The sequence below is a fragment of the Lysobacter sp. HA35 genome (assembly GCF_054061195.1).
In genome coordinates, this window is sequence record NZ_JBSSDY010000001.1 from 112,630 (window position 1) to 166,726 (window position 54,097).

Sequence of the window (54,097 nt, forward strand, 5' to 3'; positions counted from 1 at the left end):
AAGGCATCGATTCGGCGATCGAACGCGCGCAGGCCTATGTCGAAGCCGGCGCGGACATGATCTTCCCCGAAGCGATGAATTCGCTCGACGACTACCGCAAGTTCAAGGCGGCGGTGAAGGTGCCGATTCTCGCGAACCTCACCGAGTTCGGCTCGACGCCGTTCTTCACGACCGAAGAGCTGCGCGACGCCGGCGTCGACATCGCGCTGTACTGCTGTGGCGCATATCGCGCAATGAACAAGGCCGCGCTGAACTTCTACGAGACCGTGCGTCGCGAAGGCACGCAGAAGAACATCGTCGACACACTGCAGACGCGCGCCGAGCTGTACGACTTCCTCGGCTATCACGCCTACGAAGACAAGCTCGACCAGCTGTTCGCGACGTCGAAGAACGACTGATCCGTCGCGATCCCACGAATTCCCGCTTCCGCATCGCGGAAGCCGCCATGAGAGAGATGACATGAGCGAGCAAGTGCTCCCGAAGGCCAAGAAGTCCGTCGCCCTGTCCGGCACCGCCGCGGGCAATACCGCGCTGTGCACGGTCGGCCGCAGCGGCAACGATCTGCATTACCGCGGTTACGACATCCACGACCTCGCCACGAAGTCGACGTTCGAGGAAGTCGCGCACCTTCTGGTGCACGGAACGCTGCCGACGACGTCGCAGCTGCGCGCCTACAAGGCCAAGCTCAAGCGCCTGCGGGGCCTGCCGGCGATCGTGCAGGAAGCGCTGGAGCTCGTACCTGCGAACGCGCATCCGATGGACGTGCTGCGCACCGGTTGTTCGGTGCTTGGCACGGTGCTGCCGGAACGTGAAGGTCATCCCGCGTCGGAAGCGCGCGACATCGCCGACAAGCTGATCGCGAGCTTCGGCTCGATGCTGCTGTACTGGTGGCACTTCACGCGCAACGGCGAGCGCATCGAAGTGCAGACCGATGATGATTCGGTCGCCGCGCACTTCCTGCACCTGCTGCACGGCGAGCGTCCGTCGTCGCTGCATGCGGATTCGCTCGACAAGTCGCTGATCCTCTACGCCGAGCACGAGTTCAACGCGTCGACGTTTACCGCGCGCGTCATCGCGGGTACGGGTTCGGACCTGCATTCCTGCATCACCGGCGCGATCGGCGCGCTGCGCGGCCCGAAGCACGGCGGCGCGAACGAAGTGGCGATGGACATCATCAGCCGCTACGCGACGCCGGACGAAGCGGAAGCCGATATCCGCGCACGCATGGAACGCAAGGAAATCGTCATCGGCTTCGGCCACCCGGTCTACACGATCGGCGATCCGCGCAATCCGATCATCAAGGAAATCTCGCGCAAGCTCTGCGCCGACGGCGGCAACATGACGCTGTTCGATGTGTCCGAGCGCATCGAGAACCTGATGATGGACACCAAGAAGATGTTCCCGAACCTCGACTGGTACAGCGCATCGGCCTATCACATGATGGGAATCCCGACGCCGATGTTCACGCCGCTCTTCGTCGTCGCGCGTACCACCGGCTGGAGCGCGCACGTCATAGAGCAGCGCGAGGACGGCAAGATCATTCGCCCGAGCGCGAACTACATCGGCCCGGAAGACCGCGAGTACGTGTCGATCGACAAGCGCTGATCGGTGCTCGCCGGCGCGCCCTACGAGGTGCACGCCATCGCCATCGCGACGTCCATCGTCGCGGTGGTCGTGGCGGTGGCGATCAACTTCGAAGGGATGAAGCGGCTCGGGGAGCTGTACACCCGGCATCGCAAGCGCAGCGGCGGGCCGGTCGCGCGTCACCACATGCTGTGGATGGTGTTCGGGCTGCTCGGGCTGCACGCACTCGCGATGCTGGTGTTCGGCGTCGGCTACTGGGCGCTGCTGCGCGTGCCCGAGGCGGGCGGCATTGACGGCGCGCACCGCGCCAGCGTGTTCGACGCGTTCTATCTGTCGGCGATGACGTATTCGACGGTGGGCTTCGGTGATCTCACGCCGAAGGGCCCGATCCGCTGGCTCGCCGGCGCCGAAGCGCTGGTCGGCCTGATGATGATCGCCTGGTCCGCGTCGTTTGCATTTCTCGAGATGTCGCGTCACTGGCGCGACGATCTCTGACGACGAACCCGCGCGACGTTTCCGCCGCGCGGGCTTCAAACATCAGGCGAGGCCTTCGGCCTTGAACGCGGCCTGCACGCCGGCATCGGTTTCCATGCGTCGCATGAACGTCGCGAGGTTGTCGAAACCGGTCAGATCGACGCCGGTCTTCGTCGCCCAGATGAGTGTGATGTAGAGATACGGGTCGGCGTAGCTGCGGAAGCCGGCGATCCACTCGCGGCCTTCGAGCTGACGCTCCGCGCGCTCGTACATGCCACGCAGGCGCTGGCGAGCCATGGCGCGCACCGCGTCGAACTGCGACTCGTCGGCGATGAAACGGCCGGGCCCGAACAGCGGATGGAACGCGGGATGCACGTCCGCATTGCAGAAGGCGAGCCAGCGGTTGGCTTCCGCACGTTCGCGCGGGCTGCCGTCGCCGCCAAGGCCGGAGTCGGGACACATGTCGGCGATGTAGCCGACGATTGCCGCGTTCTGCGTCAGCTTGAAGTCGCCATCGACGAGCGCCGGCACCGCGCCGACCGGATTGATCGCGAGGTACGGCGCGGACTTCATTTCGTCGGCCGTCAGCACCTGCACGCTGAACGGCGCACCGGACCAGTGCAGCGAGATGTGGCAGGCGGTCGAGCAGGCGCCGGGCTTCGTGTAGAGCTTCATGGACGACTCCATTGGACGGGACCGGCGACTATCCGGCCATGCGCCGCCTTACGGCAACGCGATGGCTGCAATGGATGGTTGCGCGGATGGCGTCGCGGCCGCTCAGAGCGTGGCGGCGACGCGGCTTCCCTGCGCGATCGCGCGCTTGGCATCGAGCTCCGCCGCGACGTCCGCGCCGCCGATGACATGCACGTCGCGACCGGCTGCACGCAGCGGTGCTTCCAGCGGATTGCTCGATAGCTGGCCGGCGCAGATCACGATGTTGTCGACCTCGAGCGTGCGCGGCTCGCCGTCCACGGTGATGTGGAAGCCGGCATCGTCGAAGCGCACGTACTGCACGCCGCCGAGCGCCTGCACGCCGCGCGACTTGAGGCTGGCTCGATGGATCCAGCCGGTCGTCTTGCCGAGTCGCGCGCCGGGCTTGCCTGCGGTGCGTTGGAGTAGCCAGATGGCGCGTGCGACGGGCGGACGCTCGGGTGCGCGCAGGCCGCCGGGAACGTCGGTGTACTCGACATCGACGCCCCACTCGCGACGCCAAGCATCGATGTCGAGAGATGGCGATACGCCTTCGTGCGCGAGGAATTCCGCGACGTCGAAACCGATGCCGCCGGCACCGACGATCGCGACGCGCGGGCCGACGGCAACGCGACCTGCGAGCACATCGTCATAGCGAAGTACGCGCGGATCGTCGCTTCCCGGGAATTCGACGGGCCGGGGCACCACACCGGTCGCGAGGACGACGCTGTCGAACGCATCGAGTTCTTCGTTGGTCGCACGTGTCGACACACGCAGGCTGATCTGGTCGATCTGGATTCGACGGCGGAAGTAGCGGATCGTCTCGTCGAACTCTTCCTTGCCCGGAATGCGTCGCGCCAGGTTGAACTGGCCGCCGATGTCGTCCGCGGCTTCGAACAGCGTCACGTGGTGACCGCGCTGCGCAGCAACCGTCGCGCATGCAAGGCCGGCGACGCCAGCACCGACGACCGCGACGCGTTTCGGCGTCGACGCACGCGTATAGATCAGTTCGGTTTCATGACATGCACGCGGATTCACCAGACAGGTCGCGCGCTTGTTCTCGAACACATGATCCAGGCAGGCCTGGTTGCAGGCGATGCAGGTATTGATCTCGTCGACGCGCGCATCGCGTGCCTTTGCGAGCCACTGCGGGTCCGCAAGCAGTGGTCGCGCCATCGACACCATGTCCGCGGCGCCGCTGGCGAGCACGCGCTCGGCGACTTCCGGCATGTTGATGCGGTTGGTCGCGACGAGCGGAACACGAACGTGCGGCTTCAGTCGTGCGGTGACATCGACGAATGCGGCACGCGGCACGGACGTCGCGATGGTCGGCACGCGCGCTTCGTGCCAGCCAATACCCGTATTGATGATGGTCGCGCCCGCGGCTTCGACCGCCTGCGCCTGCTGCACGACTTCGCTCCAGTTGAGCGAGTCGTCGACCAGGTCGATCATCGACAGCCGATAGATCAGGATGAAGTCGGGACCGCAGGCTTCGCGGATGCGTCGAACGATCTCGACGGCGAAGCGCATGCGTTTGGCGGCGTCGCCACCCCAGGCGTCGCCACGCTTGTTGGTGCGCGGCGCGGTGAACTGGTTCAGCAGATAGCCTTCCGAGCCCATGACTTCGACGCCGTCATAGCCGGCCTCGCGCGCGAGTACCGCAGTGCGAACGAACGCGCGGATCTGCCGCTCGACGCCGCTCGACGACAACGCTGTCGGCTTGAACGGGTTGATCGGCGCCTTGATCGCGCTCGGCGCGACCTGCAGCGGGTGATAGCCGTAGCGACCGGCATGGAGGATCTGCAGACAGATGCGTGCGTCGTGCGCGTGCACCGCCGATGTCACCTGTCGATGCCGACGCACATGCCACGGCATCGACAACGTCCCGGACAACGGCTTGAGCCATCCGCGCACGTTCGGCGAGAAGCCGCCGGTCACCATCAGCCCGACGCCGCCTTCCGCGCGCTCGGCGAAATAGGCCGCGAGTTTCGGGAAGTCGCGCGCGTGGTCCTCGAGGCCCGTATGCATCGATCCCAGCAGCACGCGGTTGCGCAGCGTGCAGAAGCCGAGGTCGAGTGGCGCGAACAGGTGCGGAAAGCGCGGGTGCGGCGCGTCGGTCATCGTGGATACGCGTGCGTACGGTGCGGGCACGATGCCGGGAAAGCGCGGGCGGGGCAAGGCGTAGCCGCTTCGGCCCCTGATATCCGCCCCTGCAAACCCCATTTGCCCGCGCAAAACGGTTCACGAAACACAGGCGATTTCGTGCCAAGGCAGTGCGCGATTAACCGAAACCCACTGAAAAAAGGCTCTTCGGGAACTTCGAAAATTGTTACGGGCCAGTTAACAGCACCTTCACAGGGCCGCTTCTAGTCTGCGCGCCGATGGCTTTGTTCAGTTAGCCGTCTCGCACGGTCGGAATAAAAAAACGCTGACGCGGACTCCCCCTCTCCCGATCCACAAGGAGCTAGTACAAGATGAACAAGAAACTCCTCTGCGCCGCCCTGCTTGGTGGCTTGTCGCTGGCGCAGGCCGCGCAGGCCCAGCAGTACGACGACCGCTGGTACATCACCGGTTCCGTCGGCTACAACCTGCAGGACAATGACCGCGGCACGCGCAATGCGCCGTTCGCGGCCATCGGCTTCGGCAAGATGTTCAACCCCAACTGGTCGTGGGATCTCGAAGCCAACTACCAGAACCCGAAGGCCGACTACAACCAGAACCTCTGGTGGAGCCAGTACGGCGTTTCGTTCGACGTTCGCCGCCACTTCGTGACCGAAGGCCGCGCATGGAACCCCTACGTCGTGATGGGTCTGGGCTGGCAGCGTTCGGAAGAGGAGTTCGATCCGTCCGACGCCCGTATTCCGGCTCGCTTCGAGCGTAACGGCGCTCCGAGCCAGCGCGAGGACGACCATGTCGCCGGCAAGGTCGGTATCGGTATGCAGGGCGACGTCGGTCGCGTGAAGATCCGTACCGAACTCGCTGTGCGTCTCGACGCGGACAACGACAGCGTCGGCGCACTGCTCAACGACGACAACCATGATGACGGCGAAGACTGGTTCCAGGACGTCCTGGCCTCGGTCGGCGTTGTGATCCCGCTGGGCCCGCCGCCGATGGCGCCGGTCGCCCCGGCTCCGGTTCCGACCTGCGCGGACAAGGATGACGACGGCGACGGCGTGAACAACTGCGACGACAAGTGCCCGGGTTCGACGGCCGGTCAGGCCGTGGGTCCGGACGGCTGCGCCGTGCCGCTGACGATCGACCTGAAGGGCGTGAACTTCGACTTCGACAAGTCGACGCTGCGTCCGGACGCGATCGCGATCCTCGACGAGGCGGTCTCGATCCTCGGCCGTTACCCGCAGCTGCGCGTTGAAGTCGCCGGTCACACCGACCTGTGCGGCAGCGATGCGTACAACCAGTCGCTGTCGGAGCGTCGCGCCCGCGCCGTGTACGACTACCTGACCAGCCACGGTATCGACGCGTCGCGTCTGGCCGGCCCGACCGGTTATGGCGAGAGCCGTCCGCTCGAGAACACCCCGCAGACCCTGCCGGCGTGTAAGAGCGAGCGTAACCGTCGTACCGAGCTGAACGTCCAGAACCAGTAAGACGTCCGGTTCACCGCTGCACCCGAAGCCCGGCCTTGCGCCGGGCTTCTTTTTGCGGCCCGCCGGTCGGCCCTTTCGTTCAGGGATGTTAAAAAATCCTAGCGGCCGTGTAATCATTCAGCTCGGCCTGTTCAGGACACTACCGGCCTGGCTGCCGTTTCCGACCTCTTTTGGAGCTCCACATGAAGAACCGCATGCTGAGTACCGCATTGCTCGCGGGCCTGGCGTTTGGCCAGGCGGCGCACGCCCAGGCGTTCGACGACCGCTGGTACCTGTCCGCCGACGCTGGCTTCAACATCCAGGACAACGACCGCGGCACGCGCAACGCGCCGTTCGGCGCGATTGGCATCGGCAAGGCCATCAATCCGAACTGGTCGTTCGAAACCCAGCTCAACTACCAGAACCCCCGTTTCGACGCCAACCAGAACCTCTGGTGGAGCCAGTACGGCATCTCGTTCGACGCCCGCCGCCATTTCCGCGCTGAAGGCCGTTCGTGGGATCCGTACCTGCTTCTCGGCGCCGGCTACCAGCGCTCGGAAGAAGAGTACGACGCGTTCCCGAGCCCGAACTCGCCCGGCCAGCGTAAGGACGGCAACTTCGCCGCCAAGATCGGTGGCGGTATCGAAGGCGATGCCGGCCCGGTCCGCATCCGCACCGAACTCGCGTACCGCGTGGACTTCGACGACCAGAGCGTCGCGGCGCCGGACAAGAGCGGCTTCGGCGACCTGCTCGCTTCGGTTGGCGTGCTGATCCCGCTGGGCCCGCCGCCGATGGCGCCGGTCGCCCCGGCTCCGGTTCCGACCTGCGCGGACAAGGATGACGACGGCGACGGCGTGAACAACTGCGACGACAAGTGCCCGGGTTCGACGGCCGGTCAGGCCGTGGGTCCGGACGGCTGCGCCGTGCCGCTGACGATCGACCTGAAGGGCGTGAACTTCGACTTCGACAAGTCGACGCTGCGTCCGGACGCGATCGCGATCCTCGACGAGGCGGTCTCGATCCTCGGCCGTTACCCGCAGCTGCGCGTTGAAGTCGCCGGTCACACCGACCTGTGCGGCAGCGATGCGTACAACCAGTCGCTGTCGGAGCGTCGCGCCCGCGCCGTGTACGACTACCTGACCAGCCACGGTATCGACGCGTCGCGTCTGGCCGGCCCGACCGGTTATGGCGAGAGCCGTCCGCTCGAGAACACCCCGCAGACCCTGCCGGCGTGTAAGAGCGAGCGTAACCGTCGTACCGAGCTGAACGTCCAGAACCAGTAAGACGTCCGGTTCACCGCTGCACCCGAAGCCCGGCCTTGTGCCGGGCTTCTTTTTTGCGCGCGATATTCGACGCTGCGCGGCGGAAGCATCGACATGTCGCTGCACCCGTCGGCCGATGAAGCAGGCGAACGCAAACTGTCGAGTCCGACAAACGCGCTTTCACGAATCGCGACGTATGCTGTCCGCCCGATTCGGCCGCCGGAGATCACCATGCGTCGCCTCGTTCTTATCTCCCTCGTGCTGGCCAGCGGAAGTGCGTTCGCGCAGGACGCCTGCACCGGCATCGCGCGCTCTTCGACAGCTCCGGTGTCCGCGCCCGCGCTCGCACCCGAGCTCGTCGCGCCCGCGCCGCAACTCGGAGCGCCCAGCGGCGTGCTCGCGCAGGCGTTCGACCAGACGCAGACGGTCGACGCCGTGCTGCTGCGCATCCGCATCGACAAGTGCCGCGCCACCGCGATGTCGACCAAACCCGGCCAGTTCACGCCCGGCATGGATCCGGCCACCTACAAACCGCAGACGCAGTTCGACAACACGCCGTGGCGGTTCGACATGAACCAGAACGGCAAGCGCATGACGGCTGACGAGTTCGACGCGTGGATGAAGGCCAAGGGCGTGCGCGTGGCCAAGGGTGCGCAGGCCGCGCCTCCTCCGCCGCCTCCGCCGGCGGACGCACCGCAGAAGTAAGCGTCGATGCCGCGAGCGGTGCCGCGCCACGGGTTGGCGCGCGTGCTTTCCAAGCGCGGCCTGTGTTCGCGCACGCAGGCCGCGACATGGATTCGCGACGGTCGCGTCACCGTCAACGGACGCACCGTTCGCGATCCCGAATTTCCCGTGCGCATGGACGTCGATCGTGTCGACGTCCGCGATCTCGATGACGCCAGCGCATCGCCGATCTACCTCGCGCTCAACAAACCGCGCGGCCTGGTAACTACCGCGCGCGACGAGCAGGGACGCGACACGGTCTATCGATGTTTCGACGGCGCGGGATTACCGTGGATCGCGCCGGTCGGCCGCCTCGACAAGGCCAGCGAAGGCCTGCTTCTGTTCTCGAACGACCCGCGTTGGGCCTCGTCGCTCACCGATCCGGAAAGCGGACCCGACAAGACCTACCACGTGCAGGTCGACTGCATTCCTGACGACACGACGCTGCGCGCGATCGAAGCCGGCGTCGACGTCGATGGCGAACGTCTCGCTGCCGCGAAGGTCACGCTGCTGCGCAGTGGCGCGCGAAACGCGTGGCTGGAAATCGTGCTCGACGAAGGCCGCAATCGACAGATCCGTCGACTGCTCGAAACCTTCGATATCGGCGTGCTCCGGCTCGTTCGTGTCGCGATCGGTCCGCTTCCGCTCGGCGAACTGCGCAAGGGGGACTGGCGGACGTTGACGGCAGAAGAAGCCGCCGCGCTTGGACCAACCCGCGCTGCTGCAGATGTGAAGGCCGCGTCGACATCGTCTTCAGATCGGCAGGCGTAGCGTCCGTCGACCGCCACGGCCGGTGCACCGGGCGGTCCCGCCACGCACCGCTGGAGCCGTCATGGACATCCTGTTCGCCATCCTCCTGTACTGGGGCGTGATCCCCAGCCCGTCGGTCACCACCACGACGCCCGCGGCCACGCCGACTGCGGTCGCCGACGACGGCAGCGACATCGTCAAGCCACGCCCCTGCGGAAATCGCTGCTCGTACTGACGCAGTGCCGTTGTCCGTCGACGCGCAGTCCGCGCGCGACGAAAGCGCTCACGTGAGGATCGCGAAAGCGATCGTCGTCGGCGATGCCATGCCGGTCAGCCCATCACGTCGTCGTCGAACGGCAGGCGCCATCGCGCCATGCGCGTATCGAGCAACGACGTGACGACCTCGCGTGCGCGTGCATCCGACGGCCCGCGCGCATCGGGGCCTTTGCCCTTGTCCTGATTGCAGCGCGTGCAGGCGATGGCCAGGTTGCATGCATCGTCGGGCGCGTCGCCCACGCGTGCGGTGAGCTCGTTCGCCGCGCGTTTGCCGAACCATGCGCGCGGCACGACGTGTTCGAGCGAACTGGCGCCAAGCGCGGCGCCGTCGTCGCGCACCTGCAGGCGCGTGCGGCAATGCAGGCAACGCGTGGTCCAGACATCGCCATGGTGCTGTGCCTCGCTGTCCGTCGCGAGCGCGAGCAGGAACAGGCGGCGCAGGGCAGGGCGCATCAGGGAATCAGCAGCACCTTGCCGAGCGCGCGACGGCTTTCCAGGTGTGCGTGCGCGGCCGCGCCGTCGGACAACGCGAAGCGCGAATCGACCGCGACCTTGAGGTCGCCGCGTCGCACCGAGTCGAACAGCTCGGCGGCGCGCGTGCGGCGGTCGTCGGCAGTGCGCAGGACGTTCCAGAGATCGCCGCCAGTTAGCGTCTTCGAGCCGTCCATGAGCATGCGCGGATCGACAGGCTCCGGGTCGCCACCCGCCATGCCGTAGAACACGACAGTGCCGCCGGCCCGAACTGCGCGCAACGAGTCGTGCACGGTGCGGCCGATCGAATCGAATGCGACGTCGATGCCGTTTGGCGCGAGTTGCTGGACGCGTGCGACCCAGTCGCCGTCGTACGTCGATGCCGCTTCAGCACCGGCGTGTCGTGCCACGTCGCACTTCGCTTCGATCGACGCCAGCGCGATCACGCGCGCACCGCGTGCCGTGGCAAGTTGCACCAGCAGTTGCCCGACACCGCCGGCCGCGGCGTGCACGAGCGCGGTGCCGCCGGGTCGCAATGCATAGCTGTCGCGGATCAGGTATTGCGCGGTGAGGCCCTGCAGCAACAACGCAGCGGCGATTTCGTACGCGATGTCGTCCGGCAGGGGAATCAGGCGATCGACGTCGACCGCCGCGAGTTCGGCATTTGCGAACGGCGCATCGGCGAACGCCACGCGGTCACCTACCGCGAACCCCGAACCTTCCGGCGCCGACACGATCTCGCCCGCACCTTCGTAGCCCGCGACCCACGGCGGATCACCGGCGAGGTGGTAGTGGCCCTGTCGACGATAGACGTCGGCGAAGTTCAGGCCGATCGCATGCAGACGAACGAGCGCCTGGCCGTCGCCGGGTAACGGGTCCGGCACATCGCGATAGACCAGAACCTCGGGACCGCCGAAGCGGTCGAACGTGAGCGCCTTCATGTCGCATCTCCAATCGGAGCAGGCACGCTACACGCCTCGCGTGCCCGGACTACGAGCATGCGCCGGACACTGCGGCGCATGCGTTTGGCGTCAGGCTTTCAGCACGCCCAGTTCGCGCCCGATGCGGGTGAACGCATCGATGGCGCGGTCGAGATGCTCGCGCGTGTGCGCCGCCGAAATCTGCGTGCGGATGCGCGCCTGGCCCTTCGGCACGACCGGGAAGAAGAAACCGATCGCGTAGATGCCTTCTTCCAGCAGCCGTTCGGCGAAGCGCTGCGCGAGCGGTGCGTCGTACAGCATCACCGGGCTAATCGGATGCACGCCCGGCTTGATGTCGAAACCGATCGCGGTCATGCGCTCGCGGAAGTAACGCGTGTTCGCGGCGAGCGTCTCGCGCAGTTCGCCGGCCTGCTCGAGCATCTCGAATGCCTTGATGCCTGCGGCGACCACGTGCGGCGGCAGCGAGTTCGAGAACAGGTACGGACGCGAGCGCTGGCGCAGCAGTTCGATCACTTCGCGCTTGGCCGTGGTGAAGCCGCCGAGCGCGCCGCCCATGGCTTTGCCGAGCGTGCCGGTGATGATGTCGATGCGGTCAAGCACGCCCTTGACCTCGGCGGAGCCGCGGCCGGTTGCGCCAAGAAAGCCCGTCGCATGGCATTCGTCAATGTGCACGAGCGCGCCGTACTGCTGCGCGAGGCGCGTGATCTCGTCGAGCGGCGCGATGAAGCCGTCCATCGAGAACACGCCGTCGGTGGTGATCATGATCGTCCGCGCGCCGTCGGCCTTTGCCTGCTGCAGCTGCTTTTCGAGATCCGCCATGTCGCAGTTGGCGTAGCGGTAGCGCTTGGCCTTGCACAGGCGCACGCCGTCGATGATCGACGCGTGGTTGAGCGCGTCGGAAATGATCGCGTCGTTCTCGTCGAGCAGCGGCTCGAACAGGCCGCCGTTCGCGTCGAAGCAGGCGGCGTAGAGGATCGTGTCTTCCTTGCCGAAGAACGTCGCGATGCTCTGCTCGAGCTGCTTGTGCAGGTCCTGCGTGCCGCAGATGAAGCGCACGCTGGCCATGCCGAAACCGTGCGTATCCAACGCCTTCTTCGCTTCCGCGATGATGTCCGGATGGTCGGCGAGGCCGAGGTAATTGTTGGCGCAGAAGTTCAGCACCGTGCGGCCGTCGGCGAGGGTGATCTCGGCGGACTGCGGCGACGTGATGATGCGCTCGGACTTGAACAGCCCGGCGTCGCGGATTTCGTCGAGGGTGGTCTCGTAGCGTTCGGTGAGTGACATGCGGTCCTGCCCTCGGGGCAAAAATAAGTTCAGTCGGAGCTGCCGGTGTCGCCCGAATCGCACGAGCTATCCGACGACGAATCATCGGACGTATCGCTGCACGTATCGGGTTCGAACGGGCGATCGTTGTTCTCGTTCGTGTCGTACGGGTTGTCGTACGCGTTCATCGGCGCGTAGTCGCCGGAGCCGGCGTTGCCCGAACGCACAACGCCGCTGTTCTGATTGTTCGCGAGATAGATCCAGCCCGCGATCACGATGACGGCGATGATCAGCACGAAGATCATCGCCGCGCCCTCAGTTCCAGCTCAGGACGATCTTGCCGCTCTTGCCGGCTTCCATCAGGTCGAAACCTTCCTGGAATTTATCGACGGGCAGCTGGTGCGTGAGCACTTTTCCGAGCGGGAAACCCGACAGCACGAGCTGCGTCATCTTGTACCAGGTCTCGTACATGCGACGGCCGTAAATGCCCTGCAGCGTGAGGCCCTTGAAGATCACCTTGTCCCAGTCGGCGCCGGCGCCCTTGGGCATGATGCCGAGCATCGCGATCTTGCCGCCGTTGTACATGCAGTCGAGCATGTCGTTGAACGCGCGCGGGTTGCCGCTCATCTCGAGGCCGACGTCGAAGCCCTCCATGTGGAGGTCCTTCATCACGTCCTTGAGCGAGCTGTTCGACACGTTCACCACCCGCGTCGCGCCCATGTCGGCGGCGAGCTTCAGGCGATAGTCGTTGACGTCGGTCACCACCACGTTGCGCGCGCCGATGTGCTTGCAGATGCCGGCGGCGATGATGCCGATCGGGCCCGCGCCGGTGATCAGCACGTCCTCGCCGACGACGTCGAACTCGAGCGCGCAGTGCGCGGCGTTGCCATAGGGGTCGAAGAACGCGGCGAGCTCGCTCGGGATCTGGTCCGGAATCGGCCACAGGTTCGAGGCCGGCATCACGATGTATTCGGCGAACGCGCCATTTCGGTTGACGCCGATGCCGACCGTGTTCGGGCACAGGTGCTGCTTGCCCGCACGACAGTTGCGGCAGTGTCCGCAGACGATGTGACCCTCGGCCGAAACGCGCTGGCCGACGGTATAGCCGGTTACGCCGGTGCCGAGCGCGGTGATGCGGCCGACGAATTCATGGCCGATGACCAGGCCCGGCTTGATCGTGCGCTGGCTCCACTCGTCCCACATGTAGATGTGCAGGTCGGTGCCGCAGATCGCCGTCTTCTCGAGCTTGATCAGCACCTCGTTCGGGCCGGGCGTCGGCACCGGCACCTCCTCCATCCAGATCCCCTTGGCGGCTTCGCGCTTCACGAGGGCGCGCATGGTCTGCGCGGGCAGGGGAACGGTGACGGTTTCGGACATGCTGGGAGGGCCTGCAATGCGCGGCGCGCGATGGAACGCGAATTATACGGACGGCGACCTGAAGGCCTTGCCGGATTGCGGCCTCCGGAGTCCTGCCGCTATGGTCGGCGGCCGATCGAAGGGAACACCTCCATGCGCCGCCGTCTGCTCGCCACCGCCCTGTCCCTGTCCATCGCCCCGGTCGTCGCGTCCGAAGGCATGTGGATGCCGTCACAGCTGCCGGACCTGGCGCCGCAGCTGAAGGCCGCCGGCTTCGAGGGCGACCCCGCGGCGCTGGCCGACCTCACCCGCCCGCCGCTCAGCGCGGTGGTGAAGGTGGGCGGCGCGACCGGCGCGTTCGTCTCCAAGGACGGGCTGGTGCTGACCAACCACCACGTCGCATTCCCGGTGATCCAGTACAACAGCCGCGCCGACCGCGACCTGATCGGCAATGGCTATGTCGCCAAGACCCGCGGCGACGAGCTGCCCGCAGCGCCCGACTACCGCGTGCTGGTGACCACCGGCTTCGACCGCATCACCGACCGCATCCTCGCCGGCGCCAAGGGCAAGAGCGGCCGTGCGTATTACGACGCGGTGGACGCCGCGACCAAGGCGGCGGTCGCCGAGTGCGAGCGCGATGCCGGCACGCGCTGCAGCGTCGCCAACATGTATTACGGCACCGACTTCTATCTGATCCGTCAGCTGGAACTGCGCGACATCCGCCTCGTGTACGCGCCGCCGGAATCGATCGGCAATTACGGCGACGAGGTCGACAACTTTGTGTGGCCGCGTCATTCCGGCGACTTCACTGTGCTGCGCGCCTATGTCGGCCGCGACGGCAAGCCCGCCGATTACAGCGCGGACAACGTGCCGTACAACCCGCCGGCGCACCTGCAGGTGTCGACGCGCAACGTCGGCGAAGGCGACTTCGCGATGCTCGCCGGTTATCCCGGTACGACTTATCGCCACCGCATGGCCAGCGAATTCGAACAGCAGATCGGCTGGCAGCTGCCGACGCGCGTCGCGCTGAGCCAGGGCGTGATCGAGACCATCGACAAGGCCGCCGCGACGCCGGAATCGCACGTGCTGTACGCGTCGCAGCTGCAGAGCCTGAAGAACAACCTCAAGCGCGCGCAGGGCGAGCTGGACGGCCTGCGTCGCAGTGACGCCGCCGCCGTGCGCCGCAACGATGAAGCGCAGATGCTGGCCTGGCTCGCGAAGCAGCCCTCGGCCGGCGCGACGCGCACCGACATCGCCGCGGTGCAGAAGCTGCTCGACCAGGCGGCGATCGTCCGTGATCGCGACCAGCTGCTCGGCATGATTCGCTCGCAGACGCAGCTGCTGCGCGCCGCAATCACCGTGCAGCGTCTCGCGCATGAGCGCAGCAAGCCTGACGCGCAACGCGAACTCGGCTACCAGCAGCGCGACGAAGCGCTGATCACCGGACAGCTCAAGCAGGTGCAGCGCCGTTTCGATCCGGCGATCGAAAACGCGGTGCTGACGTATCTGCTCACGCAGTACCAGGCGTTGCCCGCGGCGCAGCATGTCGCCGAAGTCGACGCCGTGTTCGGCCGTACGCCGGACGAGCTGCGCACGAAGCTCGATGCGCTCTACGCCGGTACGAAACTGGGGGACGAAGCCATGCGCCTGGCCATGATGTCGCGCGATGCTACGTCGCTCGCGAACGAAAGCGATCCGCTGCTGGGCGCCGCCGCGACGTTGCAGCCCGCGCTGCTGCGCATCGAAGACGAGAGCAAGGCACGCGAAGGCGAGTTGCTGCGCCTGCGCCCGTCGTACATGCGCGCGCTCATCGCGTATCGCAAGTCGCAGGGCCGAGCGGTGTATCCGGATGCGAACTCCACGCTGCGCGTGAGCTACGGCAACCTGCGCGGCATGGATCCGCGCGATGGCGTGCACTACGTCCCGGTGACGACGGTCGCCGGCATCGTCGAGAAGCACACCGGCGTGAAGCCGTTCGACGCGCCGAAACCGCTGCGCGACGCGATCGCCAAGGGCGACTTCGGCACGACCGCCGACCCGACGCTCAAGACGCAGACGGTCGACATCCTCACCGATCTGGACACCACGGGCGGCAATTCAGGTTCGCCCGTGCTCGACGCCAACGGCAACCTCATCGCGCTCAACTTCGACAGCAATTGGGAAGCGGTGAGCGCGAGCTGGATGTACGACCCGCGCTACAAGCGCGCGATCCACGTCGACATGCGCTACATGCGCTGGCTGATGGCGAAGGTGTATCCCGCACCGCAGCTGCTCGCGGAAATGGGACTTCCCGCCGAATGAACACGCGATGTGCAACGCGATGCTGTGACGTGCGTCAAGCGCGTCGCCTCGCGTGCATTGGCTAGACTCGACCGTCCAACGAAACCGAACACCGGAGCACCCATGCGCATGCGACCACTCGCCCTCGCCACGTTCGCCGCGCTCGCGGCTCTTTCCGCGAGCGCGGTCGCGGTCGAAGGCATGTGGGTGCCGCAGCAGTTGCCCGAAATCGCCGCGCCGCTGAAGAAGGCGGGGCTGAAGCTCGACGCGCGCCAGCTCGCGGATCTCACCGGCGATCCGATGGCAGCGGTGGTTTCGCTCGGTGGCTGCACCGCGAGTTTCGTGTCGCCGCAGGGCCTCGTGGTCACCAACCACCACTGCGCGTATGGCGCGATCCAGCTCAATTCGACGCCGCAGAACAACCTGATCGAAACCGGCTTCAACGCGACGACGCCGGCGCAGGAACTCTCGGCCGGCCCGAACGCGCGCATCTACGCTCTGGATTCGATCCAGGACGTGACGAAGACGGTGAAAGCCGCGATCGCCGCGGCACCGGATGCACTCGGCCGTACGACCGCGCTCGATGCGATCGAGAAGAAGCTGGTCGCCGACTGCGAGGCGCCGACGGGCTATCGCTGCCGGCTGTACAGCTTCGCGGGCGGCAACACGTATCGCCTGTTCAAGAACCTCGAGATCAAGGACGTGCGCCTGGTGTACGCGCCGCCGCGCAGCGTCGGCAACTACGGCGGCGAAGTGGACAACTGGATGTGGCCGCGCCACACCGGCGACTTCTCGTTCTATCGCGCGTATGTCGGCAAGGACGGTCGCCCGGCCGCGTATTCGCAGGACAACGTGCCGTACCGCCCGAAGCACTTCCTCAAGCTCGCCGACAAGGCGCTCGGTGACGGCGACTTCGTGATGGTGGCCGGCTATCCGGGCAGCACGAGCCGCTACGCGCTCGCCAGCGAATTCGATGCGACCGCGAACTGGACGTATCCCACCGTCAGCCGTCACTACAAGAACCTCGTCGCGCTGGTCGACAACGCCGGTCGCCGCAATCCGGACATCGCGGTGAAGTACGCGGCGACGGTGCGCAGCTGGCAGAACGTGTTGAAAAACTACGACGGCCAGCTCGAAGGTTTCCGTCGCATCGATGCGGGTGCGCGCAAGCATCGCGAGGAAGAAGCGGTGCTCGCATGGCTGCGCAGTCAGGGCTCCCGAGGCGAAGCGGGTCTGGCCGCGCACGATCGGCTCGAACAGCTGGGCGAGGAAGCACGCGCGCATCGCGAGCGTGACCTCGTCTTCGGTCAGCTGCGCAGCACGGGTGTGCTCGGCGCAGGCACGCAGATCTATCGCACCGCGATCGAGCGCGAAAAGCCGGACGCGCAGCGCGAAGCCGGCTACATGCAGCGCGACCTGCCGTCGCTGGAAGGCGCGCTGCGCCAGATGGAGCGTCGCTACCAGCCGCAGATGGATCGCGAACTCATCGGTTACTGGCTACGGGAGTACGCGAAGCTGCCGGCAACCGAACACATCGCGTCGGTCGACAAGTGGCTGGGCGGTACCGACGACAAGGCGATCGGTCGTGCGCTCGATCGCCTCACGAAGACGCGCCTTGGCGACACCATTGCACGTGTCGCGCTGCTGAGCGCAGATCGCGCGACGCTCGAGAAGTCGAAGGATCCCGCGATCCAGTTCGCCGTCGCGGTGATGCCTGACGTGCTGCGTCTGGAAGAAGAAGCCAAGACGCGTTCCGGCGATGCGCTGGTTGCCCGACCGGAGTTCCTGCAGGCGCTCGCCGACTACCGCAAGGCGCACGGCCAAGCCGTGTATCCCGACGCGAACTCGACGCTGCGCATCACCTACGGCCACGTCACGGGTTACACGAAGCCCGACGGCGCGAAGCAGCCGTCGTTCACCACGCTCGAGCAGGTTGCGCAGAAGGCGACCGGCAAGGATCCGTTCGACGCGCCGCAGGTGGAGCTCGATGCGATCCGCGCGAAAAACTACGGCGGGCTCGCGGACAAGCGCCTCGGCACCGTGCCGGTGAACTTCCTGTCGGACCTCGACATCACCGGCGGCAATTCGGGCTCGCCGGTGCTCGATGCGCAAGGCAAGCTCGTCGGCCTAGCGTTCGACGGCAATTGGGAATCGGTGAGCAGCAACTGGGTGTTCGACCCGGCGATGACGCGGATGATCTCGGTCGATCAGCGCTACATGCGCTGGATCATGCAGGAGGTCTATCCCGCGCCGCAGATCCTGCAGGAGCTCGGCGTTCCCGAACGCAAGTGATGCGCTGACGCATGCGAAAAAGGCCAGCGTCGATCGCTGGCCTTTTTCGTTGCGCGACGCTCGAGCGTTACGCGCCGGGCAGCGTGTAGTCGAACGTGTAGAAGTGCTCGCCGCCGGTGATGTCGATCGTCATCGTTCCGCGAATGCCCTCGAGTTCGTCGTCGCCAGAATCCGGCACCACTTCGATGCGCAGCGACGGCGAGCCGCGATGCATCATGCCGAAGTGCATCACTGCGAAATGTCCGCTGCGCCCGTCGAGGATGCCTTCGATGCGTTCGACCGCGACGTAACCGGCCGAACCGTCGACCTCGGTACCGACCGCGAGCATGTGCACAACGCTGGTCGCGCGCAGCGGGCCTTCGAACGTCTTGTCGATGCGCAAATGCATGGCGTGCGTGTCGCCACCGATTTCCAGCGGATCCTGCGGTGTTCGCTTCACGTTGAAGCGGCCTTGGGCGACGGGCATGGCGGTCTCCGGATCGAATGAATGCCGATCATCACGCACGCGCCGCCGGTCGGCCAGCGGTTGTCGACCACATCGCGTCTGCTAGTCTCCAGCCCGTCGCGGATTCCCATGCCAGCCGGCCCCGTCTCCCGACCCGCAGTCCGCATGCGTCCGCGCATGCATGCAACACCGCAAGACCGCATCACCGTCGCAGCCCGTCCGGGCCTGCACGACGGCCGGCTGGCAGGGCATCCGCGCATCCCTCATTCAAGGAGCGCGACGACGATGCGAGTGCTGGCATGCGATGGAATCCATGACGACGGCCTGAAACTGTTCCGCGAGGCGGGATGGGACGTGGTCGTCGCGCCCGAACCGATCAAGGACGCCGACAAACTCGCCGCCGCGCTGGTCGATGTCGACGCGGTGCTCGTGCGCTCGGCAACGCGCGTGCCCGCCGATGCGCTGGTGCAGGCGACGAAGCTGAAGGTGATCGGCCGCGCGGGTGCTGGTGTCGACACCATCGACGTCGACGCGGCCACCGCGCGCGGCATCGCGGTGATGAACGCGCCCGATGGCAATACGCTGGCCGCGGCGGAGCATGCGATCGCGCTGCTGTTCGCACTCGCGCGCCACATTCCACGCGCCGATGCCGGCATGAAAGCGGGGCAGTGGCCGAAGGCGGGGCTCACGGGCTTCGAACTCGAAGGCAAGCGTCTCGGCGTGATCGGTCTCGGCCGCATCGGTGGCACCGTCGCGCGCAAGGCGCGTGGCATCGGCATGGAAGTCGCTGCGTACGACCCGTTCCTGCCGGCATCCGCGGCGGGCAAGGGCAGCGTGCCGCTGATGACGCTCGATGACCTGCTCGCCTGGGCCGACATCGTCACATTGCACATTCCGCGCACCAAGGAAACGACCAACCTGCTCTCGGAAGCGCGCATGCGGGCGATGAAGCCGGGCGCGATGATCATCAACGCCGCGCGCGGCGGGTTGGTCGACGAAGCGGCGTTGCTGCGACTGCTCGACGAAGGCCATCTCGCCGGCGCCGCGCTGGATACCTTTGTCACCGAACCGCTGCAGGAAGACTCGCCGCTGCGGGCAAACCCGAAGGTGGTGCTGACGCCGCATCTCGGCGCGTCCACCAGCGAAGCGCAGCAGGCAGTCAGCACGATTCTTGCGCGACAGATCATCGATTTCGTCGCGACAGGCGCGGTCGCCGGCTGCGTCAACCTGCCGCCGCTCACCGCCGAAGCCGCGCTCGAAGTCGGGCCGTGGATGCCGCTGATGACGGCGCTGGGTCGCGTTGCATCGCGCCTCGTGCCGGCGCCGACGCGGTTGCACATCCGCTACGCGGGCCGCACGGACGGGCTCGACACGCGGCCGCTGACGCGACTGCTCGTGTCGTCGTTGCTCGGTGCGGCATCGGGTCGTGTCACTCCGGTAAACGCATTGCAGGAAGCGAGCGCGCGCGGACTCGAAGTCTCCGAAACGATCGGTGGCGAAGGCGACGGTTACGACCGTCTCGTCCGTCTGACGGTCGAAGGCGACAGCGCAGGCCGCAGCGTGCGACGCGAGATCGATGCGACGCTGCATCGTGCACCGCGCGTCGTCGCACTCGATGGTGTCGAGATCGAATTCGATCCGCTCGCGCATGTGTTGCTCATGCGTAACGAGGATCGCCCCGGCATGGTCGGCACCGTTGGCTCGCAGCTCGGCGCCGCCGGCATCAACATCATCAGCTTCGCGCTTGGCGCGGCGGGCGATGGCTATGCGCGTGCCGCCATCACCATCGATCGCGAGATCGATGACGCGCAACTCGACGTCCTGCGCGCCACGCCCGGCGTGTTCTCGATCCAGCAGGTCTGACGCATGCGAATCATTCTTGCCCGACACGGCGAAACGCCGTGGAACGCCGAAGGCCGCTACCAGGGTCAGGTCGACATCCCGCTGTCGCCGGTCGGCGAATCGCAGGCCGCGGCACTCGCGCGACGGTTGCGCGATGTGCCGATCACGCGCGCGGTCGCGTCGCCGCTGCTGCGTGCGCGTCGCACCGCCGAGGTCGCGCTGGGCGACCGTGCTGCGATGCTCACGACGGACGCCGGCCTCATGGAGATCGCGCACGGCGAGTGGGAAGGCCTGCTCGCCAGCGAAATCCGCGAGCGCGACGGCGAGCGCCTGACCGCATGGCGCGATACGCCGCATGACGTGCTGATGCCCGGCGGCGAATCGTTGCAGCACGTGCTCGATCGCGCATGGCCGGCGTTCGCGCGTGCATGCGACGGTCTCACTGATGACGACACGCTGCTCGTTGTCGCGCACGACGCAGTCAATCGCGTGCTGCTCTGTCGGATCCTCGGGCTACCACTCGCGAACCTCTGGCGCTTCCGCCAGGCGCCGACCACGCTGAACCTGCTGGAAGGGCCGGACGTCGACCACCTCGACGTCGTGCGCCTCAACGACTGCAGCCACCACACCGCACTGTTCGGCGAAGCCGTGCATCGCGCGTTGTAGGGCGGGTTTCAACCCACCGTCGCGTACGTCCGACGATGGCGGGTCAAGACCCGCCCTACAATTCGCGCATGACGTCCGAACTCGACCACTGGCTCGCCCGCCTCGAGCAACAGCATCCGCGCAGCGTGGACCTCGGTCTAGACCGCATCCGCGTCGTGCACGCGCGGCTCGGGCTGACGCGACCGGCGCCGGTGGTGATCACCGTCGGTGGCACCAACGGCAAAGGCTCGACCGTCGCGTTTGCAGAGGCGATCGCGCGTGCGCAGGGGCTGCGGGTCGGCGCGTACACGTCGCCGCACCTGCTGCGCTACAACGAGCGCATCCGCATCGATGGACATGATGTGGATGACGCTTCGATCATCGACGCTTTCGAAGCGATCGAAGCCGCGCGCGGCGACACTACTCTGACGTACTTCGAGGTGGGCACGCTCGCGGCGCTGTGGCTGTTCGAGCGTGCATCGCTGAATCTCGCGATCCTCGAGGTCGGGCTCGGCGGGCGATTGGATGCAACCAACCTCGTCGATGCCGATGTGGCCGTGATCACCACCGTCGACATCGACCACACGGATTGGCTCGGTCCGGATGTCGAATCGATCGGCTTCGAAAAGGCTGGCATTGCTCGCGCATGGAAGCCGCTCGTGCTGGGCGACGACGATCCGCCGTCGAGTGTGCTTCGCCATGCATATTCGATCGGCGCCAAGGCGCTGCGGATCGGCTGCGATTTCTTCGTCGATGCGAATGAGGGCGGGGACACATGGACGTGGCGTGCAGTCGGCGAAACACACGAGCTGCCGCGGCCGTCGCTAGCGGCGCCGTCGCAGCTGCGCAACGCGGCGGTGGCGATTGCGGCGCTTCGGTCGAGTCCGCTGGAGATCGGCGAGGACGCGATCGTGGCGGGCGTCGCCCATGCGCGCGTCACGGCGCGGCTGCAGCGGATCGAACGTGACGGCGTCGAGTACGTCGTCGACGTCGCGCACAACCCGCAGGCGGCGCGCGAGCTTGCCGCATGGCTCAAGCGCACGCCGGTCGATGGAAAGGTGATCGCATTGTTCGCAGCGCTCGGCGACAAGGACGCAGCGGGTGTGGTCGATGCACTTGCCGGTTGTGTCGACGCCTGGCACATCGCCGGTCTTCCCGGTCACGGCCCACGCGCAGTAGACGTCGATTCATTTGCGGAGCGGCTGACCGGAACCGCCGCTTCGATCGCGACGCGCTGGACGGACGTTGCGTCGGCGCTCGCCGGAATCGAAGCGGGCAAAGGCGACCGCGTGCTGGTGTTCGGCTCATTCCACACGGCGGCTGACGCCTTAAGGACGCTCGGCGTGGGAGCGACCGCCGGCTGAACGGTCGTCGCGCGGCCGGGGCCGCCCCGACCCGGCGCGTATAATTCGCCGCGACAAGGCGGGCCACCCCCGCCGCATGCGGACGCGATGGAATCTGCCCTGAAACAGCGGCTGCTCGGCGCGGCGGTGCTCGTCGCCCTGGCAGTGGTTTTCCTGCCCCTCCTCGTGATGGATCCCGCGCCCGACAGCGGCGCATCGCGCGTTCCGCTCAAGGTGCCGCCGGCGCCCGAGGCGGCGAACGGCGATACCCGCACGCTTGACCTGCCGCTCGCACCTGAAGCCACCGGCAAGCCGGTGTTGTCGGCGCCGGTCGAGGCGGGTGCAGGAGCGCCCGAGGTTGCGACGCCGCCACCCGCGGCGCTGACGACACCCGCCACTGCGGCCGGCAACTACGCCGTGAACTTCGGCAGCTACGCGACGGAGTCCGACGCTGCGCGCGTGATCGGTGCACTCGGCGCTGCCCATCTCGCCGCGTACCAGGAACCGACCGCACTCGGCACGCGCACCGTGCATCGTGTGCGCATCGGCCCGTTCGTGACCTCGGCCGACGCTGAAGCCGCGCGCCTGGCCGCGGGCCGTGTGCGCAGCGACGTCAATGCGAAGGTCGTCGTGCTCGATGCCGACACCGCGACGCCGACCAAACCTGCGGCGACGACCACAGCGATCGCGTCCACCGCGCCCGCAGTGACCACCGCGCCGCTGCCGGCCGCACGTGCGACTCCAGGACGCACGACGCCGTCCACGGACGCGACGTCCACCACGCTCACCGCCGGCACGCAGCGCCCCGCACCCGCTGCGACCACACCGCCCAAGCCCACGACGCCGCCAGCACCGCCGGCCGCAACGCCAGCGCCCGCGGCCGCGACCGTCGCAACGACCGCACCCGCCGCATCGAGCGTCGGTTTCGCCGTCCAGCTCGGCGCATTCGCCGATGCCGATGAAGCCACGCGGCTTCGTGATCGCGCACGCAATGCCGGCTTCCCCGCATTCGTCGAAAAAGTGCACACCGACCACGGCGACCTCAGCCGCGTTCGTGTCGGGCCGGTTCCGGATCGCGCTGCGGCCGATGCATTGCGCGCGCAGGTCGCGTCCAAGGTCGGGGTCAGCGGCATCGTGCGACCGCATCCCTGACGATGAGCGCGCTCGACTGGCTGCTGCTCGCGATCCTCGGCGTCTCCGCGCTGACGGGCCTGATGCGCGGCTTCGTCGGCGTGGTCGCGTCGTTTGCGGCATGGCTGCTTGGCGGTAGCGTCGCTCTGCTGCTCGGCGGCAGCGTCGCGCATGCGATTGCGGGGCCGGCAGGCCCGACGCCGGTGCAGGTATTCGCCGGATACGCAGTCTGTTTCGTCGCGACGTCGATCGGCGTCGCGGTCATCGCCTTCCTGATGCGACGCGCGCTCAAGGCCGCGGGGCTCGATGGCGTCGACCGCATGCTCGGCCTCGCGCTCGGCAGCGTGCGAGGCATCGCGATGGCCTGTGCGGTCGTGCTGCTGCTCGGTTTCACCGCCATTCCGCGCCAGCGGCCGTGGCAGGCGTCAGCGCTGGTGCCGCTGTTCAAACCTGGCGCGCGCTGGATGGCGACGTGGCTGCCGGCGTGGGCACGCGAACGCGTCGATCTCGACGGCGCCACGCCCGCTCGAAACCTCCCGGAACCGCCCCCATTACCGGGGCTTCCCGTCTGATCTTCTGCAGGACACCGAAATCATGTGCGGCATCATCGGAATCGTCGGCCAAAGCGACGTCGCAGGGCAGCTCTACGACGGGCTGACCGTGCTCCAGCATCGCGGCCAAGATGCCGCCGGCATCGCGACCGCCAGCGGCATGCGCATCCGCGTGCACAAGGGCAACGGGCTGGTCAGCGACGTGTTCGACGAGGCTGCGATGCAGCTGCTGCACGGCAACTTCGGCATCGGCCACTGCCGCTATCCCACGGCGGGCAGCGCCGGTTGCGACGAAGCGCAGCCGTTCTACGTGAACTCGCCGTACGGCATCGCGCTAGCGCACAACGGCAACCTGATCAACACCGACGCGCTGCGTCGTGAGGTGTTCGAGCAGGACAAGCGCAACGTCAACACCGAATCGGATTCGGAAGTGCTGCTCAACGTGTTCGCGCATGAGCTCGACACGCAGGGCGTGCTGTCGCCCGAGTCTGTGTTCAAGGCCATCGAAGGCGTGCACCGTCGCTGCATCGGCGGCTATGCAGTGGTCGCAACCGTGCTCGGCTTCGGGCTGGTCGCGTTCCGCGATCCGCATGGCATCCGTCCGCTGGTGCTCGGCAAGCGCACCAGCAACGGTCGCGACGAATATGCGGTCGCATCCGAGTCCGTTGCGCTCGACCTGCTCGGTTACGAGCGACTGCGCGACGTGCGCCCGGGCGAGGGCATTGTCGTCACGGCCGACGGCACGCTGCATGCGCGTGCCTGCGCCGAGGAGCGCGCGGCGACGCCGTGCATCTTCGAATACGTGTACTTCGCGCGTCCCGATTCGATGATGGACGACGTGTCGGTGCACAAGGCGCGCATGCGCATGGGCCAGAAGCTCGGCGAGAAGATCCTGCGCCTACGTCCGGACCACGACATCGACGTCGTCATTCCGATTCCCGACACCTCGCGCGATGCCGCGCTCGAAATCGCCAACGTGCTGGGCGTGAAGTACCGCGAAGGCTTCATCAAGAATCGTTACGTCGGCCGCACCTTCATCATGCCGGGGCAGGGCGAACGCGCGAAGTCGGTGCGTCGCAAGCTCAATCCGATTCCGCTGGAATTCCGCGGCCGCAACGTGCTGCTTGTCGACGACTCGATCGTGCGCGGCACCACGTCCAAGCAGATCGTGCAGATGGCGCGCGATGCCGGTGCCGCGAAGGTTTACCTCGCGTCCGCCGCACCGCCGGTGCGCTTTCCCAACATCTACGGCATCGACATGCCGTCGGCCGACGAACTCGTCGCGCACGATCGCACCGACGACGAAGTGCAGCAGTTGCTGGGCTGCGACTGGCTGATCTACCAGGACCTGTCGGACCTCGAAGAAGCGGTGTCCGGCCCGAAGCACCGCATCGACGCATTCGATTCGTCGTGCTTCAACGGCGACTACGTGACGGGCGTCGAGCCCGGCTACTTCGAGCGCATCAAGCAGCTGCGTTCTGACGCCGCCAAGCAGGCACGGAAGGTGGCCTGACATGAAGTCGCTGCAACTCGCGATGATTCCGGACGACGAGAACGGCGACGTACTGCGCGCGATGGTGGAGGACGGCGACGACCTCACCATCCCGCGCGAGATCGACTTCCATCTGGTGTTCGGCGAGGAAAGCGCGGCGCGCGCATTCACCGACGCGGCCAATCAACTACCGGACCTGCTGCTCACCGCGCCGGCGATCGACGACGAAGGCATCTGGCAGGTCACCGCGAGCCGCCACATGGCCGCGAAGCACGCGGATATCACCAAGCTCGAGCGCGACCTCACCGTGCTCGCCGAGTCGTTCGGCGGCTATCCCGACGGCTGGGAGTGCTCGCGCGCCGCCGGCCCCGAGGAAACGGACGACGCGGGCGACGACGCGGACGCGTGATGCACGTGGACCTGCACGATGCCGCGCACGCCTGCCTGCGCGCGGCGACGCCCGAAGACAAGGTCGCGCGCACGTTCGAAACGTTCGAACGCTTCTCGAGCGGCGAGCTTGCACCGCGTGCGGACTCGCCTGCACCTCGATCGGTTGAAATGCCGGGCCGCCCCGAGTGTCCGCGCCTTGTATCCGCACGTGACCTCCCGAAGCGCGGTTTCGGCACTAACGAAGGCCTTGCTGCGTTCGTGCACGCCATCGCGCACATCGAATTCAACGCGATCGATCTCGCCTGGGATGCCGTGTACCGATATCGCGAAATGCCTGCGCAGTTCTATGCGGACTGGGCATCCGTCGCGAACGATGAAGCACGTCATTTCACGATGCTGCGCGGACGCCTGCGCGAGCTCGGCTACGACTACGGCGATTTCGACGCGCACAACGGCCTGTGGGAAATGGCCGAAAAGACTGCACACGATGCCCTGGCTCGCATGGCCCTCGTGCCACGCGTACTTGAGGCGCGCGGGCTCGACGTCACGCCGGGAATGATCGTGAAGCTGCGCCAGCGCGGCGACGACGCGACCGCCGACATCCTCGACGTCATCCTGCGCGAGGAGGTTGGCCACGTTGCCGCCGGAAGTCGATGGTTCCGCTGGCATTGCGTGCAGCGCGGGCTGGAACCGCAGCCGACGTTCAAGGCACTGCTCGCCGAATACGCGCGCGCCGTGCTGTACGGGCCATTCAATCGAGAGGCGCGACTGGAAGCCGGGTTCGACGCCGAAGAGCTCGCGTCCTTGGAATCACTCGCGAACTGAGTTGCGCAGCGGCCGGTTACACAAGGCCCTGCAAGTCGATCCGCGCACCATCGACGCGCAGTACCGACCCGTGGTCGTACCAGTCACCGAGCACCACGCGTCGACGCGCGCGGCCGGCGACATCGAGTTCGTGGATCGCCGGACGATGCGTATGCCCGTGGATCATCAGGTCGACGCCGTAGCGCACGAAATATTCGTCGACCGTTGACGGCGCGACGTCGGTGATCGTTTCCATCGTGCCGGCGTCCTTCAGCGCGGCCTGCGCATCGCGACTCTGTGCGCGCGCGTGCTGCGCGAACGCGATACGCGCGGCGAGCGGCTGCGACAGGAATTGCGACTGCCACTTCGCGTCGCGCGTCTGCGCGCGGAACGCCATGTAGCCGGTGTCGGCAGTGCAGAGCAGGTCGCCGTGCAGGATCAGCGCGGGGCGGCCTTCGAGCATCAGCACCGACGGGTCCTGCAGGATGGTCATGCCGGCACGCCGTGCGTAGCCGTCGCCAAGCAGAAAGTCACGATTGCCGCGGATGAAATACGCGGGCGTGCCGCTATCGACGAGCTCGAGCAGTCCTTTCGCGACCGCGCTGCCGACCTCCGACGGATCGTCATCGCCGACCCAGGCTTCGAACAGGTCGCCGAGGATGTACAGCGCGTTCGCGCCGCGTGCGTCGTCGCGAAGGAAGCGCAGGAACAGGTCGGTGACCTGCGGACGTTCGGCGTCCAGATGCAGGTCGGAGATGAGGAGGGTGGTCATCGCGGCATTGTAATTGCGGGTGCGAAGGCGTCCGGCCATCAGGGCGGCGGCCTGCCGGCCTCCATGAATGCGACGCGCCGCACGTCTCGATCTGCGCCCTGCGTACGCCGCGATCCGCGAGCGTATAGTCGGCCGACCGGTCACGGCCTTGGGGGGCGGTCGGCATGGGGACGCACGACAACACATTCGGCGCACGCGCCACGGTGCATGCATGAGTCGCGGCTATTTCGCTTTTGTTCGCCGCGATGCGCAGCATCGTTACCACGCCACGCTGCCGGATTTTCCGACCTGCACCGCGGAGGCCGAGCGGCTGTCCGCATTGACGCAGGCGATCCGCGAAGCCGTGCAGGCGCAAGCCCGCACCAGCGGCTGGCCGACGCCGACGCGCCTCGAAGCACTGCCGCGACAGACCGACGACCATGAGGGCTACTGGCTCATGGTGGAGATGTCCGCCGCGGGCTGAACGGCCACGTTGACGGCAGGCGTAAAATCGTCGGTTCCACGCCTGACGAGTCGTCGCATGACCAGCCGCACCCGCTTCGCACCCAGCCCCACCGGGTACCTCCACATCGGCGGCGCCCGCACGGCGCTGTACTGCTGGCTGGAGGCGCGGCGTCGCGGCGGCGAGTTCATCCTGCGCATCGAGGACACCGACCGCGAGCGCAGCACGCAGGCCGCGATCGACGCCATTCTCGAAGCGATGGACTGGCTCGGCCTGCACTACGACGAAGGCCCGATCTACCAGACGCAGCGTCTGGACCGCTATCGCGAAGTCGCCGAGCAGCTGGTTGCGGCCGGCAAGGCGTACTACGCGTACGAGACAAAAGACGAACTCGAAGCGATGCGCGAGAAGGCGATGGCGGCGGGCGAGAAGCCGCGCTACAGCGGCGCCGCGCGAGACGCGAACCTTCCGTATCGCGACGACCCGAATCGCGTGATTCGTTTCCGCAATCCGCAGGACGGCACCGTCGCGTGGGACGACAAGGTCAAGGGCCGCATCGAATTCGCGAACAGCGAACTCGACGACTTGGTGATCTTCCGTTCCGACGGTTATCCGACCTACAACTTCGCGGTCGTCGTCGACGACATCGACATGCGCATCACCGACGTGGTGCGCGGCGACGACCACGTCAACAACACGCCGCGACAGATCAATATCTACGAAGCGCTCGGCGCACCCGTGCCGCATTTCGCGCACCTGCCGATGATCCTCGACGAGCAGGGCGCGAAGCTCTCCAAGCGCACCGGCGCGGCCGACGTGATGCAGTACCGCGAGAACGGTTACCTGCCGCACGCGCTGCTGAACTATCTGGTGCGACTCGGCTGGTCGCATGGCGATCAGGAGATCTTTTCGATCGAGGAACTCACGCGTCTGTTCGATCTGAAGGACGTCAACGCGAAAGCGTCGCGCCTCGATTCGCAGAAGCTCGGCTGGCTCAACCAGCAATACCTCAAGAGCGACGCGCCGGAAGACGTGGCGAAGCATCTCGTTTGGCATCTCGAGCAACAGGGTTACGACTTGTCGAACGGCCCCGCGCCGGCGGACATCGTCATCGCCATGCGTGATCGCGTGCAGACGCTGAAGGACATGGCCGAGCGCGCGGCTGTGTGGTTCCAGCCGCTGACCAACTACGACGATGCAGCCGTGGCCAAGCACCTCACCGCTGGCGCGCGCGCACCTCTGGACGAAGCACGTTCGCGCCTCGCGCAGCTGGCCGCGTGGACGCCCGATGCGATCCACACGACATTGAACGAAGTCGCCACGACCTGCTGCGTCGGCATGGGCAAGGTCGCGCAACCGCTGCGCGTCGCCATCACCGGCACGCAGGTGAGCCCCGACATCGCGCACACCATCTATCTCGCCGGGCACGACGAAGCACTGCGCCGCATCGACGCCGCGCTCGCGAAGCTGCCGGCCCACGCCTGAGGTCCCCATGGCGCATGACGACAACTGCACCGATCCGCGTCATCACGTCCACACGGGCGATGACTTCGTCGCGCAGGTCGAGCGTGCGTGCGAGGAACGCGGCCTTCGCCTGACGCCGCTGCGCGCGAGCGCATTGCGCCTGATCGCGGATGCCGACCGCCCGGTCAAGGCGTACGAACTGCTCGAGCTGATGAAGGCGACGCATGAAGGCGCGGCACCGCCGACGGTTTATCGCGCGCTCGACTTCCTGCTGGAGCACGGTTTCATCCACAAGCTGTCGTCGATCAACGCGTTCGTCGGCTGCCACCATCCGGGTGGCGCGCAGCACGCTGTGCCGTTCCTGATCTGCGACCGCTGCCATGCGGCGACGGAACTCGAAGACGAGCAGATCGTCGGCGCGCTCGACACGCGTGCGCGTGCACTCGGCTTCGCGCCGCGCGCGCAGACGCTGGAAGTGCACGGCCTGTGCGCCAGCTGCGCGGCGGAGGCTGCTGCCGCCTGAATCCGTGACTTCCGGGCTATTGAGGGGATGACCGCCGGGTCCGTAACGTAATGTTATAACCTTCTGAAAATCGGAACCGGCGTCGATGAAGAAATCCCTTCTGGTCCTGGCGCTTGCGGGCGTGCTCGGCACCGCGCACGCGGCGGACGGCGTGTCGCAGGCCCAGCTCGATGCCCTGAAGGCTCAGGTCACGCAGCTCGCGACCGAAGCCAAGGCCGCACGCGCCGAAGCGGACAAGGCCAATGCCGAGGCGCGCACGGCGCGAGCCGAGGTCGCCCGGCTCCGCGACGAGATGACGCATGTGGCGGCGGCGCCTGCCACCGACGCGACCGACGCCGCTACGCATCCGTCGAGCGCGCCTGTGGCGCCGGCCGCGGCATCCGACACGTCCGACCTTGCCGCGAACGACGAGCTCGCGGCACCGGACGACAATGGGTCCGCTGCACCGGCTGCCGCTGCGTCTTCTGCTTCCGTCGCAAGCGCGGATACCGGTAGCTCCGGCAGCTCGAATGCGAACGTCTTCAATCCCGCGATCTCGATCATCCTCAACGGCAGCTACACGCATCACTCGCTGGATCCCGCGAACTACGTGCGTGCCGGGTTCCCGCTGGTCGATGGCGCGGGCCCCGCACCCAACGGTTTCTCGCTGGGCGAAAGCGAAGTCTCGTTCGCCGCGAACATCGACGAGAAGTTCTACGGTCAGCTCACGCTGACGGCCGAGAGCGAAGGCGGCCAGGACCACATCGGCGTCGAGGAAGCATTCATCGACACCACTGCGTTGCCCGCGGGCTGGAACGTGCGCATGGGCCGGTTCTATTCGAACATCGGCTACCTCAACAGCCACCACGCGCACACCGACAACTTCTTCGATCGCCCGCTGCCGTACCAGGCGTTCCTCGGCAACCAGTACGGCGACGACGGCGTGCAGGTGCGCTGGGTCGCGCCGACCGCGCTGTTCTTCGAAGTCGGTGGCGAAGCGTTCCGCGGCGAGAACTATCCGAGTTCGAACGCGGGGCACGGCGGTGTCGGCACGAAGACGTTGTTCGCGCATCTCGGCGGTGACGTCGGCGCGGAAAACGAATGGCTCGCCGGCGTGTCGATGCTGCGTTCGAACGCGATGAACGGCGAAGACGGCTTCACTGGCGACGGCACGCTCTACATCGTCGACGGCACGTGGAAGTGGGCGCCGCAGGGCAACTTCAAGGATGGCGGCCTGACGCTGCGCAGCGAATACCTTATCGACCATCGCGATGGCACGGTCACCGATCCGCTCGGTTCGACGCTCCCGTTCGCGTGGAACGGCGATCGTCGCGGCGCCTACGCGGAAGCCGTATACCGACTCAATCGCCAGTGGGACATCGGCTATCGCTTCGATCGCCTGTGGTCGGCCAGCGAAGGTCCGTTCGCGAGCGACACCGACCCGACGCGACACACCGTCGAAGCGACCTGGCGCAACAGCGAATTCAGCCTGTTCCGCCTGCAGCTGAGCCATGACAAACCGAATGCGACGGACACGGACAATGCCGTGACCGTGCAGTACCAGACCAGCCTCGGCGCCCACGGCGCCCACAAGTTCTGAGGAACCGAATCATGAAGTCCTTGCTCATTTCCGCGGTGCTGCTTGCCGGTGCGGTTGCCGCGCCCGCGCAGGCCAAAATGCGCGTCTTCGCCTGCGAACCCGAATGGGGTTCGCTGGTGCACGAACTGGCCGGCGACAAGGTCGACGTCGATGTCGGTACGTCCGCGCTGCAGGACGTGCACGTCATCGAAGCCAAGCCGAGCCTGATCGCGAAAGTGCGCGCGGCCGACATGGTCGTGTGCACCGGTGCGGAGCTCGAAGTGGGTTGGCTGCCGCAGCTGATCCGCCAGTCGGGCAATGCGAAGGTCGCATCCGGCGCGGGTTACTTCGAAGCCGCGAAGCAGGTGAAGACGCTCGAGCGCCCGACCGCGCTCGACCGGGCGAACGGCGACGTGCATCCGGAAGGCAATCCGCATATCCAGATGGACCCGCGTCGCGTGCTGATCGTTGCGCAGCGTCTCGATGCACGCCTCGCGCAGCTCGATCCGGGCAACGCCGCCGCGTACCAGCAGAACCTCGCGAACTTCCAGACGCGCTGGACTGCCGCGATGGGCCGCTGGAAGGCGCAGGCCGCGCCGCTCGCCGGTCGCAAGGTCGTCGTGCACCACATCAGCTGGGTCTACCTGTGGGATTGGCTCGGCATGCAGCAGATCGGCGCACTCGAGCCGAAGCCGGGCGTGCCGCCCACCAGCGCGCATCTCGCGAGCCTGATCGCGACGACCAAGGGTTCGAACACGCTCGCCATCGTGCGCGCCGCATACCAGGACCCGAAGCCGGCCGACTGGCTGGCCGAGCGCACCGGCGTCAAGGCGGTGACCTTGCCGCTGACCGTCGGCGGTGACGCGCAGTCCAAGGATCTGTTCGGCCTGTTCGACTCCACCATTTCCAAGCTGCTGCAGGCCGCCAAGTGACGCTCAACTGGGAAGGGTTAGACCTCAGCATCCTCGGGCCCGCGTGCGCGGCGGGCCTGATCGTGCTGTCGACGCATGTGCCGCTCGGTCGGCAGGTGTTGTCGCGCGGCATCATCTTCATCGACCTCGCGATCGCGCAGATCGCGGGGCTCGGCGTGATCCTCGCGCAGTTCCTGGGCATCGATGAGCACGGCTACGGCGTGCAGGCTGCGGCCGCCGCTGCGGCGCTGCTCGGCGCGGGCCTGCTGTCGTGGACCGATCGTCGCTGGCCGCAATACCAGGAGCCGCTGATCGGCACCCTATTCGCGCTCGCCGCGACGGGTGGATTGCTGCTGCTCGCGAACAATCCGCAGGGCGGCGAACACCTGAAGGACCTGCTCGTCGGGCAGATCCTGTGGGTGAGTTACGCGCAGCTGATCCCGGCGCTGGTCCTGTCCGTGGTGCTGCTCGCCTTCATGTGGATGCGCCGCGGCCAGCTCACCGGCTTGGTGTTCTACGCGCTGTTCGCGCTCGCGATCACCGCATCGGTGCAGCTGGTCGGTGTCTACCTGGTATTCGCCAGCCTGATCGTTCCTGCGCTCGCGACCGCCGGCATGACCGGCAAGCGCCAGCTCGTCGCCGCATACGCGATCGGCATCGCCGGCTACGTGTCCGGGCTCGCGCTGTCGGCTGTGCTCGACCTGCCGAGCGGTGCGCTGATCGTGTGGATGCTCGCGGCGTGTGCGCTGCTGGCGCAGGCGATTCCGGCGGTGCGTCGCGGCCGGCGTGAGGGTGCCGCGCCCGTCGCCGTGCATTGACGGGCCGTTCGCAGGCGAATGTTATAGTGTTTCAAATGGCTGCTTCTCCCCAGCACACGACGCCGCATCCCCGGTCGAGGCCCGTCCTCGACCGGATCGGCGCGACCGGCTCCCTGCTGTGCGCGATCCATTGCGCTCTGCTGCCGGTGCTGATCGTGCTGCTGCCGACGCTGGGGTTCGCGGCCTGGCGGAACGAAGCCTTCGAGCTCGGCTTCATCAGCTTCGCCAGCGTGCTCGGCCTCTACAGCCTGGTGCGGGGTTACCGGCGCCATCGGATCGTTCGGGCGCTGGTGTTGCTGGTGCCGGGTCTCGCTGCGCTATGGATGGGTGTGACCTACGCCCCGCTGCACGATTCGACCATCGCGCACGCCATCTCGATGACGCTCGGCGGCACGCTGGTCGGGCTCGCCCACGTCACGAATCTGCGCCTGCAGTCTCTGCACGACGGCGACTGCTGCACGCCCTGATCGGCCGGGCCGACGGCCGCCTGTGCTAGGCTTCGCAGCCTCGCGCAAGCGCGCGATCCTTCACGCGGCTCGTCCGCAGGCCCGCACATGCGGCGCCGACGTTTCAATCTCAGATTCCAGGAGCACCACGATGGGTAAGGGCGACCGCAAGACCGCCAAGGGCAAGCGCTACAACTCCAGCTACGGCAATGCGCGTCCGAAGGCGACCGCCGTCGCGACGGGCACCACCGCTGCGCCGGTCGCGAAGAAGGCGACCAAGACCGTGTCCAAGGCACCGGCGACCAAGAAGGTCGCGGTGAAGAAGGCCGCGTCGAAGGAGTAAGCACCGGCCCCGCCCGGATGCACGAAAGCCCCGCGAAAGCGGGGCTTTTTCGTTTCAGTCGATCGCGTTGGGCGCCGCGTTAGAGCGAGTCGAAGAATCGCCACATCACGTCGTTCGCCGAGATCGCCCGCGACGCCGCTTCGCCGCGGTCCTTGTGACCGCCCGGCCAGGAATGTCCGCCCGTCTCGGTGACGCATAGCTGCACTTTCGCTACGCCATCGCAGGGCGTGCGCAGTTCGCAGTACGCGGCCGGAACGCTGAGCACGCGACGCGGCGGTGCGCGGCAACCGTCATGGCGCGACCACGCGTCGATCGTCGCGGGCACTGACGTGAAGTCGGTAACCATCGACGTGTCACGGAACGCACCGGGCCCTGCGCCGCCGTCGAACAGCACGTGGTCGTCGTTGCGAGCGTGGAAATGCGCGACAGCGACAGGTCGCGACGGCGTGCAATGTGTCGTGTTGTCGGTACCTGCAACAGGTGCGATCGCACGGAACATGTCCGCCGCTTCGCATGCGAGGCGGTACGCCATCATCGCGCCGTTCGACATGCCGGTCGCGTAGACACGCGATCGATCGATGTCGAGCTGATGCTCGACGTTGTCAACCACCATGCGAATGAAACCGACGTCGTCGATGTCGCGATCGCGCGCCGCGCCGCAGCAGTGGCCGGCGTTCCATGTCGCGAGGTGACCGCCCGGCATGCGGCTGAAGCCGTTGGGAAACACCGCGATGAAGCCATGCGTTTCGGAAGCCGTGATCAGCCCGTACTTCGAATCGTCCGCCTGCCAGTCCATGTCGCCGCCACCGCCATGCAGCGCGACGAGCAGCGGCATCGGATGACCCGGTCGATAGCTGCGCGGAACATGTACGCGGTACATGCGGACGATGCCGTCGTGGCGGATTTCGTAGAGGTAATCGCCCGGCGCGGTCAGCGTCGCGCGTGGGTCGCCGCCGTTGACGACATGACTGTTCGCGGAGCGCTCGGCCGCGCGGGCGCGAAGGATCTGCATGAAGCGTCCGCCACGCGCTTGCGCGACGACATCCGCGGCGACGAGCAGGAGAAGCGCGATCACGACGTAACGCCAGCGATGCATCGGCGGCTTCCGCGAAGTGGACCTGTTCCGTCCAACGCGCACCACGGACTTCGGTTGACCGTCGGCTCGCGTGGCCGACGAACGCGCGCGGTGTGTCGGTCGGATACCGCAAACCGAATCACGCGCCTAGGGTGTCGACGTCGCGCCTTTCGTCCTGCGCCAGCTCATGCGCGTAATCGTTCCAGCCTCCGCTGCGGGACGACTTCAGGTGGCTTACGCGTTACGACGTCTCGCCGCGCAACTTCGCACCCGCGGCGTCGACCGCCTTCCACACACGCATCAGATTTCCGCCGAGCACCTTGCGGATCGTCGCGTCCGAATAGCCGCGGTCGCGCAGCGCCTGCACGAGGTTCGGATAGTCGGCGACGCTCTTCAAACCATCCGGCAACGCGCCTGATACGCCGTCGAAGTCCGAACCGAGCCCGACGTGGTCCTCGCCAATCAGCTTGATCGCATAGTCGATCTGGTCGACAACCTGCTTGATGGTGGTCGGCGGCTTCGGATGCGCGGCGTCCCAGGCCTTGTCCCACTCGTCGAAGGACTGCACCGCTTCGCCGCGCGCCTTCGCTTCCGTCTGCGCGTGCTGGAACTTCGCCATTTCGCGGAAGTACGCAGTGGTGTCCGCGGCGGCCTTGGGGTCGATGAATCCGCTACCGAACGTTATCTGCACGACGCCGCCGGACTTCGCGATGCCCTTGGCAAGTTTGTCGCTCAGGTTGCGCTCGAAATCCGGCGTGAAGTGGCGCATGCCGGAATGGCTGGCGATCACCGGTGTCCTGGTCACGCGCAGCACGTCCTCGACCGATTCGTCCGACAGGTGCGAGACGTCGACCATGATGCCGAGCCGGTTCATTTCATCGACCACCTTCTCGCCGAACGGGCTCAGTCCGTGCCACGGGCGATCGAGCGAGTACGAGCCATCGGCGATGCGATTGCTGTGGCTGTGCGCGAGGGTGATGTAACGCACGCCGCGGTCGTAAAAGGTCTGCAATTGCGACAGGTCGTCGCCGATCGGTGCACCGTTCTCCATGCCGAGTGCGAGCAGCACGCGGTGGCCGGGTTGCTGCAGATGCAGGTAATCGCCGGGGTCGCTGATGAGCGCGAATCGATCGGTGCAGCGCGCCGCCATCGCTTCGACCGCGTCGATCTCCATGTGCGCTTTCTGTCGCGCGACACCGCTCGCGTCTTCTTCCGGCGATGTGTAGATGGACATGAACGCGACGTCGAGCCCGCCGCGGGACGCTTTGGTCGCGTCGAACTCGCGGTCGGGCATTTCGTTGCAGAGGTCGCGCCACGACTTCAGCAGTTCGGTCGGCGCATCGATGTGCGTGTCGACGATCAGCGCGTCCTGCACGAACTGCGATGCGGTCGGGCGCGGGTCGGCGGCGCAGGCGAGGGTGGGAATCAGCAGGAGAAGGCAGGGCAGGGCAGGGCGCATCGCGTTCTCCAGCAGGTGGATGGATCGATCAGCAACGTATTCCGGCGACGTAGCGCGCGTCGAGCAGATCGCCGCCGAGCCAGTAGCAGAGCTCGGCCGGATGCGCGATGCGCCACAGCGCGAAGTCGGCACGCAGGCCGACGCGCAGCGTGCCACGGTCGGCCAGCCCGAGCGCACGCGCCGCATGCACGGTCGCGCCGCGCAACGCGTCTTCGGGCGTCAGGCGGAAGTGCGTGCAGGCGAGCTGCATGGCCTGGCGCAGCGATAGCAATGGCGACGTGCCGGGATTGCAGTCGGTCGCAATCGCCATCGGCACGCCGTGCTCGCGGAAGGCGTCGAGTGGCGGAAGCTTAGTTTCGCGAAGTACGTGGAAAGCGCCCGGCAGCAACACCGCGACCGTGCCCGCACGCGCCATCGCCGCGACACCGATGTCGCTGGTGTGTTCGACGTGGTCGGCCGACAGACCCCCGAATTCCGCCGCGATGCCGGCGCCGCCGAGGTCGCTCAGCTGATCGGCGTGCAGCTTCACGGGCAGGCCAAGCGAACGTGCGCATTCGAACAATCGGCGCGTCTGCTCCGGCGAGAAGCCGATGCCTTCGCAGAACGAATCGACGGCATCGACCAGCCCTTCGGCGTGCAGCTTTGGCAGCCAGTTGATCGCGGCGTCGATGTACTCGTCCGCGCGACCGGCATATTCCGGCGGCAAGGCGTGTGCAGCCAAATACGTCGCACGCACGGTGAGGCCCGCATCGTTGAACCGACGCGCCACACGCAGCATCTTGCGTTCGTTCTCGAAGTCCAGCCCGTAGCCGGATTTGATTTCGATCGTCGTTACGCCGTCGGCGCGCAGCGCATCGATTCGCGGCTTCGACTGCGCGTACAGCGCGTCTTCGTCTGCGGCACGCACGGCGCGCACGGTCGAGAGGATGCCGCCGCCGGCGCGTGCGATGGCCTCGTATGTCGCGCCCTGCAACCGCATTTCGAATTCGGTCGCGCGGTCGCCGGCGAACACGGCATGCGTATGGCAGTCGACGAGGCCGGGTGTGATCCAGCCGCGCGCTTCGATCACCTCGCGCGCCAGCAACGCCGGTTCGCCGCGCAGCGAGTCGCGCGGTCCGACATGCGTGATCAAACCGTCACGCCACGCGATGACGCCGTCCTCGATGCCGCCGTAGTTGTCGCCATCGAGCGTGGCGAGCGACGCGCCGATGATCATTCCGTCGAACATCGGCGTCGTCATGCGGGCTCCGCCGGTGCAGCCGGCGCCATCGATGCGGCCAGCCGATGCGCGAGCGCCTTGTACACCGGCACGTGGCAGATCAGGGACGACGCGGCGCGCGCGATGAGCACGGTCCCCAGGATGGGAAGCAGCATCAGGCGATTGTCGGTCAGCTCCATGCAGATCACCGCGGAGGTCAGCGGGGCCTGCGTGACGCCGGTGAGGTAAGCGCACATGCCGAGCAGTACGACCGCCGTCGGCGAGACGCCGGGGAGCAGCACCGCGAGGTCATGGCCCAAACCCGCGCCGACCGCGAGTGCCGGCGAAAACAGGCCACCGGGAATGCCGGCGACATACGAGACGAGGTTCGCGACCAGCTTGGCGGGGCCGAACGTGCGATCGATGCCGCCGCCCTGCAGCAGTTCGCGCGCTTGCGCGTAGCCGGTGCCGAACATGCCGTTGCCGAACGCGAGGCCGAGCAACGCAAGCACGAGTCCACAGAGCACCGCGAGCAACACCGGATGACGAGCACGCAACGCGCCGAGCAAGCGCGGATGGCCGTCGACCGCGGCGAGCAGCAGCCGACTGAAGCCACCGCCCGCCAGCCCGCAAACCACGCCGCAGAGCACGACGGCAAGCCAACCCTGTCCCAGCGGAAGCGACGTACTGACGTGTCCGAAATACGTGTAGCTGCCGAGCAGCCCGAGCGACACCACGCCGCCGACCAGGACCGCCGTCAGCAACGTGCCCGAGAAGCGATGTTCGAACGTGCCGCTGAGTTCCTCGATCGCGAACACAACGCCCGCGAGCGGCGTGTTGAATGCCGCAGCGATGCCCGCCGCGCCGCCGGCGAGCAGGAACCGCGCGCCCTGTTCGGGATCGCGAAAGCCCATTGCACGCCCGACCGCATACATGATGCCGGCGCCGAGATGCACGCTCGGCCCTTCGCGACCGATCGATGCACCGCCTGCAAGCCCGAGCGTCGTCAACACGAGTTTCGCGATCGATACGCGCAACGAGACGTGCTCGACGCGGCGTTCGTCAGGCAGATCGAGTGATGCGATTACCTGCGGGATGCCGCTGCCGCGCGTCGCCTGCAGGCCGCGCGACGTCGCCCATGCGCAGCCGCCCAGCACCGCCGGCGTCACGATCAATGCGGCGTAAGGCGAGAACGCGAGCGCGCGCTGGAACAGCCCGAATGCGGCGTCGGCCGCCTTGGCGAACACGATCGCGGCGAGTGCGACGGCGAGCGCGCCGCCCCACAGCGCGATGCGGCGCCTCCAGCCTTCGCTGGACAGCAGGACGGCAAGTCCGGCCTCGTCATGATGAAAACGGCCCATGCGGCATTCTCGCATGCGGCCGTGGTGCGGCCGGCCTCAGCGGTCGGCGTTGTCGTCAGCGTCGCGCGTAGCCTGGCGATCGCGTTCGGTGGACGCGAGCGTATGCCGCTCGCCCGTCATCCACGCGAACAGCGCGATGACGGCGACCACGAAACCCACGAATTCGACGATGCGCATGCGGTGCGACCTCCTGCCGCCGCGGTAGCCTAGCGCACCCGACGCCTGCCGCCCGCCCATGCCCGACTCGCCCGTCCAGCGCACCGCCCGCGGCTGGGAACTGCCCGGCCTCGCCAACCTGCATTCGCACGCGTTCCAGCGAGCGATGGCCGGCATGGCCGAGCGGCAGACGGACCCGGCCGACAGCTTCTGGACCTGGCGCGAAACCATGTACCGCATGGCTGCGCGCTTCGACCCGGACACGCTGCGCGACGTCGCCGCGCAGCTCTACGTCGAGATGCTCGAAGCCGGTTACACCGCCGTCTGCGAATTCCATTACGTGCACCACGATGTCGACGGGCGGCCGTATGCGGATCCCGCCGCGATGTCGCGTGCGTTGATCGACGCGGCGCGCATGACCGGCATTCGCCTCACGCTGCTGCCGGTGCTGTACATGACCGGCGGTTTCGACGGCCGCGCGCTCACCGAGCGCCAGCGTCGCTTCGGCCACGACGTCGACACTTACCTGCGACTGCTCGACACGTTGCGTGGTTCGCACGACGACACGTTGCAGGTCGGCTGCGCGCTGCACAGCCTGCGCGCGGTGCCGGAAGATGCGATTCGTGAAGTGCTCACCGCGTTGCCGCGCGATTCGCGCATCCACGTCCATATCGCCGAGCAGACGGTCGAGGTGGACGAATGCATCGCGTTGCGCGGCGCGCGACCGGTGCAGTGGTTGCTCGATCATGCACCGGTCGATTCGCGCTGGACGCTGGTGCATGCCACGCATCTGGACGACGGCGAGATCGCCGGCATCGCCGCGTCACGTGCGACGGTCGCGATCTGTACGACGACGGAAGCGAATCTCGGCGACGGACTGTTTCCGCTGCGCACGTTCCTCGATGCGGGCGGACGCTTCGGCATCGGTTCGGACTCGCATGTGTCGACGTCGCCGGTCGAGGAGCTGCGCTGGCTGGAGTACGGACAGCGACTGGTGACGCGGCGTCGCAATGTCGCGGTCGGTGCGTCGACAGGTGTCGGCGAAACGTTGCTCGAGCGCGTGCTGGAAAGCGCGCGCGATTCGTCGGGGCAGGCGATGCACGACGATCGCGTGGTGCTCGATGCGGACGCGCCGATTCTTGCGGGGGCGACGGCGGATGACGTCGTCGACCGCTGGATCTTCTCCGGCAATCGACCGCTGGTGCGCGAAGTCGATGTCGCCGGACGCGCCGTGGTGCGCGATGGCCGCCACGTCGATGCGGTGCGGAGACGATCGCGACACGCTATCGCGCCGCGATGTCGAAACTGCTCGCCTAGTCGGCGCGAGCGACGCATAAAAAAGCCGATGCGGCCATCAGCCGCACCGGCTTGATCAACTCACCGAGTTACTTGTCCGAACGCAACGCGCCAGCCAGCGCCGACGGGTTCCCGTCGTTCGGCATCGGCGTCACGCCGAGCACGCGCGCGAGCATCGGATAGACGTCGACGTTGTCGATCGCGGGCAGCACCACGCCGTTGCGGAATGACGGGCCGTCTGCGACGAACACGGCGCGCATCGACGGCAACGCCGGGTCGTAACCGTGCGAGCCACGCATGCCGGTCGCACGCGTCGCGAGCTTGGCGCGCGCCACGGCGTCCCAGCCTTCATCCATCTGGCAGACGATTGGCGGCACGCGCACGTTGGTGCCGTAGTGCCAGCGCGCCGGCATGGCCTCGCGCGTCCAGCATTCGTAGTGGTCGTGGCGGCCGACGAGCTTCGCGGTCGCTTCGGCTTCGTGACCGGCGACAGGGCGGAAGCCCACCGACTGGCCCGTCGTGATGTTCGCCGCGATCTCCGGCGACGCCATGTCCTCGATCACGACGACCTGGCCCTGCTGCACAGGCGCCATGCCGTGGTCGGAGACGACGACAATGTTGACGCGATCGGTGAGTCCGCGCGCGGCGAGGCCGGCGCGAAGTCGTGCGAGGTAGCCGTCGACCTTGGTTTCGGCCGCGAACGCTTCCGGCGACGCGGGGCCGTGGTCGTGCTCGGCGTGGTCGACGTCCTCGAAGTAGAGCGTGACGAGTTTCGGTCGCGCCGGCTCGGGACGGTCGAGCCAGCCGAGCACGGTGTCGACACGATCGGTGCCGCTGAACTTCTCGTCGAACAGGCGCCATTCGGACGGACGCACGCCGCCGGTCGGCGCGGCGCTGCCGGGCCAGAACATCGTGGCCGCGTGCTGGCCGGACTTCTCGACCGTCGCCCAGATCGGCTCGCTGCCCCACCACGCCGCGGTGCCGGTGGCGACCACGTCGTCCATGTTGAAGTGGCCGAGCTGCGGGTCGTCCATCGTGTTGTGCACGATGCCGTGGTGGTCCGGGCGCAGGCCGGTCACCAGTGTGTAGTGGTTCGGGAACGTCAGGCTCGGGTACGAGGGCCGCATGTATTCGGCACGCACGCCGTCCCGCGCGAGCGCGTCGAGCGTCGGCGTATGGCCGTGCTGGATCGCGTCGGCACGGAAGCCGTCGATGGAGATCAGGATGGTCGCGACCGGCGGCGTGGCCGGTGCGGCGGACTGCGGAGCGAGCGATGCGCATGCGGCGAGCGACGCCGCGGCGAGGGCAACAACGAGCGGTCGGATCACGTACGGCCGTGGAGGTCTGCGGAAACCATGACTTTAGCCGCTCGCCATGAACGCGCGGTGCGCACAGCATCGCAGGACTTCACCGGAGTTCCGTCCATGGCCTTCGTATTCGCGCTCGTTCCGCTGCTCGCCGCCGCCGCGGCCGCGCCCGTTCCGCCGCGGCCGGCGCCGTTCTCCGCCGACGAATGCGCCGTGTTCGCGCGCGAGTTGTCGTTCGCGCAATCGGTGGCCGACCACGACGCCGCGGCCTTCGCCGAGCACGTCGCGCCCGATGCCGCGTTCGCCGCCGGCTCGCCGCGACCGCAACGTGGCCGCGAGGCGATCCTCCGCGCATGGGCGCCCATCGTGCGCGGCGACGGCATCCGTCTCGAGTGGTATCCGGTGCGCACGACGGTGGTCGGAGACATCGCGTGGTCGACTGGGCCGGCGCTGGTCGAGGAAACCGGGAACGGTGCGACCCGGCTGACGCAGGGCACGTTCGAGTCGGTCTGGCGTCGCAATGCGCAGGGCGTCTGGCAGGTGGTGTTCGACAGCGGCACGCCGCCACGCGAGGTCCAGCCCGCCGAAGCCGATGCCTTCCGCAAGGGGCGCCCGACGACGTGTCCGGGCGCGTAAGTCGGGCCTGAATCCGCGCTCCGGCCGCATGCGCCGACCACGCGGCAGAGGCGTATCGTGGCCGGGTCGACCTTTCGGGAGACCCGCCATGAACCGACGCCCGCTTCTCCTCGCCACGCTCGTGCTCGCCGCGCTGCCGGCCTTCGCGCAGCAGGCCGCCCCGGCGCCCGCCGTCGAGCCCGCGCCTGTCGCCACGCCTGACACCCCGGCGCCCGCTGCGATGCCGGCACCCGTTGTCGACGCCAACGCCGCCGCGATCGCCGACGCCGAAGCGCATCCGAACTGCCTGCGCGAAACCGGCACCCTGATCCGCGCCCGGTCGCGCTCGGGCAATCACGGCTGCAGCAATAACGGCCCGGGCCGCGTCTACACGCAGGACGACCTGCGCAATACCGGCCAGACCGACATCGCCGACGCGCTGCGCATGCTGGATCCGTCGATCCACTGACGAGCGCCATGCGCGACCTCCGACGCCCGGCTCCGGCCGGGCATCGTCGTTTTCGGCGATGCGATAATCCGGCGATCACCGCACCGGAAGCACCGATGTCCACGCGCGTCGATCCGTCCCGAATCATCCGCGCCCCGCGCGGCACCGCACTGACCTGCAAGTCCTGGCTGACCGAAGCGCCGTTCCGGATGCTCCAGAACAACCTGGACCCGGACGTTGCCGAGAACCCGGCCGAGCTCGTCGTCTACGGTGGCATCGGCCGCGCCGCGCGCGACTGGGAATGCTTCGACGCGATCCTGAAATCACTGCGCGAGCTCAACGACGACGAGACGCTGCTTATCCAGTCCGGCAAGCCGGTCGGCATCTTTCCGTCGCATGCTGACGCGCCGCGCGTGCTGCTCGCCAACAGCAATCTCGTGCCGCACTGGGCCACGTGGGAACACTTCAACGAACTCGATAAGAAGGGCCTGATGATGTACGGCCAGATGACGGCCGGCTCGTGGATCTACATCGGCTCGCAGGGGATCGTGCAGGGCACGTACGAGACGTTCGTCGAGATGGGACGCCAGCATTACGACGGCAACCTGACGGGTCGCTGGATTCTCACTGCGGGCCTCGGCGGCATGGGCGGCGCGCAACCACTCGCAGCGACGCTCGCCGGCGCGTGTTCGCTCACCATCGAATGCCAGCAGAAGAGCATCGATTTCCGCCTGAAGACGCGTTACGTCGACGAGCAGGCCACCGATCTCGATGACGCGCTCGCACGCATCGAGAAGTACACGAAGGCGGGCGAAGCGAAGTCGATCGCGCTGCTTGGAAACGCCGCCGACGTGCTGCCGGAACTCGTGCGTCGCGGCGTGCGTCCTGATGCCGTCACCGACCAGACCAGCGCGCACGATCCTGTGCACGGCTACCTGCCGATCGGCTGGACGGTCGAGCAGTGGCAGGCGGCGCAGAAGACTGATCCGCAGCGCGTGCGCGACGAAGCCAAGAAGTCGATGCGCGTGCATGTCGAAGCGATGCTCGCGTTCGCGCAGCAGGGCATTCCGACCTTCGACTACGGCAACAACATCCGGCAGATGGCGTTCGACGAAGGCTGCACGAACGCGTTCGATTTCCCCGGCTTTGTGCCGGCCTACGTGCGGCCGCTGTTCTGCCGCGGCGTCGGCCCGTTCCGTTGGGTCGCGCTGAGCGGCGATCCGGAAGACATCTACAAGACCGATGCGAAGGTGAAGGAGCTGATCCCCGACGACGCGCACCTGCATCGCTGGCTCGACATGGCGCGCGAGCGCATCGCGTTCCAGGGCCTGCCGGCGCGCATCTGCTGGGTCGGGCTCGGCCAGCGTCACAAGCTCGCGCTCGCGTTCAACGAGATGGTGCGCAACGGCGAGCTGAAGGCGCCGGTCGTGATCGGCCGCGATCATCTCGACAGCGGCTCCGTCGCGTCGCCGAACCGCGAAACCGAATCGATGAAGGATGGCAGCGACGCGGTCTCCGACTGGCCGCTGCTCAACGCGATGCTCAACGTCGCTGGTGGCGCGACGTGGGTGTCGCTGCACCACGGCGGCGGCGTTGGCATGGGCTACTCGCAGCACTCGGGCGTCGTGATCGTCTGCGATGGCACCGAAGCCGCGGACCGGCGGCTGGCGCGCGTGCTGTGGAACGATCCGGGCACTGGCGTGATGCGCCATGCCGATGCCGGCTACGAAATCGCGCAGCAGTGCGCGGTGGAGCAGGGCCTGAAGCTGCCGATGCTCGGTGCCTGACATGACGGACGACGCGACGATCCGCGAAACGATCGTCGCGCTGCTGTCAGCGCGATCACCCACGGCGTCGATCTGCCCGTCGGAAGTCGCACGTTCGCTCGAGTACGATGAAGATGCGTGGCGTGCTGCGATGCCCGACGTGCGTCGCGTCGCTGCAACGCTGTCGGAAGCGCGCGTATTGCTGGTCACGCAGGGCGAGCAGGTGTTGCCGTCGGCCAGCGTGCTGATGGCCACCGGTCCGGTCCGCCTGCGTCGCGGCCCGCTGTTCCCGGTCGACGCCTGATCGCTGTCTCCGAACTGCAACACGCTGGTCATAACGTGGCGGCAATCCGTCGGGATCGACCTGCCATGACCATGCGCCGCGCCCTGTTCGCCTTGCTGCTCGTTGCATCGTTCGGCGCTGTCGCGGCGGGTCGCTACGTCCCGATTTCGAAGCGGCTGACGCCCGAACAGATCGCGTCGACCGGCATGACGCGCCAGCAGCTCGAACAGCTGGATGCGTTGCTCGAAGCCGCGGACGCGCGCGACGCGGCGACACGCACGACTTCAAGCGTCGAGGCGGACGTCGCGAAAGCCAGCACCGCACCGATGCAGTACATCGGCCTCGACAATGCGCCGATCGCGGCGAAGGTTCGCGGCAGCGTGTCCGGATGGTCGGCGGGCACCGTGTTCGAACTCGATAACGGTCAGCAGTGGAAGGTGCTCAAGGGCACGGTGAAGCTGTCGCACGCCATCGATTCGCCGAGCGTGCGCCTGGTGCCGGGCGTCGCGGGCCGCTGGTTCTTCGAACTCGACGAAGACCACCCGAAGGCGCGCGTCTACCGCATCGACTGAGCCGCAACGTCCGCGGCCTGCAGGCTGACCTGCTTGCCGCCGGGCAAGGTCTGACGCCCGACTTCGACGAAACCCTGTCGCGCGTGGAAACGTTCGGATGCAGGGTTCGGCGGCTCGATATCGAACTCGCAGGTCACGTACAGGACGTCATCGCATCTTGCGCGGTCGAATACGTCCGCATACAGACGTTGGCCGAACCCTGCGCCGCGAAGCTGTGAACCGACCACCACGCGATCGACGTACAGGAATCGCGGATAGCGTGCGTCGAACCATCGATAGTTGACGCTGTCGTAGGTGGCACGTTCGCGGAATGCGAGCACGAACGCCTGCACGATGCCCTCGTGTTCGACGACGCGGCACATCGCGCATGCCGCGAGCAAGGCGTCGAGGCGCGACGCGTCCATCGAGCTCAGCACCGCGACCGACGCCTCGTTGAGCGCGAGCAGGGCAGGGCGATCGTCGGGCGTCGCGTCGCGAAGAAGGATGCGTTCGTCGGTCATGGCTGCCGGATCGTAGGCGGCCGAAGCCGGTCGCGCTAGCATCCTCCGCATGTACGAACACCGCGGCCGTCCACCCCTCACGCGTGCGCAGTTCCTGCGCCGCATCGGCAAGCACGTGCTGGTCGCATCAGCGCTGCTCGCGCTCTCGCTCGGCATCGGCATGGTCGGCTACATGGCCTTCGAATCGCTGACGCCCACCGACGCGTTCCTCAACGCGTCGATGCTGCTCGGCGGCATGGGCCCGGTCGATGCGCCGAAGACGGAGCCGGGCAAGCTGTTCGCGGGTCTGTATGCGCTTTACGCCGGCCTGGTGTTTCTTGTCGCCGCCGGCCTGGTGGTCGCGCCGATGGCGCATCGGTTATTGCATCGGTTCCACTGGGAAGCCGACGGCAAATCGTCCTGAGGAGATCGTATGAAGCCGTTCGCGTTGTTGCCCGCAGCACTGCTGATGTCGAACACCGCGTTCGCCGCCGATCATGCCGAGCGCGAGCTGCGCGATACCGAAGCCGCCGTCTGCCACGCATTCGAAGTCGGTGATGCGGCGTATCTGCGACGCGCGCTCGATCCCGGTTTCACGCTCACTGGTTCCGGTGGTGACGTCGAAAACCTGCAGCAGACGCTCGACGAAGTGGTGAAGCGCGAGCCGCGTTACGATGAATTCCGCAACAGCGACCAGGTCGTCCGTCGCTACGGCGATGCGGCGGTGATCACCGGCATCACGCACATCCGCGGAAGGTCCGGCGGGCAGGCGTTCACCGCCGACTTCGCGTTTACCGACACCTGGGTGCTGCGCGCGAAGCACTGGGTGCTCGTCGCGAGCCACGCATCCAAGCGGCCCGCGACGACGCACTGATCAGCGCGTTACTTGCGCAGCCACAGGAACGCGATCAGCCCCACCAGACCGACGGCCGCCACCGAATGCACGCGCTTGGACTTGCGTGCATCGTCGAACAGGCCCTCGATCACGTTCACGCGGTCGGCGAGCAGCAGCATCATCCAGTGACGCAGCCGGCCTTCGCTGTGGCGAAAAGCCGCACGACGGATCTTGCCGGACAGGCCGCTAGGCGGACATGCGCTACCGAACACGGGCGTAAGGCCCGGGCGTTCGATGGAATGCAGGATTTCCACGGTCTGCGGCTGTGCTTCGGGAATCTCCCAGTGCACGTTTTCGAGTCGCGGCGGCTGTCGCTCCATCGGCACCGCGGGGCGGTTCTTGCGATCGAGATCGGCGCCCCAACCGGGGATCTGCGAACGGTCGAAGGTCATGTCGGTCTCCTCAATGCAGGTGCTGCGTCGGCGTCAATGCGCCGGACGTTGCGGTTTCGATGCTGCTCATGCCCGGCGGAATCAGCACGGTCTTGATGCAGCCGTCCTTCTTCGCCGAGAACATGTGGTACGCGTCGTTGACGTCTTCCAGCGGCACGCGGTGCGTGATGATTTCGCGCGGCTTGATGCGCCCGGCCATGACGTGCTCGATCAGGCGCGGCAGATGGCGCTTAACGCTCGCCTGGTTGCCGCGGATGGTGAGGCCCTTGTTGAGCGCATTGCCGATCGGAACCATGTTCACCGTCGGGCCGTAGACGCCGACGATCGAGATGTTGCCGCCCTTGCGCACGGAGTTGATCGCCCACTGCAGCGCAGTCGCGGCGCCCGCCTGGATCTTCATGCGCACGCCGGTGATCGACTGCCACAGCGAGCCGTCGGCTTCAGCGCCGACGCAGTCGATGCAGACGTCGGCGCCGAGCCAGTCGGTCATCTTCTTGAGATGCACCACCATGTCGTCGACTTCCTTGAAGTTGACGATCTCGGCCGGGCCCCACTTGGCGACGAAGTCGAGGCGGTAGTCGACGTGGTCGACCACGATCACGCGGCCCGCGCCCATCAGCCACGCCGAGCGTGCGGCGAGGATGCCGATGGGGCCGGCGCCGAAGATCACGACGGTGTCGTTCTCCTTGATGTCGCCCATTTCCGCCGCTTGGTAGCCGGTAGGCACGACGTCGGTCAGCAGCACGGCGTCCTCGATATGCATGCCGTCGGGAATCTTGGTCGGGCCGATGTCTGCGAACGGCACGCGCGCGTATTCGGCCTGGCCGCCGTGGAAGCCGCCGGTGGTATGCGAATAACCGAAGATGCCGCCGACTGCGGTCGCTTCGGGATTGGTGTTGTGGCAGTTCGAGTACAACTCGCGCTGGCAGAAGTAGCAGGTGCCGCACGCGATGTTGAACGGCACGATGACGTGGTCGCCCGCCTTGACGTTCTGCACGGACGAGCCGACTTCCTCGACGATGCCGCAGAACTCATGGCCGAAGATCTGGCCGACGCGGGTGTCGGGCACAAGGCCGTGATAGAGGTGCAGGTCGGACCCGCAGATGCAGGTGCGCGTGACTTTGACGATCGCGTCGTTCGGATGTTCGATGCGCGGTTCGGGCATTTGTTCGGCGCGCACCTTGTAGGGCCGCCGGTAGGTCGTCGCAAGCATGAGTCGTCTCTCTCGCTGGGGCGTGTCATCGAGGCTATGCAGCGCGACATCTAGGCGGCGGCAAGCCGGCCGTAAGCGCGATGCATCGATGACACATGCGATGACTCGTTCGGGTTGTGCGACATCGCTGTGTCGCATGCGCACGGATACGCACGATGCGATGGCATGCGTATGTCGATCGGCATCGCCGCAGCGCAGCATTCGCACGGTGCATTCGCGGATCAGGGTCGGTTAACCCGCAGCGCCGCACCTTTGCGCCAAGGCCGCCGACAAGCAAAGCCGTACAGGCACCGACCGCGGCCCCCGACACACCGAGTGCACAGGTGTGCTGCGGCGACGATGCTTGCCTGCCCCGGTCATGCCGGGGCTTTCTTTATCTGCAGCGCACAAAAATCGCGGCACGAAGTGTTGATGCGACGGACGGCAAGCGGCCGTCACGGGGATCTCACGGTTGCTGCATAAACCTCGACGCGTAGTCACGCACCACCGTGGTCGCAGTCATTTCCTCTCCGCCCCGAGTCCCCTGGCTCGGGGTTTTTTCTGCGTGTTTCCCCATCACGCATGGCTAACGTCTGTCGGCGCAGCGTGATCTTGCGACGGCTCTCCGTCGCATTCCGCCCTACAAAGCGCGGAGCCAGCCTCCTGAGAGGCGTGAGTCCCCGGCGTCGTCGGCCGGGGACTCCTCGTAAGGGGTCCACGAACCCGGCGGTCGCCCGATGCGGCCAGGGAATGGCGACACGATCGCCCGCGAGGCAATGCATGCGTCTCCATGCATTCCAATTGACCGACGGCACGATGCACGTGGTGGCCGAACGACTCGCCGCCGCACTCGATGCCCAGCGCGAACTCGACGCGCACGACATGGGCGTCGCCGATGTCGATCTCGCACAGCTCAGCCCCAACCTCGTGCTCGGCATCGGACTCGATGCCTGGGCCATCGCGCGTGGCGAGGATGCCTTGCTGATCCGCGGCGCCATCGCGTCGCAGGTGATGTAGGCGTCAGTCCTGCAGTTCTCGCAGCGTCGTCGACGGCGGCGCATCCAGCACGCGGCGCGTGGCCCACAGACCGGCAATCAAGGCAGCGAGCGTGCCGATCACGCCGCCGGCGAGTGCAGGCTTCGCATCGAACTGCCACGGCAGGTCGAACACGCGCGTGGCGACGACGCCCGACAGCACCGATGCGGCAATCGCAGCGACCAGCCCGGACAACAGCCCGATCGCGATGAACTCCGAAGCCTGGGCGAGCCGCAGCTGGCCGCGTCGCGCACCGAGCACGCGCATAACGCCGCCTTCGAGCAGGCGCTCGTCCTGGCTCGCCGTCACCGCGGCCATCAGCACCAACACGCCTGCGGCGAGCGAGAACCAGAACACGACCTGCACGACCGTCGATACCTGGTCTCCGGTCGCGCGCACCTGCGCGAGCACCGCGTCGACGTCGATCACGGTCAGGTTGGGGAAGCGATCGACGATGCGCGCGGTGAAGCGCGGCTGCGAGGCCGGAACGCGCACCGCGGTGATCCAGCTCGCGGAATAGCCGTCGAGCGCATGCGGCGACGCAACGACGAAGAAGTTGGGCTTGAAACTTTCCCAGTCGACTTCGCGCAGCGAGGTGATGCGCGCTTCGAACGGCTGGCCGGCGACATCGAAACCGACGCGATCACCGACCTTCCATCCCAGCCGATCGGCGAAGCGCTTTTCGACCGACAGTTCGGGCACGCGCGGCGTGCCGGTCCACCAGCGTCCGGCGACGATATGGTTGCTCGCTTCGGGCTTGTCGGCGACCGACAGGTTGAACTCGCGCTCGGCGAAGCGTCGCGCGTCCTCGTCGGCGTAATGCTTGGGATCGACCGCCGCGCCGTTCCGGCTTACGAGATGCGCGCGAATCATCGGAAACATCACCGGCGCTTCGAGGCCTTCGCCGCGAACGAAGCCGCGCACGTCGGCCACCTGCTCAGCTTGCACGTTGATGATGAAGCGGTTGGGCACGTCGGTCGCGAGCGAGTGCTGCCAGCGGTCGAGCAGGTCGGTACGCACGAACGTGAGCAGCAGCAACGCCATCAGACCGAGGCCTAGCGCGCACACCTGCGCGACGCTGGTACCTGATCGCCTGCTTACGTTGGCGAGTCCGTAACGCAAAGGCCCACGCATGCGCGATCGAAGCGCGCGCACTGCAAGGATGAGCAGTCCGGCGAGCAGCGCGAGCACCGCAAGCGTTGCGACGACACCGACCAGCATCGCGACACCGAGTGTCGCCGAACCGGCCTTCCACCAAAGCAGCGTGCCGAGGACAGCGAGACCGAGTGCACCGACAAGCCATGCGCTGGGTTCCGCGCCGTCGAGGTCGCGACGCAGCACGCGCAGCGCGGGCACGCGACGCAGCGCCAGCACCGGCGGCGCGCCGAACGCCAGGAGCACGACGAGGCCGAGCAGCAGCCCCTGCAATGCAGGCGCATAACCCGCCGGTGGAATCGACAGACCGAGCCTCTGCGCGAGCCACAGGCCGATGCCCCATTGCATGACGAAGGCGAGCGCCACGCCGATCACGCTCGCGCCGACACCGAGCAGCATCAGCTCGCCGACATGGATGGCGACGATGCGTCGCTGCGATGCGCCGAGGCAGCGCATCACCGCGGCGCCCTGGCGATGCCGTTCGCTGTGGCGGCGTGCGGCCATCGCGACGGCGACGGCCGCCAGCATCACCGACACCATCGCGGCGAGGCCGAGGAAGCGACCGGCGCGATCGAGTGCGGATCGCACTTCGGGCCGCGCACTACCAATCGTGTCGAGCCGTTGTCCGCGGATACGCGAGGACTTCGCGAGCGCGCTAAATCGTTCGACCGCACCCGCATCGCCGGCGACCACGAGCTTGTATTCGACGCGACTGCCCGGCTGCACGAGTCCCGTGCGCGCAAGATCCGCCATCGGAATCAGCACGCGCGGCGCGATGTTGAACATGTCGGTCGACGCGTCGGGTTCCTGCGCGACGATCGCGCTGATCGGAAACGACGCATCGCCGAGCGTCACCACGTCGCCGAGCTTCGCGTCCAGCGCCTGTGCGCCGTTGCGGGTCAGCCATGCAGTGCCGGGCGCGGGGCCGTGGGTCGCGCTGGTTTCGCGACCCTGCGCGTCGACGAGTTTGAAGTTGCCGCGAAGCGGGAAGCCTTCACCGAGCGCACGCAGATCGGCGAGCTTCAGGCGCCGAGCATCGCCTTCGCCGACCGACGCCATCGTCGTGAGTTCGCGTGTTTCTGTGGCGCGCAATCCCGGTGCACGTGCTGCTTCGAGCTGCCGTGCTGATGGAGGATCGTCGCCGCGCAGCACCGCGTCGCCGCCGAGCAGTCGATTCGCTTCGATCGCGAGCGCGCGATCGGCGCGATCGGTAACGAAACCCACCGCCGTCACCGCGAGCACGGCCAGCACGATCGCCGCGAGCAGGATGCGCACTTCGCCCGCGCGCAGGTCGCGGCGGAGCTGGCGCCAAGCGAGGACGAGCGCGGTCGGCATCAGGCGGTCGCCGAGTCGTCGACCAGGCGGCCGGCGTCGAGGCGCAGGCGTCGGCCGCATCGCGTGGCGAGCGCATCGTCGTGCGTCACCAGCACCAGCGTGGTGCCGGCCTGCGCATTGAGTTCGAACAGCAGCTCGATGATGGCCGCGCCGGTGCGGGTGTCGAGATTGCCGGTGGGTTCGTCGGCGAACAGCAAGCCCGGACGGGTGACGAATGCACGCGCCAGCGCGACGCGTTGCTGCTCGCCGCCCGAGAGTTGTCGCGGGTAATGACCGAGACGTTCGCTCAAACCCACGCGCTGCAGGATCGAACGCGCGGGCGCTTCTGCGTCGGCATCACCGCGCAACTCGAGCGGCAGCATCACGTTCTCGAGCGCGGTGAGCGAGGGCAGCAGCTGGAAGTTCTGGAAGACGAAGCCGACCTTCTCGCCACGAACGCGCGCACGGCCGTCCTCGTCCAGCGACGACAGCGGCGCGTCGTCGAGCAGCACACGGCCCGACGAGGGCACATCCAGACCCGCGAGCAGCGAGAGCAGCGTGCTCTTGCCGGAACCGGACGCGCCGACCACGGCGATCGTCTCGCCAGGTTCGATGGCGAAGCCGATGTCGCGCAGGATCACCAGGTCGCCGGCCGGCAGGGGCACGTGCTTGCCGAGCCCCTCCACGGCGAGCGCGGAGGGCACGGTCCTTCGGCCGGGGTTCACGGTGGCGTCGAGCATCATGTCTCCAGTGAGGCCGGGTCGGCCGGAGGACTGCATGAGCAAGACATATGAAGGCATGAGGGGCCGTGTTCAACAGGGCCTTTGGTGGGTGGTACTTCTGTTCGCCCTCGCGGTTGTGGCGCCGGCATGGGCGAAGGCGCCCGTGCGCGCGCCCGCGACCACGCACACGGTGCTGGTGATGGGCGACTCGCTGTCGGCCGGTTACGGCATCGCGGTGTCGCAGGGCTGGGTGTCGCTGCTGGGCCAGCGGCTGCGCGCGGACGGCGGGCGATGGTCGGTGGTCAATGCCAGCGTGAGCGGCGAGACGACGGCCGGCGGCCTGTCGCGACTGCCGGCGGCGCTTTCGCGCGCGAAGCCGGCGGTGGTGGTGATCGAACTCGGCGCGAACGATGGCCTGCGAGGGCTGCCGGTGCGCGACATGCAGGCGAATCTCGACCGCATGGTGAAGCTGTCGCGCGCATCGGGCGCGAAGGTGCTGGTGCTGGGCATGCGCATGCCGCCGAACCTGGGCCGCGCGTACACGGAAGGCTTCGCAAATGCGTATACGACGGTCGCGCGGACCAACGGTGCGTCGCTGCTGCCGTTCTTCCTCGAGCCGATCATGCTCGACCGCAACGCGTTCCAGCGCGACAACCTGCATCCGACCGCCGCGGTGCAGGGCCGTTTGCTGAATCACGTGTGGCCGTCGCTGCAGCCGCTGCTGCGTTGAGCGATGCGTCGCGTCAGGTGACGTGGATTTCGACCAGTCCGACGCGCACCACCTGACCCGCGCGGATCTTCGCGGTCTTGCGCAGTTCGACGGCGCCGTCGACGTTGACGGCGCCGCTGGCGACGATCTGCTTGCCGGCGCCGCCGCTGTCGCAGAGCCCGACCAGCTTGAGCAGCTGGTTGAGTTCAACGAACTCGCCTTCGAGCTCGAAATCCATCCTCTGCGTCATGCGATCAGCGCTCGTTGACGCTGAAGCGCCCCGGCCCGAGCAGCGCAAGCGCGAGCGCGGACACGAGATACATCGCCTGCAGCTCCAGCGCCCAGCCGCCCTGCTCATTGAACGAGCCGATCTGGCGCATGTGCACCAGCAGCACGGCGATCACCATGTTGATGAAGACCAGCACCGCGCCGATGCGCGCGTGGAAGCCGGCGATGAGCATCAGCGGGCCGATCACTTCGCCCAGCAGCACGCCGTAACCGAGCGCGCCGGGCAGGCCATGCGCTTCGACCATGTGGACGATGCCGCCCATACCGCCGTTGAGCTTGGACAGCCCGTGGAAAAGGATCAGCACGCCGAGCGTGACGCGGAGCAGGAGCTTGGCGATGTCGTGCTGGGTGTTGGCGTTCATGGCGTTCCCCCTGTTCGAACGCGGCGAGCATAGACGCATCGCCGCGCGCCTGTCTTCGCCGGCAGCCGGCGGCCTTCGCATCGTGTGAACGGGTTAGCATCCCGGCTCGCTTTCCGGAGACGCATGGATGATCGCCTACACCACAATCGGCACCA

At 67.1% G+C, this 54,097-nt stretch carries 58 protein-coding genes and 1 pseudogene (2 of these 59 running past the window's edge); 37 read left to right on the forward strand and 22 right to left on the reverse strand.

The annotated features are described in order from the left end of the window. The 3 genes from prpB to ACVWZN_RS00635 all read left to right on the forward strand — a co-directional run. Window positions 1-398, forward strand: the final stretch of a protein-coding gene (gene prpB, locus ACVWZN_RS00625; RefSeq protein WP_456952183.1) for a methylisocitrate lyase. The gene continues 490 nt to the left of window position 1, outside the view; the window shows 398 of its 888 coding nt (coding positions 491-888); its start codon lies beyond the left edge, outside the window; its stop codon occupies window positions 396-398. Between the two features lie 61 nt (window positions 399-459). Further along, window positions 460-1,605, forward strand: a complete 1,146-nt coding sequence (prpC, locus tag ACVWZN_RS00630) for a bifunctional 2-methylcitrate synthase/citrate synthase (RefSeq protein ID WP_027082442.1) — start codon at window positions 460-462, stop codon at window positions 1,603-1,605. Window positions 1,606-1,608: 3 nt separating this feature from the next. After that, window positions 1,609-2,079, forward strand: a complete 471-nt coding sequence (locus ACVWZN_RS00635; protein WP_456952184.1) for a potassium channel family protein — start codon at window positions 1,609-1,611, stop codon at window positions 2,077-2,079. Window positions 2,080-2,121: 42 nt separating this feature from the next. Here ACVWZN_RS00635 and ACVWZN_RS00640 read toward each other — a convergent pair whose 3' ends face one another. Together ACVWZN_RS00640 and ACVWZN_RS00645 are read right to left on the reverse strand one after the other, a co-directional pair. After that, window positions 2,122-2,733 (reverse strand): glutathione S-transferase family protein, encoded by a 612-nt coding sequence (locus tag ACVWZN_RS00640; protein ID WP_456952185.1) that lies wholly within the window; start codon window positions 2,731-2,733, stop codon window positions 2,122-2,124. Between the two features lie 102 nt (window positions 2,734-2,835). After that, the gene (locus ACVWZN_RS00645; RefSeq protein ID WP_456952186.1) at window positions 2,836-4,869 is read right to left on the reverse strand and encodes an FAD-dependent oxidoreductase; all 2,034 of its coding nucleotides are present in this window, start codon (window positions 4,867-4,869) and stop codon (window positions 2,836-2,838) included. 353 nt (window positions 4,870-5,222) lie between these two features. Here ACVWZN_RS00645 and ACVWZN_RS00650 point away from each other — a divergent pair, with 353 nt between their 5' ends. The 5 genes from ACVWZN_RS00650 (at window position 5,223) to ACVWZN_RS00670 (ending at window position 9,299) form a co-directional block, all read left to right on the forward strand. Next, the gene (locus tag ACVWZN_RS00650; RefSeq protein ID WP_456952187.1) at window positions 5,223-6,350 is read left to right on the forward strand and encodes an OmpA family protein; all 1,128 of its coding nucleotides are present in this window, start codon (window positions 5,223-5,225) and stop codon (window positions 6,348-6,350) included. Between the two features lie 182 nt (window positions 6,351-6,532). Further along, window positions 6,533-7,612: an OmpA family protein gene (locus ACVWZN_RS00655; protein ID WP_456952188.1), complete on the forward strand. Its 1,080-nt coding sequence runs from the start codon at window positions 6,533-6,535 to the stop codon at window positions 7,610-7,612. A 210-nt stretch (window positions 7,613-7,822) separates the two neighbouring features. Continuing rightward, window positions 7,823-8,296, forward strand: a complete 474-nt coding sequence (locus ACVWZN_RS00660) for a hypothetical protein (RefSeq protein WP_027082446.1) — start codon at window positions 7,823-7,825, stop codon at window positions 8,294-8,296. Window positions 8,297-8,302: 6 nt separating this feature from the next. Next, window positions 8,303-9,085: a pseudouridine synthase gene (locus ACVWZN_RS00665; protein ID WP_456952189.1), complete on the forward strand. Its 783-nt coding sequence runs from the start codon at window positions 8,303-8,305 to the stop codon at window positions 9,083-9,085. Window positions 9,086-9,146: 61 nt separating this feature from the next. After that, a complete protein-coding gene (locus ACVWZN_RS00670; RefSeq protein ID WP_155914200.1) occupies window positions 9,147-9,299 on the forward strand; it encodes a hypothetical protein in 153 nt (50 codons plus the stop codon). Window positions 9,300-9,394: 95 nt separating this feature from the next. On the opposite strand, the gene ACVWZN_RS00675 is transcribed toward ACVWZN_RS00670, so the two are convergent. The 5 genes from ACVWZN_RS00675 to tdh all read right to left on the reverse strand — a co-directional run bounded on the left by ACVWZN_RS00675 (window position 9,395) and on the right by tdh (window position 13,353). After that, window positions 9,395-9,793, reverse strand: a complete 399-nt coding sequence (locus tag ACVWZN_RS00675) for an HNH endonuclease (RefSeq protein WP_456952190.1) — start codon at window positions 9,791-9,793, stop codon at window positions 9,395-9,397. Next, complete coding sequence (locus tag ACVWZN_RS00680; RefSeq protein WP_456952191.1) at window positions 9,793-10,752, reverse strand: quinone oxidoreductase family protein; 960 nt, start codon at window positions 10,750-10,752, stop codon at window positions 9,793-9,795. The genes ACVWZN_RS00675 and ACVWZN_RS00680 overlap by 1 nt, the downstream gene beginning before the upstream one ends. A gap of 90 nt (window positions 10,753-10,842) precedes the next feature. After that, entirely contained in the window at window positions 10,843-12,036 is a 1,194-nt protein-coding gene (gene kbl, locus ACVWZN_RS00685; RefSeq protein WP_456952192.1) for a glycine C-acetyltransferase, read from the reverse strand. Window positions 12,037-12,065: 29 nt separating this feature from the next. Further along, window positions 12,066-12,320: a hypothetical protein gene (locus ACVWZN_RS00690; protein WP_456952193.1), complete on the reverse strand. Its 255-nt coding sequence runs from the start codon at window positions 12,318-12,320 to the stop codon at window positions 12,066-12,068. Between the two features lie 10 nt (window positions 12,321-12,330). Next, window positions 12,331-13,353 (reverse strand): L-threonine 3-dehydrogenase, encoded by a 1,023-nt coding sequence (tdh, locus tag ACVWZN_RS00695; RefSeq protein ID WP_456954670.1) that lies wholly within the window; start codon window positions 13,351-13,353, stop codon window positions 12,331-12,333. Window positions 13,354-13,524: 171 nt separating this feature from the next. Between tdh and ACVWZN_RS00700 the strand changes: the two genes are divergently transcribed. Both ACVWZN_RS00700 and ACVWZN_RS00705 read left to right on the forward strand, forming a co-directional pair. Then, on the forward strand, window positions 13,525-15,672 hold the full coding sequence (locus tag ACVWZN_RS00700) for a S46 family peptidase (RefSeq protein WP_456952194.1): 2,148 nt from the start codon (window positions 13,525-13,527) through the stop codon (window positions 15,670-15,672). Between the two features lie 180 nt (window positions 15,673-15,852). Continuing rightward, complete coding sequence (locus ACVWZN_RS00705; RefSeq protein WP_456954671.1) at window positions 15,853-17,943, forward strand: S46 family peptidase; 2,091 nt, start codon at window positions 15,853-15,855, stop codon at window positions 17,941-17,943. A gap of 67 nt (window positions 17,944-18,010) precedes the next feature. On the opposite strand, the gene ACVWZN_RS00710 is transcribed toward ACVWZN_RS00705, so the two are convergent. Next, window positions 18,011-18,409 carry a DUF3224 domain-containing protein gene (locus ACVWZN_RS00710; RefSeq protein WP_456952195.1) on the reverse strand — a complete coding sequence of 133 codons (399 nt, stop codon included), beginning with the start codon at window positions 18,407-18,409 and terminating at the stop codon, window positions 18,011-18,013. A gap of 264 nt (window positions 18,410-18,673) precedes the next feature. Here ACVWZN_RS00710 and serA point away from each other — a divergent pair, with 264 nt between their 5' ends. From serA to ACVWZN_RS00750, 8 genes and pseudogenes are all read left to right on the forward strand, one after another. Next, complete coding sequence (serA, locus tag ACVWZN_RS00715; protein ID WP_456952196.1) at window positions 18,674-20,251, forward strand: phosphoglycerate dehydrogenase; 1,578 nt, start codon at window positions 18,674-18,676, stop codon at window positions 20,249-20,251. A 3-nt stretch (window positions 20,252-20,254) separates the two neighbouring features. Next, window positions 20,255-20,896: a histidine phosphatase family protein gene (locus ACVWZN_RS00720; RefSeq protein ID WP_456952197.1), complete on the forward strand. Its 642-nt coding sequence runs from the start codon at window positions 20,255-20,257 to the stop codon at window positions 20,894-20,896. A gap of 74 nt (window positions 20,897-20,970) precedes the next feature. Further along, window positions 20,971-22,239 (forward strand): annotated as a pseudogene (gene folC / locus ACVWZN_RS00725) (bifunctional tetrahydrofolate synthase/dihydrofolate synthase); the annotation flags it as partial. Between the two features lie 87 nt (window positions 22,240-22,326). After that, complete coding sequence (locus tag ACVWZN_RS00730) at window positions 22,327-23,370, forward strand: SPOR domain-containing protein (RefSeq protein WP_456952198.1); 1,044 nt, start codon at window positions 22,327-22,329, stop codon at window positions 23,368-23,370. 2 nt (window positions 23,371-23,372) lie between these two features. Continuing rightward, entirely contained in the window at window positions 23,373-23,921 is a 549-nt protein-coding gene (locus ACVWZN_RS00735) for a CvpA family protein (RefSeq protein ID WP_456952199.1), read from the forward strand. Window positions 23,922-23,943: 22 nt separating this feature from the next. After that, entirely contained in the window at window positions 23,944-25,413 is a 1,470-nt protein-coding gene (gene purF / locus ACVWZN_RS00740) for an amidophosphoribosyltransferase (RefSeq protein ID WP_456952200.1), read from the forward strand. 1 nt (window position 25,414) lies between these two features. Then, window positions 25,415-25,801: a ribonuclease E inhibitor RraB gene (locus tag ACVWZN_RS00745; RefSeq protein WP_456952201.1), complete on the forward strand. Its 387-nt coding sequence runs from the start codon at window positions 25,415-25,417 to the stop codon at window positions 25,799-25,801. Continuing rightward, complete coding sequence (locus ACVWZN_RS00750) at window positions 25,801-26,607, forward strand: ferritin-like domain-containing protein (RefSeq protein ID WP_456952202.1); 807 nt, start codon at window positions 25,801-25,803, stop codon at window positions 26,605-26,607. Before ACVWZN_RS00745 ends, ACVWZN_RS00750 begins: the two co-directional genes overlap by 1 nt. A 16-nt stretch (window positions 26,608-26,623) precedes the next feature. Here the strand turns inward: ACVWZN_RS00750 and lpxH are convergent, their stop codons facing one another. After that, window positions 26,624-27,358, reverse strand: a complete 735-nt coding sequence (gene lpxH, locus ACVWZN_RS00755; protein WP_456952203.1) for a UDP-2,3-diacylglucosamine diphosphatase — start codon at window positions 27,356-27,358, stop codon at window positions 26,624-26,626. Window positions 27,359-27,569: 211 nt separating this feature from the next. On the opposite strand from lpxH, the gene ACVWZN_RS00760 reads away from it, so the two are divergent. The 8 genes from ACVWZN_RS00760 (at window position 27,570) to ACVWZN_RS00795 (ending at window position 33,863) form a co-directional block, all read left to right on the forward strand. Then, window positions 27,570-27,821 (forward strand): type II toxin-antitoxin system HicB family antitoxin, encoded by a 252-nt coding sequence (locus ACVWZN_RS00760; RefSeq protein WP_456952204.1) that lies wholly within the window; start codon window positions 27,570-27,572, stop codon window positions 27,819-27,821. Window positions 27,822-27,878: 57 nt separating this feature from the next. Further along, window positions 27,879-29,285: a glutamate--tRNA ligase gene (gltX, locus tag ACVWZN_RS00765; RefSeq protein ID WP_456952205.1), complete on the forward strand. Its 1,407-nt coding sequence runs from the start codon at window positions 27,879-27,881 to the stop codon at window positions 29,283-29,285. Window positions 29,286-29,292: 7 nt separating this feature from the next. After that, window positions 29,293-29,787 carry a transcriptional repressor gene (locus ACVWZN_RS00770; RefSeq protein ID WP_027082463.1) on the forward strand — a complete coding sequence of 165 codons (495 nt, stop codon included), beginning with the start codon at window positions 29,293-29,295 and terminating at the stop codon, window positions 29,785-29,787. Window positions 29,788-29,872: 85 nt separating this feature from the next. Further along, the gene (locus ACVWZN_RS00775; protein WP_456952206.1) at window positions 29,873-31,366 is read left to right on the forward strand and encodes a hypothetical protein; all 1,494 of its coding nucleotides are present in this window, start codon (window positions 29,873-29,875) and stop codon (window positions 31,364-31,366) included. Window positions 31,367-31,377: 11 nt separating this feature from the next. Next, a complete protein-coding gene (locus tag ACVWZN_RS00780; RefSeq protein WP_456952207.1) occupies window positions 31,378-32,277 on the forward strand; it encodes a metal ABC transporter substrate-binding protein in 900 nt (299 codons plus the stop codon). Then, window positions 32,274-33,074 (forward strand): metal ABC transporter permease, encoded by an 801-nt coding sequence (locus ACVWZN_RS00785; RefSeq protein WP_456952208.1) that lies wholly within the window; start codon window positions 32,274-32,276, stop codon window positions 33,072-33,074. The genes ACVWZN_RS00780 and ACVWZN_RS00785 overlap by 4 nt, the downstream gene beginning before the upstream one ends. A 35-nt stretch (window positions 33,075-33,109) precedes the next feature. Beyond that, window positions 33,110-33,541, forward strand: coding sequence for a MerC domain-containing protein (locus ACVWZN_RS00790; protein ID WP_456952209.1), 432 nt, complete (start codon window positions 33,110-33,112; stop codon window positions 33,539-33,541). 130 nt (window positions 33,542-33,671) lie between these two features. Then, window positions 33,672-33,863: a 30S ribosomal protein THX gene (locus ACVWZN_RS00795; protein ID WP_027082466.1), complete on the forward strand. Its 192-nt coding sequence runs from the start codon at window positions 33,672-33,674 to the stop codon at window positions 33,861-33,863. A 79-nt stretch (window positions 33,864-33,942) separates the two neighbouring features. Here ACVWZN_RS00795 and ACVWZN_RS00800 read toward each other — a convergent pair whose 3' ends face one another. The 5 genes from ACVWZN_RS00800 to ACVWZN_RS00820 form a co-directional block, all read right to left on the reverse strand. Then, window positions 33,943-34,959 carry an extracellular catalytic domain type 1 short-chain-length polyhydroxyalkanoate depolymerase gene (locus tag ACVWZN_RS00800; protein ID WP_456952210.1) on the reverse strand — a complete coding sequence of 339 codons (1,017 nt, stop codon included), beginning with the start codon at window positions 34,957-34,959 and terminating at the stop codon, window positions 33,943-33,945. A gap of 220 nt (window positions 34,960-35,179) precedes the next feature. Next, window positions 35,180-36,397: a dipeptidase gene (locus ACVWZN_RS00805; protein ID WP_456952211.1), complete on the reverse strand. Its 1,218-nt coding sequence runs from the start codon at window positions 36,395-36,397 to the stop codon at window positions 35,180-35,182. Window positions 36,398-36,425: 28 nt separating this feature from the next. Continuing rightward, complete coding sequence (gene hutI / locus ACVWZN_RS00810) at window positions 36,426-37,637, reverse strand: imidazolonepropionase (protein ID WP_456952212.1); 1,212 nt, start codon at window positions 37,635-37,637, stop codon at window positions 36,426-36,428. Next, window positions 37,634-38,956 carry a chloride channel protein gene (locus ACVWZN_RS00815; RefSeq protein ID WP_456952213.1) on the reverse strand — a complete coding sequence of 441 codons (1,323 nt, stop codon included), beginning with the start codon at window positions 38,954-38,956 and terminating at the stop codon, window positions 37,634-37,636. The genes hutI and ACVWZN_RS00815 overlap by 4 nt, the downstream gene beginning before the upstream one ends. A 36-nt stretch (window positions 38,957-38,992) precedes the next feature. After that, on the reverse strand, window positions 38,993-39,133 hold the full coding sequence (locus ACVWZN_RS00820) for a hypothetical protein (RefSeq protein WP_456952214.1): 141 nt from the start codon (window positions 39,131-39,133) through the stop codon (window positions 38,993-38,995). 58 nt (window positions 39,134-39,191) lie between these two features. Here ACVWZN_RS00820 and ACVWZN_RS00825 point away from each other — a divergent pair, with 58 nt between their 5' ends. Further along, complete coding sequence (locus tag ACVWZN_RS00825; protein WP_456952215.1) at window positions 39,192-40,484, forward strand: formimidoylglutamate deiminase; 1,293 nt, start codon at window positions 39,192-39,194, stop codon at window positions 40,482-40,484. A 13-nt stretch (window positions 40,485-40,497) separates the two neighbouring features. Here ACVWZN_RS00825 and ACVWZN_RS00830 read toward each other — a convergent pair whose 3' ends face one another. After that, window positions 40,498-41,736, reverse strand: coding sequence for an alkaline phosphatase family protein (locus ACVWZN_RS00830; RefSeq protein WP_456952216.1), 1,239 nt, complete (start codon window positions 41,734-41,736; stop codon window positions 40,498-40,500). A 96-nt stretch (window positions 41,737-41,832) separates the two neighbouring features. Between ACVWZN_RS00830 and ACVWZN_RS00835 the strand changes: the two genes are divergently transcribed. From ACVWZN_RS00835 to ACVWZN_RS00855, 5 genes are all read left to right on the forward strand, one after another. Continuing rightward, window positions 41,833-42,351, forward strand: coding sequence for a YybH family protein (locus ACVWZN_RS00835; RefSeq protein WP_456952217.1), 519 nt, complete (start codon window positions 41,833-41,835; stop codon window positions 42,349-42,351). A gap of 88 nt (window positions 42,352-42,439) precedes the next feature. Then, entirely contained in the window at window positions 42,440-42,799 is a 360-nt protein-coding gene (locus ACVWZN_RS00840; protein WP_456952218.1) for a hypothetical protein, read from the forward strand. Between the two features lie 95 nt (window positions 42,800-42,894). Beyond that, window positions 42,895-44,565, forward strand: coding sequence for a urocanate hydratase (gene hutU, locus ACVWZN_RS00845; protein ID WP_456952219.1), 1,671 nt, complete (start codon window positions 42,895-42,897; stop codon window positions 44,563-44,565). A 1-nt stretch (window position 44,566) separates the two neighbouring features. Beyond that, the gene (locus tag ACVWZN_RS00850; protein ID WP_456952220.1) at window positions 44,567-44,848 is read left to right on the forward strand and encodes a DUF3253 domain-containing protein; all 282 of its coding nucleotides are present in this window, start codon (window positions 44,567-44,569) and stop codon (window positions 44,846-44,848) included. 65 nt (window positions 44,849-44,913) lie between these two features. Continuing rightward, window positions 44,914-45,399 carry a hypothetical protein gene (locus ACVWZN_RS00855; protein WP_456952221.1) on the forward strand — a complete coding sequence of 162 codons (486 nt, stop codon included), beginning with the start codon at window positions 44,914-44,916 and terminating at the stop codon, window positions 45,397-45,399. Here ACVWZN_RS00855 and ACVWZN_RS00860 read toward each other — a convergent pair. Further along, window positions 45,384-45,899 (reverse strand): GNAT family N-acetyltransferase, encoded by a 516-nt coding sequence (locus ACVWZN_RS00860; protein ID WP_456952222.1) that lies wholly within the window; start codon window positions 45,897-45,899, stop codon window positions 45,384-45,386. The two genes, ACVWZN_RS00855 and ACVWZN_RS00860, sit on opposite strands and share 16 nt — an antisense overlap. A gap of 49 nt (window positions 45,900-45,948) precedes the next feature. On the opposite strand from ACVWZN_RS00860, the gene ACVWZN_RS00865 reads away from it, so the two are divergent. Beyond that, window positions 45,949-46,302 (forward strand): hypothetical protein, encoded by a 354-nt coding sequence (locus tag ACVWZN_RS00865; protein WP_456952223.1) that lies wholly within the window; start codon window positions 45,949-45,951, stop codon window positions 46,300-46,302. Window positions 46,303-46,311: 9 nt separating this feature from the next. Then, on the forward strand, window positions 46,312-46,752 hold the full coding sequence (locus ACVWZN_RS00870) for a nuclear transport factor 2 family protein (protein ID WP_456952224.1): 441 nt from the start codon (window positions 46,312-46,314) through the stop codon (window positions 46,750-46,752). Window positions 46,753-46,760: 8 nt separating this feature from the next. Here the strand turns inward: ACVWZN_RS00870 and ACVWZN_RS00875 are convergent, their stop codons facing one another. After that, window positions 46,761-47,165: a hypothetical protein gene (locus ACVWZN_RS00875; RefSeq protein WP_036141763.1), complete on the reverse strand. Its 405-nt coding sequence runs from the start codon at window positions 47,163-47,165 to the stop codon at window positions 46,761-46,763. A 10-nt stretch (window positions 47,166-47,175) separates the two neighbouring features. Further along, the gene (locus tag ACVWZN_RS00880) at window positions 47,176-48,378 is read right to left on the reverse strand and encodes a zinc-dependent alcohol dehydrogenase (RefSeq protein ID WP_456952225.1); all 1,203 of its coding nucleotides are present in this window, start codon (window positions 48,376-48,378) and stop codon (window positions 47,176-47,178) included. Window positions 48,379-49,137: 759 nt separating this feature from the next. Between ACVWZN_RS00880 and ACVWZN_RS00885 the strand changes: the two genes are divergently transcribed. After that, window positions 49,138-49,374, forward strand: coding sequence for a hypothetical protein (locus tag ACVWZN_RS00885; protein WP_027082479.1), 237 nt, complete (start codon window positions 49,138-49,140; stop codon window positions 49,372-49,374). A 3-nt stretch (window positions 49,375-49,377) separates the two neighbouring features. Here the strand turns inward: ACVWZN_RS00885 and ACVWZN_RS00890 are convergent, their stop codons facing one another. Both ACVWZN_RS00890 and ACVWZN_RS00895 read right to left on the reverse strand, forming a co-directional pair. Then, window positions 49,378-51,882: an ABC transporter permease gene (locus ACVWZN_RS00890; RefSeq protein WP_456952226.1), complete on the reverse strand. Its 2,505-nt coding sequence runs from the start codon at window positions 51,880-51,882 to the stop codon at window positions 49,378-49,380. Then, a complete protein-coding gene (locus ACVWZN_RS00895; RefSeq protein ID WP_456952227.1) occupies window positions 51,882-52,601 on the reverse strand; it encodes an ABC transporter ATP-binding protein in 720 nt (239 codons plus the stop codon). The genes ACVWZN_RS00890 and ACVWZN_RS00895 overlap by 1 nt, the downstream gene beginning before the upstream one ends. 58 nt (window positions 52,602-52,659) lie before the next feature. Here ACVWZN_RS00895 and ACVWZN_RS00900 point away from each other — a divergent pair, with 58 nt between their 5' ends. Continuing rightward, a complete protein-coding gene (locus ACVWZN_RS00900; protein WP_456954672.1) occupies window positions 52,660-53,313 on the forward strand; it encodes an arylesterase in 654 nt (217 codons plus the stop codon). A 13-nt stretch (window positions 53,314-53,326) separates the two neighbouring features. Here ACVWZN_RS00900 and ACVWZN_RS00905 read toward each other — a convergent pair whose 3' ends face one another. Together ACVWZN_RS00905 and ACVWZN_RS00910 are read right to left on the reverse strand one after the other, a co-directional pair. Further along, entirely contained in the window at window positions 53,327-53,542 is a 216-nt protein-coding gene (locus ACVWZN_RS00905) for an RNA-binding S4 domain-containing protein (RefSeq protein WP_456952228.1), read from the reverse strand. 4 nt (window positions 53,543-53,546) lie between these two features. Further along, complete coding sequence (locus tag ACVWZN_RS00910; protein ID WP_456952229.1) at window positions 53,547-53,942, reverse strand: DoxX family protein; 396 nt, start codon at window positions 53,940-53,942, stop codon at window positions 53,547-53,549. A gap of 127 nt (window positions 53,943-54,069) precedes the next feature. On the opposite strand from ACVWZN_RS00910, the gene ACVWZN_RS00915 reads away from it, so the two are divergent. Further along, on the forward strand, window positions 54,070-54,097 hold the beginning of the coding sequence (locus ACVWZN_RS00915; RefSeq protein WP_456952230.1) for a VOC family protein. 374 nt of this gene lie beyond the right edge of the window; 28 of the gene's 402 nt are visible here — the first part of the coding sequence; its start codon is at window positions 54,070-54,072; its stop codon lies off the right edge, out of view.

Excerpts from the sequence above, each read along its gene's own strand:
- ACVWZN_RS00895 (WP_456952227.1), bottom strand. The coding sequence starts at position 52,601 with ATGCTCGACGCCACCGTGAACCCCGGCCGAAGGACCGTGCCCTCCGCG.
- serA (WP_456952196.1), top strand. The coding sequence starts at position 18,674 with ATGCGAGTGCTGGCATGCGATGGAATCCATGACGACGGCCTGAAACTG.
- ACVWZN_RS00805 (WP_456952211.1), bottom strand. The coding sequence starts at position 36,397 with ATGCGCCCTGCCCTGCCCTGCCTTCTCCTGCTGATTCCCACCCTCGCC.
- ACVWZN_RS00760 (WP_456952204.1), top strand. The coding sequence starts at position 27,570 with ATGAGTCGCGGCTATTTCGCTTTTGTTCGCCGCGATGCGCAGCATCGT.
- ACVWZN_RS00850 (WP_456952220.1), top strand. The coding sequence starts at position 44,567 with ATGACGGACGACGCGACGATCCGCGAAACGATCGTCGCGCTGCTGTCA.
- ACVWZN_RS00855 (WP_456952221.1), top strand. The coding sequence starts at position 44,914 with ATGACCATGCGCCGCGCCCTGTTCGCCTTGCTGCTCGTTGCATCGTTC.
- ACVWZN_RS00690 (WP_456952193.1), bottom strand. The coding sequence starts at position 12,320 with ATGATCTTCGTGCTGATCATCGCCGTCATCGTGATCGCGGGCTGGATC.
- ACVWZN_RS00885 (WP_027082479.1), top strand. The coding sequence starts at position 49,138 with ATGCGTCTCCATGCATTCCAATTGACCGACGGCACGATGCACGTGGTG.
- ACVWZN_RS00775 (WP_456952206.1), top strand. The coding sequence starts at position 29,873 with ATGAAGAAATCCCTTCTGGTCCTGGCGCTTGCGGGCGTGCTCGGCACC.
- ACVWZN_RS00650 (WP_456952187.1), top strand. The coding sequence starts at position 5,223 with ATGAACAAGAAACTCCTCTGCGCCGCCCTGCTTGGTGGCTTGTCGCTG.
- ACVWZN_RS00735 (WP_456952199.1), top strand. The coding sequence starts at position 23,373 with ATGAGCGCGCTCGACTGGCTGCTGCTCGCGATCCTCGGCGTCTCCGCG.
- purF (WP_456952200.1), top strand. The coding sequence starts at position 23,944 with ATGTGCGGCATCATCGGAATCGTCGGCCAAAGCGACGTCGCAGGGCAG.
- ACVWZN_RS00675 (WP_456952190.1), bottom strand. The coding sequence starts at position 9,793 with ATGCGCCCTGCCCTGCGCCGCCTGTTCCTGCTCGCGCTCGCGACGGAC.
- ACVWZN_RS00800 (WP_456952210.1), bottom strand. The coding sequence starts at position 34,959 with ATGCATCGCTGGCGTTACGTCGTGATCGCGCTTCTCCTGCTCGTCGCC.
- ACVWZN_RS00815 (WP_456952213.1), bottom strand. The coding sequence starts at position 38,956 with ATGGGCCGTTTTCATCATGACGAGGCCGGACTTGCCGTCCTGCTGTCC.
- ACVWZN_RS00660 (WP_027082446.1), top strand. The coding sequence starts at position 7,823 with ATGCGTCGCCTCGTTCTTATCTCCCTCGTGCTGGCCAGCGGAAGTGCG.
- ACVWZN_RS00720 (WP_456952197.1), top strand. The coding sequence starts at position 20,255 with ATGCGAATCATTCTTGCCCGACACGGCGAAACGCCGTGGAACGCCGAA.
- lpxH (WP_456952203.1), bottom strand. The coding sequence starts at position 27,358 with ATGACCACCCTCCTCATCTCCGACCTGCATCTGGACGCCGAACGTCCG.
- kbl (WP_456952192.1), bottom strand. The coding sequence starts at position 12,036 with ATGTCACTCACCGAACGCTACGAGACCACCCTCGACGAAATCCGCGAC.
- ACVWZN_RS00890 (WP_456952226.1), bottom strand. The coding sequence starts at position 51,882 with ATGCCGACCGCGCTCGTCCTCGCTTGGCGCCAGCTCCGCCGCGACCTG.
- hutU (WP_456952219.1), top strand. The coding sequence starts at position 42,895 with ATGTCCACGCGCGTCGATCCGTCCCGAATCATCCGCGCCCCGCGCGGC.
- ACVWZN_RS00640 (WP_456952185.1), bottom strand. The coding sequence starts at position 2,733 with ATGAAGCTCTACACGAAGCCCGGCGCCTGCTCGACCGCCTGCCACATC.
- prpC (WP_027082442.1), top strand. The coding sequence starts at position 460 with ATGAGCGAGCAAGTGCTCCCGAAGGCCAAGAAGTCCGTCGCCCTGTCC.
- ACVWZN_RS00795 (WP_027082466.1), top strand. The coding sequence starts at position 33,672 with ATGGGTAAGGGCGACCGCAAGACCGCCAAGGGCAAGCGCTACAACTCC.
- hutI (WP_456952212.1), bottom strand. The coding sequence starts at position 37,637 with ATGACGACGCCGATGTTCGACGGAATGATCATCGGCGCGTCGCTCGCC.
- ACVWZN_RS00680 (WP_456952191.1), bottom strand. The coding sequence starts at position 10,752 with ATGAAGGCGCTCACGTTCGACCGCTTCGGCGGTCCCGAGGTTCTGGTC.
- ACVWZN_RS00750 (WP_456952202.1), top strand. The coding sequence starts at position 25,801 with ATGCACGTGGACCTGCACGATGCCGCGCACGCCTGCCTGCGCGCGGCG.
- ACVWZN_RS00825 (WP_456952215.1), top strand. The coding sequence starts at position 39,192 with ATGCCCGACTCGCCCGTCCAGCGCACCGCCCGCGGCTGGGAACTGCCC.
- ACVWZN_RS00910 (WP_456952229.1), bottom strand. The coding sequence starts at position 53,942 with ATGAACGCCAACACCCAGCACGACATCGCCAAGCTCCTGCTCCGCGTC.
- ACVWZN_RS00870 (WP_456952224.1), top strand. The coding sequence starts at position 46,312 with ATGAAGCCGTTCGCGTTGTTGCCCGCAGCACTGCTGATGTCGAACACC.
- ACVWZN_RS00840 (WP_456952218.1), top strand. The coding sequence starts at position 42,440 with ATGAACCGACGCCCGCTTCTCCTCGCCACGCTCGTGCTCGCCGCGCTG.
- ACVWZN_RS00770 (WP_027082463.1), top strand. The coding sequence starts at position 29,293 with ATGGCGCATGACGACAACTGCACCGATCCGCGTCATCACGTCCACACG.
- ACVWZN_RS00900 (WP_456954672.1), top strand. The coding sequence starts at position 52,660 with ATGAGGGGCCGTGTTCAACAGGGCCTTTGGTGGGTGGTACTTCTGTTC.
- ACVWZN_RS00655 (WP_456952188.1), top strand. The coding sequence starts at position 6,533 with ATGAAGAACCGCATGCTGAGTACCGCATTGCTCGCGGGCCTGGCGTTT.
- ACVWZN_RS00710 (WP_456952195.1), bottom strand. The coding sequence starts at position 18,409 with ATGCCCGTCGCCCAAGGCCGCTTCAACGTGAAGCGAACACCGCAGGAT.
- ACVWZN_RS00820 (WP_456952214.1), bottom strand. The coding sequence starts at position 39,133 with ATGCGCATCGTCGAATTCGTGGGTTTCGTGGTCGCCGTCATCGCGCTG.
- ACVWZN_RS00780 (WP_456952207.1), top strand. The coding sequence starts at position 31,378 with ATGAAGTCCTTGCTCATTTCCGCGGTGCTGCTTGCCGGTGCGGTTGCC.
- ACVWZN_RS00875 (WP_036141763.1), bottom strand. The coding sequence starts at position 47,165 with ATGACCTTCGACCGTTCGCAGATCCCCGGTTGGGGCGCCGATCTCGAT.
- ACVWZN_RS00745 (WP_456952201.1), top strand. The coding sequence starts at position 25,415 with ATGAAGTCGCTGCAACTCGCGATGATTCCGGACGACGAGAACGGCGAC.
- gltX (WP_456952205.1), top strand. The coding sequence starts at position 27,879 with ATGACCAGCCGCACCCGCTTCGCACCCAGCCCCACCGGGTACCTCCAC.
- ACVWZN_RS00730 (WP_456952198.1), top strand. The coding sequence starts at position 22,327 with ATGGAATCTGCCCTGAAACAGCGGCTGCTCGGCGCGGCGGTGCTCGTC.
- ACVWZN_RS00790 (WP_456952209.1), top strand. The coding sequence starts at position 33,110 with ATGGCTGCTTCTCCCCAGCACACGACGCCGCATCCCCGGTCGAGGCCC.
- ACVWZN_RS00670 (WP_155914200.1), top strand. The coding sequence starts at position 9,147 with ATGGACATCCTGTTCGCCATCCTCCTGTACTGGGGCGTGATCCCCAGC.
- ACVWZN_RS00665 (WP_456952189.1), top strand. The coding sequence starts at position 8,303 with ATGCCGCGAGCGGTGCCGCGCCACGGGTTGGCGCGCGTGCTTTCCAAG.
- ACVWZN_RS00835 (WP_456952217.1), top strand. The coding sequence starts at position 41,833 with ATGGCCTTCGTATTCGCGCTCGTTCCGCTGCTCGCCGCCGCCGCGGCC.
- ACVWZN_RS00860 (WP_456952222.1), bottom strand. The coding sequence starts at position 45,899 with ATGACCGACGAACGCATCCTTCTTCGCGACGCGACGCCCGACGATCGC.
- ACVWZN_RS00865 (WP_456952223.1), top strand. The coding sequence starts at position 45,949 with ATGTACGAACACCGCGGCCGTCCACCCCTCACGCGTGCGCAGTTCCTG.
- ACVWZN_RS00700 (WP_456952194.1), top strand. The coding sequence starts at position 13,525 with ATGCGCCGCCGTCTGCTCGCCACCGCCCTGTCCCTGTCCATCGCCCCG.
- tdh (WP_456954670.1), bottom strand. The coding sequence starts at position 13,353 with ATGCGCGCCCTCGTGAAGCGCGAAGCCGCCAAGGGGATCTGGATGGAG.
- ACVWZN_RS00905 (WP_456952228.1), bottom strand. The coding sequence starts at position 53,542 with ATGACGCAGAGGATGGATTTCGAGCTCGAAGGCGAGTTCGTTGAACTC.
- ACVWZN_RS00705 (WP_456954671.1), top strand. The coding sequence starts at position 15,853 with ATGTGGGTGCCGCAGCAGTTGCCCGAAATCGCCGCGCCGCTGAAGAAG.
- ACVWZN_RS00645 (WP_456952186.1), bottom strand. The coding sequence starts at position 4,869 with ATGACCGACGCGCCGCACCCGCGCTTTCCGCACCTGTTCGCGCCACTC.
- ACVWZN_RS00880 (WP_456952225.1), bottom strand. The coding sequence starts at position 48,378 with ATGCTTGCGACGACCTACCGGCGGCCCTACAAGGTGCGCGCCGAACAA.